Raw genomic sequence first — 57,671 nt, 5'->3', positions numbered from 1 at the left:
GACGCTGTGTCAACGGATCGTTGATGTCCATGACGGGCGTATATGGATTGAGGACAATCAAGGCGGGGGCACTGTGTTCTGCGTCATGCTCCCCAGCGGGGACCGGTCGTCCCTGCCCGGGAGCGGTCCGGGCGACGGGGGCGGCGCGCTGCGGGGGCGTCCAACCATGCGCGCGTCCGGACGGTGACCGTGGCGGTCCCGAAGGGGTACGATACGGCGGAGGGTGGCGCGATGGAGGGAGCTCGTGCGTCTACCATGAGGCGTCGCGGGTCACCCCGAGACACGGGTGTGAAGGGTGCGGGCGGCGACGGTCGGGGTGGGAACGACCGCGGCGCGAGGGCCATGAGGGACGCGGCCTCGTAAAGGGCGACACGGTTCTGTCTGCGGATTGAGGTCACGGAATGGACGCGGACAACGGGTGTGGACGAGAGGGTGCAAGCCCGGCGGTGGACGCCCCCACCGGGTCCGCCGCGGTCTCGCGCGACTCCCGGGTCCTGGATCACATGTTCGGTCAAACGGTGTTCGGCTTGGCCGTCCTCGACCGCGCGCTGACCTTCGTGCGCATCAACCCCGTCTGGGCCCGCGTGACCGGCCGGCCAGCGTCGGAGGTCATCGGCCGTACGCCTCCGGATGTTGGGGTTGAGCCCGAGGTCACCGCCGTCTTGCGGCGGGTGCTGGTGTCGGGGGAGCCGGCCGTTCTTCCCGCGCGGTCGTGTGTCAGCCCCGGTTTGGGGGGTGACGGGGCGCCCGTCTGGGACGTGACCATTGATCCGGTGCGCGGGGACGACGGGTCTGTCGAGACTCTGATCGTCTCGCTCCATGACGCCACGCACCGGGTGCGGGCGGCGCGGACCCTGGGGGATGCGGAACGCGCCAAGGATCTCATTCTGTCCAGCCTGTCCGATGCGGTGCTCAGCTTCGGCGCGCCGGACATGCGCATCGCGTGGGCCAATCGGGCGATGGCCGAGATGGCGAACCGGCCAGTCGACATGTTACCCGGCCTCCGGTGCCACGAGGTGTTGTTTGGCCTTTCGTCGTCCTGTCCGGTCTGCCCGGTGCGGACGGCCTTTGAGACCGGGCGCCCCGCCGAGGTCGAAACCCTCAAGCCGGATGGCCGAATGTGGGCGTTACGGGCCTTTCCCATGCGGCGCGGCGACGGCACGCTGGCCGGCGTGGTCGAGGTGGCGCGCGATATCACGGCCCAGACCGAAACCAAACGGGCGTTGGCCCGGACCGTGGCCGATCTGGAGCGCGCGCAGCGGCTGGCTCGCGTGGGGAACTGGTCGCTGGATCCGGGCACGGGGGTCCCGGTGTGCTCGGACGAACTCTATCGGATCCAGGGCCTGCCCCCGACGGATCCCGTGCCCCCGGAGTTCCTGGCCCATCTGGCGGAGCCGGACCGGGCGCGGCTTCAGAGCGCCCTGACGGCGGCGATCACGCACGGCACGCCGTTCGATCTAACCCTGGGCCTGAGCCACGCCGCGGGGCCGCCCCAGTGGCTCCATGTCATCGGCGAGCCCGACCCTCGGGTCGGGCCGGCGGGCCATGTGGTGCATGGTACCATTCAGGATATCACGGGCCTGAAGCAAGCTCAGGATGCGTTGCGCGCCAGCGAGGAGACGTTGCGGCTGGTCATCGAGGTGGCCGACGACGGGATCTGGGATTTCTGTGTGGCCACGGGCGCCGTCACGTGGAACGCCCGCTTTTTCCGTATGCTGGGCCATGAGCCGGGGGCCTTCGAGACAACGGTCGAGAGTTGGATGGCGCGCATCCATCCCGCGGACCGGGCACGGGTGCGCCGGGCGGCGAAAGAAACACTGGCTACGCAGGTGGTGTTCGAGGCGGAATACCGTCTGCGCCGGGCCGACGGTTCCTGGCTGTGGATTTGGGACCGGGCGCGACCGGTGGCCTGGGATGGGGACGGCCGCATCACCCGCATCGTTGGGGCGGCCACCGACATCGACGCCCGGAAGCGACACGAACTGGCCGAGGTCGAGGCCCGGATCGCGGCGGAACGGACGAACGAGGCCAAATCCCGCTTTCTCGCCGCGATGAGTCACGAGTTGCGCACGCCCCTGAACGCCGTTCTGGGTTTTTCCGAGATCATCAAGGACGAGATTCTGGGCCCCATCGGCCACGAGACCTACCGGCGGTACGCCGCCGACATACACGCCAGCGGCCGGCATCTGATCGATCTTATCAACAGCCTGATGGATCTGGCCAAGATCGAGGCCGGCCGTCGGGAACTGGCGCTTGCGGCCCTTGATGTCGCCGACGTGATTGCGGCGGCGGTGCAGATGGTGTGTCAGCCGGCGGCGCGCGGGGGGCTCACGCTGGTGTGGTCCGTCGCTTCGGACACCCCGGCACTGGTGGCGGACGGCCTCGCGGTGCGCCAGGTCCTGTTTAATCTCCTGGCCAACGCGCTGAAGTACACGCCGAAGGGTGGCCGGATTACGGTCTCCGCGCGGCCCGCATCGGACGGCGGGGTGGCGATCGCGGTGGCGGATACCGGCATCGGGATTGCCGCCGCCGATCAGAAGCGCCTGTTTGAACCGTTCACCCGCGCGGTCGATGTTGAGCGCCGCGCCATCGAGGGCACGGGACTCGGCCTCGCGCTGGTGAAGTCGCTCATGGAGATGCACGCCGGGCACGTCTCGCTCGAAAGCACGCCGGGTGTGGGCAGTGTGTTCACTGTATGGTTCCCGCCTCAGGGAGAGGGGGGAATCCCGGGGCCCTCCGGGCCCTAGCGGCTCTTGCACGAGGGGCCCCCGCACCGTCGCGCACCGCGCTGTCCGGCGACGTGTCCGTTACGAATGTGTCCGTTAGGTCGGGCCGGTCCCGGCGGGCCGGGTGTCCGGGTGTCCGGAACCTGGCCGTCCAGGCGATTCAGGACATCGTCGGTCTGCTCATCCCGAGGCGGTCCACGGTCCGGCCGGCGGCGTCGGCTGCCGCATCAAGGGGCTCCCCCATGGGACCGAGAGACTCGCCGACCGTGTCCATCGCTTCGTCGGCGTCTTCGGCGGCCTGCTGGGCCGGGGGTGTCTCCGGTCCGATCAAGGCCATGCCGGCGTACAGGGCGAACACGAGGGCCACCAGCATAACCAGCCCGGTTACGATGCTCTTGATCATGGTGTGTACTCCCTCGCATCGGGGGCGACAGGTGCTCCCCTGACGTGCCAGGAAGCGTCTCGCCTGGGGTGTCTTACCAGCGGCTGTCACCGGCATGCGTCATAGGGCGGTGCTCAGAAAGCGCCATGCGGGCACCCCTGTTACCAGACGTTGGCGACAAAGCTTGGCGACAAAGGGTGGTCGCGCGTTCGAGTTTGGCGGGGCCGCCGTTCTGTTTCGGCGTCGTGTTGCCGCATCCAATCCCGTGTTCAACGTCCCCGTTGGCGGGCGTGCCGGGATAAGCGCGAACCATGGGCGGGGATGATCGACTCTCCCCTCATCCCATTTCTATATCAAAATGTTAGGCCAATACACCGCGTAGGGGAAGGGGAAAGTTCGGCCCGTCACGGCGGTCGCGGTCACCGCGAAAAAATGCGCCGCACTGCATTGAATGCGATCTCCTATGGAACGGACCCTTCGGCCCTGCGTTAGTCCAGCGAACACCCAGTTCATCCCGTGACAATTCAGGAGGTCATCATGCTTGGGTGGACCATTACCTTTTTCATCATCGCGCTGATTGCCGGTGTGCTTGGATTCGGTGGTATCGCCGGGGCTGCGGCTGGCATCGCACAGATTCTGTTCATCGTGTTCCTGGTGCTATTTGCCCTGTCTCTGGTTGCCTCCGCGATCAGTGGGCGTCGTCCCCCGGTTCCGTGAGGCCAAGCGTTCCCTCGGATCCAGTCCGGACGACGACGTAAGTGGCCCAGTGAGGCCGCACACGGAGAACACTCGCTAAGAACGTTTGGCCGCGCGCCGTCCGTCCCAACCTGATTTGGGTCCGGATGGCGCGCCCCAACGTTCCCACCAGACCGAACGGTCGGAACCAAAGGCCAGACCGAAGGGTCGGAACCAAAGGGAGGTCATGATGGCTACCTCGGACAATCGCTATGCGCAGGCCGCACAGGACGACTACCAGACCTTGAAGGACAAGTGGAACGCCATGCGGGACCGCATGAAGTCGGACGAAAAGAGCGACACGGAATCCCAGTCGGAATTGGCGGAAACCGCGTGGGCCGACTTCAAGGAGCAGTCGGAAAAGCTCCAGGCGGCCGGCTCCACCGCCTCGGACGAACTGCGGGGCAGCTACGAGGCCTCGCGAGAAAAACTGCACCGGGTGATGGATTCTTACAACCGGGCCTGATCCCGGGTGATATCCGGCGCGGGCGTTGGCGGGGTCACAGGCCAGCGCCGGTTTCAGCGGACGGCCGGGGACACTGTCCCCGGCCGTTTCGTTCGCGGGCTGCGTCGCGTCGCCCCGGTGACGTTGCGAAGGGGAGGGGCGCCGCTGGCGTGCTCCCCGCGTCTTTTTCGGAACCAAACGCAGCGCGCGGCGTTCCCAGGCAACACCCTCCGACGGAGATTCCTGCTGCATGGCTCAGACGGTCGAACATGTCCTAGACACCCTGGAACGCAGCACCGAGCAGCGCGAGACGGTGACCGTCGACACGTTGCTGGGTGCGGTCGGCCGGCGGGCGTACGGGCCTCTGGTGTTCGCGATCGGGCTGGTCATGCTGTCCCCGATCAACTGGATCCCGGGGGCCGGTATCGTTTTGGCGACGGTGCTGACCCTGCTGCTGGCCCAGACCCTGTTCCGGTCCGGGCCCCCCTGGATTCCCGCGCGACTGTCGCGCCTCTCGGTCGATGCGGAGCGGGCGCGGCGCGCCGTGCACCGTGTCCGGCCCTGGGCGCAACGGCTGGCGGTCGTGGCCCGGCCACGCCTGCGCGCTGTCACGGGCCCGCCATGGCGGGCCCTGGCCATTCTGGCGATCATCGCGACCGCACTGACCATGGTCCCCTTGGCCGTGATTCCGGGCGGGGCGGGACCGCCGTCTCTGGCGATCACCGTGTTCGGCCTATCGCTGACGGTCGAGGACGGGCTGCTGATGCTGATGGCGCTGGTTCTGGCCGTGGCCGCTTTCGTCTTTGCCGGCTGGGTTTTCCTGTAGAGCCGTGCGCGTACGGCGCTCCGTCGGCCCCCGTGTCTGTCCAAAAGACACGCGCCACGACAGCGAAGGGATAAGTCTAATGTCTACGCACGACGCCCAAACGCATCCGACAACCCTGCTCAGTTACAAGCTGGGCGATTGCGCGCCGGCCGAACTGCTGAATCGGTCCGAGCTGTCCGAGCGCGACAAGCTCGCCGTGCTGCGCCAGTGGGAGTACGACGCCGTCGAACTGATGGTGGCGGAAGAGGAGAACATGGGAGGCGGCAATCCTCCGCCCCTGTCCGAGATCCGCGACGCGATCCGGGCGCTGCGCGATCAGTACGCTCCATCCTCCGGCGGCGAGGGCTCCGGCCCGAGCGGCGCCACGGCTGGCGAGGTCATGTCCACTTCGGTCCGCACCGTGCATTCGGACAACCGCATCGGCGAGGTTGCGACCCAGATGCGCGAGGACAATGTCGGCCTTCTGGTGGTGCTTGATGGTGATGCTGCCGTTGGCGTGGTCACCGACCGCGACATCGCGATCCGGGCCGTCGCGGCCGGGCTGAACCCCGGCGCCCATGCCATCGCCGATATCATGACCAACCGTGTGGTGGCCTGCGCGCACTCGACGCCCCTGACCGAGGCGGCCGACCTGATGGCCCGCGAGGGGCTGCGCCGCCTGTGCGTGGTGGATGACGGCGGCGGTTTGGTCGGCATCCTGTCCCTGACCGATCTGGCCTTGGGCGCGGATGGCGACGCCACCATCGGCCGTGTGCTCCGCGCCATCACGCACGCGCCGGCCTCTGGGCCATCGGCCTGGGAGGAGACGACCAACCGCCACACCGACACCGGGCAACCGGGCGGCCTGCACGTCTACAGCCTGCGTCCGACCGTCCGGTCGTAGACCGTCACCTGCGATCTCATCGGAGCCCCAACGGAGCCGACTGCCTATGACGTCCGCCACCGCCACACCGTCGCCGGAAGGCTCGATCGCGGGTTCGAACCGGGCCGTCCGCGAGGAACAGGACAGCCTCGGCACCGTCGCGGTCCCGGCGGACCGGTATTGGGGTGCCCAGACCCAGCGCGCCCTGGAAAACTTCGCCATCGGCATCGAACGTTTGCCGGTCGGGTTTATCCACGCGCTGGGGATCCAAAAGCAGGCGGCCGCGCGCGCCAATGTTGCGCTGGGGGGGCTGGATCCGGTGCTTGGGGACGCTATCGTCGCGGCGGCGCGCGAGGTTGCCGAGGGCCGTTTGGACGATCATTTTCCCCTGCCGGTCTGGCAAAGCGGCAGCGGGACCCAGTCCAACATGAACGCCAACGAGGTGATCGCCAACCGGGCCAACGAGCAGCTTGGGCAGCCGCTGGGCCGGCGGTCCCCGGTGCATCCGAACGATCACGTCAACCGCAGCCAGTCGTCCAACGATACCATTCCGACGGTGATGCATCTGTCCACGCTGCTGGCCTTGCGGGACGGCCTGTTGCCGGCGCTCGATCATCTGGCGGCCACGCTGTCCGGGCGCGCGGCGGCCTTCGGCGATCGGGTCAAGACCGGCCGGACCCACCTTCAGGACGCGGTTCCGGTGACGCTGCGGCAAGAGTTCGGCGGCTATTCAAGCCAGATCACACATGCGGCAGCCCGCCTTCGACGCCTGTCGGACGAGCTTCTGCCGCTGGCCCAGGGCGGCACGGCGGTGGGCAGCGGCCTGAACTGCCCGCCCGATTTCGTGCCCCGGTTCCTGGACGCGATCCAGGCGCTGACGGGGCTGCCCGTGGTGCGGGCGGACGATCACTTCGCGGCCAATGCGTCGCACGATGTCTTCGTGGATCTGTCGGGTGCGCTCGGCGGAACGGCGGCGGCCTTGACCAAGATCGCGAACGACATCCGGTTCATGGGGTGCGGGCCGCGCTGCGGGATCGGCGAGTTGGCTTTGCCGGCCAACGAACCCGGCTCCTCGATCATGCCGGGCAAGGTCAACCCGTCGCAGGTGGAGTCGGTGGTGATGGTGGCGGCCCAGGTTGCGGGGCACCATACCACCATTCTACACGGTGCGGCCGGGGGGCAGATGGAATTGAACGCCTGCAAGCCGGTCATCATCCACGCTACCCTGACGTCCATCCGGCTGCTGAGCGATAGCGCGCGCGCCTTCGCCGACCGCTGCGTTGCCGGGCTTATGCCGAACGACGCCCGGCTGGCGGACCTGTCGGGCCAGTCCCTCATGCTGGTGACCGCCCTGGCGCCGGCCGTGGGGTACGACCGCGCGGCCGATGCCGCGCACAAGGCGGCCCACGACGGCACCACCTTGCGGGAGGCGGTCCTGGGTCTCGGCCTGATGGACGGCGATGCGTTTGACCGCACCGTTGATCCGTTGGCGCTGGCTCTGGGCCCGGACGAGGACGTGCGGCGCGTCTGACGCCTGCGTCGCATACCGTTCCTCTGTCGGAATAACAATCCACCATCCGATCATTTGTGTTTGACCGGTCCGGTCGCCGGATCGATGTCGGCCGTGCCGTCCGCGGAGGCTTCTTCGGTCTCGGCGTCTCCATCGCGCATTGTCGGTTGTCCCGTGGGGCGGTCGCCGAGGCCTCGATCCACCAGCCCGCGCAGGACGGGTGAGCGCATCAGGACCAATCCGACGGCCAGGATCAGGATGGCCGTGGCCTCGAAAAAAATCGTGCGCGGATCCATCTCCTTGCTCTGCAGCACGATCAGCCGGGACAGCGCCGTCATGGCGATCAGGATGGGGTACAGGAAGGCCGCGCGCTCCCGCGCATAATAGACCTTCACCATGCTGAGAACCTCGGCATACAGGAAAAGCAACAGGATATCCGCCAGGACCACGGTTCGGCTCTGCACGACCGACCAGATTTCCAGGCCGACCGCCGCAATCGTCATCAGCACGACCAGGCCCAAAAGAATGCGCTCAGCGGTCCCGATCAGGGACGTCGGGGTCAGGCGCAATGGGGTCATGGGTGACCTCCTCCCTTCGATGGGGGGCCCGATCCGGGCCGGAACAAGCGGACAGGGGTGGCTTTGTGCGTGTGCCGACGGACAGACCAAAATCGGGTGCGTTGGGCATGGTCCCATAATAGGCGTCGACGACGGCAACGCGCATCGCCGCCGCGAGTTCCGAGAGGGCGGCGGTCTCCTTCTTTCGAGTGAAGGGGTTTACGCCAACCGAAAACATCCCAGATCTGTTGCAAGGGTGACGTCCCGTCGGTTGGACAATGCGCCTGTATGGAACGGGCCGGTGCCCCTAGACGTTTCCGCCCTACACCCCGTGCGGTACGATGGCGCGGGAGGATGATTAGAGGACCACGGCGTATGCCGTTGGCTCGGGGCAAGAGACATCTCTGCGGGGCGGGACGAACACCGGACCGAGCGAGGCCCCGATCCGCTGGCATCGCCAGACGGGCGGAGCAAGCCGATGTGGCAGGTACTGAAAGCCCGCGCTCTCCACGCGACACGTGGCGGCAGGACGGGCCGGCGGGGTAGGGACGATCGCCCCGCCAATGAAACGGCACCGCGCTCCGGAATGGGGGCCGAAAGGCCTCTCTATCCGGACGGACCGAACGACTACTGGTTGGCCGTGCATCTGCGGAAGGCGTACGGGGACGTGGTGAACGAACCGCTGCCCGAGAGCTTCCAGGGATTGTTGCAGCGGCTGCGGGAGACCGATAGGGACGAAAACGGGGCCGAAACGTCTTAGCCGGCGCTTTCCTTTCCTGTTGGTCGTTCCGTCGCCCGCCCCACGCCCGGCCGGTTCGACCGAGACGATCAGCAGGAAAAGGAGGCTCGTATGTCATCCTTCAATCAGGAACTTATCGAGGCCTTGCCGCACATGCGGGCCTTCGCGCACTCGCTGACGAACGACCGGGCTCTGGCCGACGATCTGGCGCAGGAGGCGGCGACCCGAGCCCTTGCCAACAAGGACGCCTATCAGGCCGGCACGAACTTTCGCGGCTGGGTGTTCACCATCCTGCGCAACGCGTTCTACTCGGAACACCGTCGCAAATGGCGCAAAAGCGAGCAGTCCGACGAGGAGGCGATGCTGGCCTTCGGGGAGCCGAGCGGTCAGCATGCCCAATTGGAGCTGGACGACTTCAAGCGCGCGTTCGCCCATCTGCCGCATGAGCAGCGCGAGGCCATGGTGCTCGTCGGGGCCTGCGGGTTCGAGTACGAGCAGGCGGCAGAGATCGTCGGCTGCGCGCCCGGAACCATCAAAAGCCGTGTGTCCCGGGGGCGCCGGGATGTGAAGGCGTACCTTGATGGGAACGCCCTCACCGAACCGCGCGGCGCGGCTGCCCGCAGCCCGAAACAGCGTCGGATGATGGCGGAGTTTGACCGTCAGGTGGGCCTTGGCGCCGGATGAGCCTCCGAATTCCGTGATCGCTCGGGAACCCCGGCGCGGGGTGCGACGTTGGTTTCGCAAGATGCGAACTGGCCATCCGGCTTTGGGGTGGCGGGGCTCGCACCGGTCAACATCCTGAGTCACCGGAATGGAGATTCACCCATGATGATGCGAACGACTTTGGCTCTGGCCGTCGCGGCGCCGCTGGCCCTGGGAGCCTGCTCGAATATGAATCGCCAGCAGCAGAGCACCGTAAGCGGCGGTGCGATCGGCGCGGGTGCCGGTGCCCTGGGGGCTGCGATTGTGGGTGGCTCGGCGGCTGGCGGCGCGGCGCTCGGCGGTGCGGCTGGCGCGGCGGCCGGGTTCCTGAAGGAAGAGTTCAACGACTAAGGCGCGGGGGGATTCCCTCCAGCGCGTCCCTTCGCCGTGACGTGTCGGCCAGCATGCCCTTCGGGTGGACGATGCTGGCACGACATGTCGCTCCGACTTCCCTCCACCACTCGCGACCTTCACCCGGTGGCCGACGCGGCGCATGGCGCGCGTCCGGCTGCCGGCGAGTCTGGCGCAACGGAGGCCTACAATGCCGCTGAACACGATGTCTCTCACGCCGGTGGCCGCCGGCGTCGCTGTTGTCTGCCTTGGTCTGGCGTCGCCGGCTCATAGCCAGTGGGGCTTTGGCGCCGTGGATGCGATGCGGTCCGTCGACATTTCCGCCGACGCGCCCACCTTCCGCGAGCAGGCGATCCGGTACTACAAGCAGTTCAGCCTGTTCGAGGCGGATGAGATGGCGGACTGGTATGATGCCGAGTATTTCGCCGAAAAGGGGGTTGCGCTCGCGCACGGCGAGCCGATCGCGCCCGAGACCGTCGAAGACCAGGGGATCGAGCCGGGCCTTGAGCGGACCCGCCTTGAACGGGCGCGCGCCGCCCTGATCCGCGTGCTGGAGACGGACGGACCGGCCATCGCGCCCAAGGCCTCCGCGTACGCCCTGGTCAGTTACGACTGCTGGGTGGAGCAGGTGCAGGAAGGCCATCAGGCGGCGCATATTCAGGCCTGCCGCAGCCAGTTCCGCGACGCCATGACGGTGATCGCGGCCTATGACGCGGGTGCGACGCCCGATGTGGTCGCCGAGACGGTGGTGTACTTCGGGTTCGATCAGGCAACCCTGACGTCGGACGCACAGGACGCCCTGCGCGCGTTGGAAACCCAACTTGATGATCCGGATGCGGTGTCCCTGCGCGTGATCGGGCATGCCGACCGGGCGGGGCCGGCGGACTACAACCGGGATCTCTCCGAACGGCGGGCCGTGGCCGTGGCCGAGGCCCTGACGGATATGGGCCTGCGCGTCGACCAGATCGATACGCTCGCCATGGCGGGCGCGGGCGAGACGGCGCCGGCGGTGGAAACGGGCGATGGTGTGCGGGAACCCCGCAACCGGCGCGTGGTGGTGCAGGCCGTGTGGCGCGAGGCCGCAGACCATCCGGTGGCGATGGCCTCGGCCGGCGACGTGGTTCTGGAATCCGACCTCTGGTAAGGCCGCCGTCGTCCTGACATCGGTTCATCCCGTGCGATGCGCCCCGCATCGGTCCAGGCCCGTCCCTGTGTGGTGGATCCGGATCGGTGCGGGGCGGCGCGTCTCCGCCGCCCCGCACCGAGGCCCGGCGGCCCCTGACCCAGTCCATCCCACGGGGAGACCCCGTTCATGATCGACACCCTCTCGTTACCGGTGACCTTCGGCCTGTTCGGGGGCGCTGGCCTCCTCATCGCGCTGCTTGGTGTGCGCATGGCCGATCTGGCCGACCGTCTGGGCGACCGCACCGGTCTGGGGGAGGCGTTGATCGGCGGGATCCTGCTCGGGCTGGCGACGTCGCTGTCAGGCGTCGTGGTGTCCGTGACGGCGGCGGTGGACGGGCGGCCCTCGCTGGCGTTCGCCAACGCGGTCGGGGGCATCGCCGCGCAGACGGCGTTTTTGGCCATCGCGGATCTGCTGTTTCGCCGCGCCAACATGGAGCACGCCGCCGCCGAGATTGCCAGTGTGGTGCAGGCGGCGGTGCTGACGTTCATGCTTGCCTTGCCCATGCTGGCCGCGACCGGGCCGGATTTCACCCTCTGGGGTGTGCATCCGGTGTCCGTGGTGCTGGTGGTGGTTTATGTGTTGGGCATGCGCACCACCGCCCGCGTGCGCGAGGACCCGATGTGGCACCCCGTCACGACCCGCGAGACGCGCCACGACACGCCGGACGAAAGCCCGGACAGCGGCGGGGGCCCTTGGCCCCTGCTGGCCCAGTTCCTTGTGTTGGCGCTGCTTCTGGGCGTGTCGGGCTGGGTGATTTCCAAGACCGGCGGTCGGCTGGCCGACGAGTTGGGGATCTCCGAAACGGCCATCGGCGCGTTGTTGACCGCCGTGGCGACCTCGCTGCCGGAACTCATCACGACGCTGGCGGCGGTGCGGCGTGGGGCGCTGCAACTGGCCATCGGCGGCATCATCGGCGGCAACATTTTCGACGTGTTGTTCCTGTCCGCCTCGGATATCGCCTACCGGGACGGGTCGCTGTACCACGCGGTGGGCGGCGGCGACCTGTTCTGGGTCGCGTTGGGGGCAGCCATGACGGCGGTCCTGCTTCTGGGCCTGGTGGTGCGGGAGCGTCGCGGCATCGCCGGCATCGGGTTCGAGAGCGTGGCCATGCTGGGGCTGTACGGCCTGGCGATCGGCGTGCAGGCGGTGCGCTGAGCGTCGGCACGCCGGAGCGGTCGGATGCCGCGTTCCCGGATCTTGTTTTCTGGGGGGCGGCGCCGTGGCACTGTGGGGACCAGGGCACGAGGCCCGGGGCAGAACTCCTCCAAGGCACCCCACGATGTCCAGACGCGCGACCCTGAGCGATCAGATTTACGACGAGATGGTCGGACGGATCATCTCCGGCCAGTTCACGGTGGGGCAGCGGCTGCCGAGCGAGGCGGACCTATGTTCGTCCTACGCCGTCTCTCGCACGGTGGTGCGCGAGGTCCTGTTCCGCCTGCGCGAGAAGGGGTATGTGGTCTCGCGGCGCGGTGCGGGCAGTTTCGTGCAGCGGCCCACCGGTGCGTCGGCCCCGCCCACCTTCGGGCCGGTGTCCTCCATCGCCGACCTCAACCGCTGTTTCGAGTTTCGCATTTCCATGGAAGGGGAGGCGGCGTTTCTGGCCGCCGAGCGGCGCGACGCCACCACGCTGCCGACGCTGCGGCAGGCCCATCTGTCGTTTCGTGACGCCGTGGCGATGGAATCCACGGGTGGCGAAGAAGACATGGCGTTTCACCTCGCCGTGGCCGCCGCCGCCCGCAACCAGTTCTTCGGGGGCATGCTGCGGTCGATCGAGGTGCATGTCCTGTTCGGCATCAACTTGAGCCGCAACCTCGCGCCCGCCTTTGCGGAGGAACACTTGACCCGCAGCGTCGAGGAACACGCCCGCGTGCTCGACGCCATCCAGGCCGGGGACTCCACGACGGCCCGCGCGACCATGCGCGCGCACCTGATGAACGCCCGCCACCGCATTTTCGGGTCCGGCGCCGCCGCCTGATTCGCGACACCCGCCGAAGATGTCTGGTTGTCATACTTCAAGACAGATCAATGCGAACGCATTTCGATTGGTCGCACGCAGTGGCGGAAAGCCTGTAAGTTCATTAGGTGCGCCGTCGAAAGGATCATACAAATTTCGGCGGTAGTTGTGTTGTTGTAATACAGATCACGTGATTGTCATTCCGCTGACGGCGGGCTTACCATCCTCGTCATTCGTCCGGCCGGGCGTGATCACAACCGCTTCGGCAGGGCCATAAAAAGGAGGAAGCCCCATGTCCGGTGATACGCGCAAGACGACTGCCTCGCCTCCCACCGACGACCGCGTTGCGTCGCGCCGTCGGTTCCTGTCCTCCGCCGCTGTCGGTGGCGCGGCGGTGGCCGCGACCGGCCTGTCGATGCCGAGCCTCGCCACGGCCGCCGGGCAGACGCGGAACATCCGTATCCAGACCTCGTGGCAGCCCGGGACGACGGGATACAAGATTTTCGAAACCTGGTGCGCCAGTGTGAAAGAGGTGACGGGCGGCGAGTTGGCCTTTCAGCCGTTTCCGGCCGGGTCCGTCTCCGGTGATTTCCAACTGTTCGACGCCGTGCGCAACGGCGTGCTCGACGCCATGAACCTGTTCACGACCTATTGGGTCAGCCGCATGCCGGCGGCGGTGTTCCTGACCGGCTTCCCGATGGGCCCGCCGCATCCGCACCACTGGGACATGCTGTTCTACTCCTTCGGCGTCGCCGACATCGCCCGCGAGCTGTACCGCCAGCAGGGTCTGGAGTGGGTCGGCCTCGTGCATCACGACATGAACGTGATCCACTCGAAGAAGCCGATCAGCTCGCTGAAGGACTTCGAGGGCCTGAAGATCCGCATGCCCGGCGGCATCATCGCCGAATGCTTCGCGGCCATCGGCGCACGCACCACCCTGCTTCCCGGCTCCGAGGTCTATCCGGCGCTGGAGAAGGGCACCATCGACGCTGCCGACTATGTCGGGCCAGCCGTGGACTATGACCTGGGCTTCCAGCAGGTCGCCAAGTATATCGTGATGGGACCGACCTCGTCGCCCTGTCTGCATCAGGCCGTGGACCCGATGGACGTGGCCTTCAGCCGCCGCGTTTGGGATTCCCTGCGCCCGCAGATGCAGGAACTGCTCACCGACATGGTCAACGCTTACTCGCGTGTGCACTACACAGGAATCCAGGAGGCCAACGCCGCCAGTTGGGCGAAGTACGCCGAGGCCGGCGTGTCCGTCACCCGCCTGCCGGAAGAGGACGCCACGGCGTTCCGCAAGGTCTCCATTCCGCTGTGGTTCAAGTGGGCCAACGCCGATCCGATGGCCGCCCGCATCTTCCAGAAGCATCTGGCGCTGATGCAGGATCCGACCGTCGCCCTGATCGACCCGGCCGATATCGAAGGCTTCGAACTGAAGCTCTAGGCGGTCTCGCTCTGCCGCCGGCCGGCGCGGATCCACGGTCTGTGGGATCCCGCCGCCGGCGGCCTTTCCCTATCCGTTCGGATCGCGGAGGCGATCATGGTGCAGTCTGGCTTCGTCCTGCCACACTGGCTCTACTGGGGCCTGTTGGTGGCGGTTCCGCTTCTAATCATGGGGGCGGTGGCCCTGTTCCCCAGCCGCGATCATGGAACCCCGATGCCGGCGGCGGCGCCCTCGCCGGTGCCGGGCAATGCGTTCACCCGGATCATGGACCGGGTCTCCCACGTGTGCGGTGTATTCGCCAGCTACTGGACCGTCATCGCGGTCGGGTACTACGTGTTCGAGGTCACGGCGCGCTACTTCTTCAACGCCCCGACCAATTGGGCGCATGAAGCTTCGTTCCTGATGTTCGGCATGATGTACGTGATGGCGGGCGCCTACGGGCTGCTGACCCACGCCCACGTGCGCGTCGATGTGGTCTACGTCAAGCTGTCGCCCCAGGGGCAGGCGGCGATCGACGTGCTGACCTCGGTCCTGTTCCTGTTCTACATGGTCGTCTTCCTGAGCACGTCCTGGACCTTCTTCGCCCAGGCCGTGGACCAGTCGCAGTACTTCTTCGGTCAGGGCTACGGCAACGACATGTCGTCCAGCGAGTGGCGCATCAGCTACGCGCCCATCAAGGCCACCATGGTGATCGGCGCGATCCTGCTGCTGCTCCAGGGCGCCGCCCAGTTCATCAAGGATCTGCAACGCCTGTTTCTGGTCGAAGCGCCCGTGGAGGCTCGTCATGACTGATGCCCTGGCAAACACCACGCCGCGGGCGGACGTGCCCACGGCCCCCAAGCGCGGATCGCGCCGGTTCGCCTGGCTGGTCGTGCTGGGCACGGTGATCCTGGCGATCCCCGTCTTCGTGGAACTCGTCAACATCCTGTTCCTGGACCCGTATCAGGACGAGCCGTTCCTGTGGACCCTGCAGTCCAGTCTGCAAGGCGTGGATATCTCGTGGCTGTCCGTGCTGATGTTCGGCGCGCTGCTGCTGTTCCTGATGCTGGGCATGCCACTCGCCTTCGTCACGGGCAGTCTGGCGGTGGTGTTCATCTATCTGGTCGGTGACCAGTATATGCTGAACATCATCCCGTCGCGCGTCTTCCCGATGATGACGAACTACCAGCTTTCGGCCATTCCGCTGTTCATCTTCATGGCCTCGATGCTGGAGCGCGCCGGTCTCATCGACGAGATGTTCGATGTGATCTACAAGTGGCTGGGCGGCATTCGCGGCGGTCTGGCGGCGGCGGCCATCGTCGCCTCGACCATCCTGGCCGCCATGGTGGGCATCATCGCCGCCGCCGTGGTCACCATGGGCCTGATCGCCCTGCCGGCGATGCTGAAGCGCAACTACGACCACAAGATCGCCCTGGGTTCGATCATGGCCGGCGGCACGCTGGGTATCCTCATCCCGCCGTCGATCCTGGCCATCATCTACGCCGTCGTGGCGCAGGAGTCCGTGGGAGAGCTGTACGCCGGCTCGGTCGTGCCCGGCCTGCTGCTGTCCGGCTGCTATGTGCTGTATGTCACCCTGCGCTGCTGGCTGCATCCCGAGATGGGGCCGGCGCTGGACGAGCACGAGCGGGTCACGTTCGCCGAGAAGCTTGTTCTGCTGCGCAAGATGCTGGCACCGATCATCCTGATCGTCACCGTGCTGGGTGTGATCTTCACCGGCCTGGCGACCCCCGTGGAGGCCGCTGGCGTGGGCAGCCTGGGCGCCATCATCGTCGCCGCCATTCATCGCCGCTTGACCCTGGCCGGCATCAGCCAAGCCTGCATCAGCACCATGAAGCAGGTCGCCATGGTCCTGTGGATCATGTTCGGCGCCAGCATCTTCGTCGGCTTCTATGTCCTTCAGGGCGGGCAGCAGTTCGTCTCCGACATGATCCTGGGCACCGGCCTTGGGCCGTACACCATCCTGTGCATCATGATGGTGATCCTGGTCGTGCTGGGCATGTTCTTGGACTGGGTCGGCATTCTGCTTCTCGCGGTGCCCATCTTCCTGCCGATCATCACGTCGCTGGAGTTCAACGGGGTGTTCGGTCTGCCGGGCGTGCCGGGATCCGAGGTGGCCCTGTGGTTCGGCGTCATCTATCTCGTCAACATGCAGATGAGCTTCCTGTCGCCGCCCTTCGGCTACGCTATCTTCTTCCTGCGCGGCGTCACGCCGGAGGAGATCCCGACCGCGACCATCCTGAAGTCGACCCTGCCGTTCCTGGCCTTGCAGGTGGTGGTCCTGACCCTCTGCGTGCTGTTCCCGCGGTTGGTGCTCTGGCTGCCGGAGCTGGCCTACGGGTCCGGTCTGTAGGGCGCCCGGGGAAGGAGGGTCGACGATGACGAAGGTGGTTCTGGCCCCCAACGCTCTCAAGGAAAGCCTGAGCGCCGCCCAGGCGGCGGCGGCCATGGCCGAGGGCGTGCGGCGGGTCTGGCCCGACGCCGAGACCGTCCCCCTGCCCATCGCGGACGGGGGCGACGGCCTCGCCGAGGTGGCCCGCGAGGCCATGGGCGGGCGGATGGAGCGGGTCGCGGTGCCCGGTCCGCTCGGCGAAACGGTGGAGGCCGCCTACTGTCTCGTGCCCGACCGCCGACTGGCGGTGGTGGAGATGGCGGCGGCCAGCGGTCTGGCGTTGGTGCCGCCGTCCCAGCGCAACCCATTGCGGACGTCGAGCCAGGGCACGGGCGCGCTGATCGCCGCCGCGCTCGACCGTGGGATTGAGCATCTCGTGGTCGGGATCGGGGGCAGTGCCACCAACGAGGGCGGGATCGGCATGGCCGCCGCCCTCGGCGTCCGCTTCCTGGATGCGGCCGGGCAGCCGCTGGAGCCGGTGGGCGCCAGCCTGTCCGCGATTGAGAGCGTGGACGTCTCGGGTCTGGACCCGCGCCTGCAGGACCTGCGGATCGAAGTGGTCTGCGACGTCGACAATCCCTTGTTGGGGCCGAACGGGGCCTCGGCGGTCTACGGCCCGCAAAAGGGGGCGGACCCGGAGATGGTCGCAACCCTCGACGCCGGTCTGGCGCATCTCGCCGATGTGGCGGCGCGGGACCTGGGCGTGGACGTGCGCGATGAACCCGGCGCGGGCGCGGCCGGTGGCCTGGGCATGGGCCTGCGGGTGTTCCTGGGCGCGACGCTCAAGCCGGGGGCCGAGCTGGTGTTGGACTTGGTCGGCTTCGATGCCGCGCTGGACGGGGCCGCGCTGGTGCTGACCGCCGAAGGGCGGGTCGATGCCTCGACGGCCTACGCCAAGGCGCCCGCCGCCGCCGCCCGCCGCGCCCGCGCGCGCGGCATTCCCTGCCTCTGTCTGGCGGGCAGCCGCGCGGACGATCTGTCCGCCGTGCATGCGGCCGGACTGGAGGCTGTGTTTCCCATCGTGCCGGGGCCGATGACGCTGGAGGCCGCCATGGCCGAAGCGGGGCGGCTGATGACGGACACGGTGGAACAGATGGTTCGCGTCCTGGCGGTGGGTGCCCGGATCCGGACGGAACCCGGCGCCCGATCCTGAGCGCCCCATCCTGAGCGTCAAGTCCCCCCGAGACAGGGGGACGCACGATCCCAATCGGAGGTGAGGTCATGCGCATCGAACTGCTGTACGGTAAGGCAACGGTGCCGCTGGACCTGCCCGACACCTGGGACGTGACGGTGATCGAAAAGGCCGCCATGCCGGTGCTGGCCGATCCGGTCGGCGCGGTCGAGCGCGTGTTGGGGCAGCCCACCGGCGCCGCTCCGCTGATCGAAAGCGCGCGCGGTGCCCGCACCGCCTGCATCCTGATCTGCGATGTCACTCGCCCGGTGCCCAACGGGCTCTTGTTGCCGCCCCTTGTGCGGACGCTGTTGGACGCTGGCGTCCCGGCGGACGGCATCACGATCCTGGTGGCGACCGGGTTGCATCGCCCGAACCTCGACGACGAACTGGCCGAGGTGGTGGGCGACCCCTGGGTCCTGGAGACGGTGCGGGTCGAGAACCACTTCGCCCTGGACGACGACGCCCATGTGGATCTGGGGCCGACGGCCCATGGCACGCCGGTGCGCATCGACCGCCGCTTCGTCGAGGCCGATGTGCGCATCGCGACCGGGCTGGTGGAGCCGCACTTCATGGCCGGCTGGTCCGGGGGCCGCAAGGTGATCGCCCCCGGCGTGGCGCACCGGGACACGATCACGACGTTTCACAATCACGCCTTCATGGCGCACCCGCGTGCGGCGAACTGCGTTCTGGACGGCAACCCGCTGCACCGGGAGCAACTGGCGATCGTGGAGAAGGTGGGCGGCGCTCTGGCGCTCAACGTGGTGATCGATGACCACCGCCGGCCCTGCACCGTGACCTACGGCGAGATCGTCGAAAGCCATCTGAAGGCCGTGGACTTCGTGCGCGCCTACGCGGCCGTCTCGGTGCCGCGTCGGTTCCACACCGTGGTGACCTCGGCGGCGGGCTATCCGCTCGACAAGACGTACTATCAGACCGTCAAGGGCATGGTCGGGCCGCTGGACATCCTGGAGGAGGGCGGCGACCTCATCATCGCCTCGGATTGCAGCGAGGGCATGGGCTCGGGCGCCTATGTGGAGGCGCAGCGCCGCCTGCTCGACCGTGGCGTGGACGGCTTCCTGGAGGATATCGCCCGCAAGGACTTCGCCGACATCGATGAGTGGCAGACCCAGATGCAGATCCGCACCATGCGACGCGGCACCATTCGATTGTACGCGCCCCGGCTGGGCGACGCTCTGGAGTTGACAGGGGTGGAGAGCGTGCCCGACCTGACCGCCGCCGTGCACGCCAGTGTGGCGCGCCACGGGGATACGTCGGTGGCCGTGGTGCCGGAGGGGCCGTATGTGATCCCGGTGCTGGGGGGTGCCGCGTGACGGAGTCCGTGACGAGCCCGACGCGGCACATCCATCTCGATCCGGTCGGTGGCGTGGCCGGCGACATGCTGATCGCTGCCCTGCTGGACGCTTTCCCGGAACACGAGTCCGCCATGCGCGCGGCGGTGGCCGCCGCCGGTCTGCCCGAGGGGTGGGTTTTGCACGTTGAGGCGTACGGCGACGGCGTGCTGACCGGGCGGCGCTTTCAGGTGCGGGGACCGGAGATGGCCGCCGAGTCGGAGCATGCCGACCATCACCACCATCATCATCACGCTCATGGGCATGCTCACGCGCATACCCATGGTCATGCCCATGCGGAGGCACACGCCCACACGCACACCCGCGCGCACACCCACGCGCACACCGAGACTCATGCACACACGCACGCGACGGGCCGCTGGGCGGACATCCGGGCCCGGCTGGAAGCCGCGCCCTTGGCGGCGGGCGTGCGCGCGCGGGCCATTGCGATTTTCACGCTGATTGCCGAAGCCGAAGCACGGGTGCACGGCAAGGCGGTCGAAGATGTGAGCTTTCACGAGATCGCCGATTGGGACTCCATCGCCGACGTGGTCGGCGCCGCGGCGGTGATCGAGGCGCTGGGACCGACCACATGGTCTCTGGCACCCTTGCCGCTGGGCAGCGGTTTGGTGAACACCGCGCACGGACCGGTGCCGGTGCCTGCACCCGCGACGGCGTTGCTGCTGGCGGGCCTGCCGGTGATCGACGACGGCATCGATGGGGAGCGCGTGACGCCCACGGGCGCCGCGCTGATGCGGCATCTGGCGCCCACGTCGATGCGGCCCGCCGGGTTGCTCACGATCAGCGGTGTCGGAACCGGGTTCGGCACCCGGCGCCTTCCGGGCCGCAGCAATGTTCTGCGTGCGCTGGTGCTGGAGCGCGAGGCTGGGGACCAGACCGACGCGCCGGCTCTGCCGACCGACCGCGTGGCCGTGCTGACCTTCGAGGTCGACGACCAGTCGCCGGAGGATCTGGCGTTGGGCCTCGACCACCTGCGCCGCACGACCGGTGTCCTGGACGTGCTGCAAGCGCCCGCCTATCTGAAGAAGGGCCGGCTGGCGACTCAGGTGCAGGTGCTCTGCCGGCCCGAAACGTACGCCGACGTCGTTTCCGCTTGCCTGCATGAGACGACGACGCTGGGGGTGCGGCACCAGATCATGGATCGCACCATCCTGGCGCGCCGCGCGCGCGGCACCTCGGTCGGGCCGGTGAAAGTGGCGGCTCGGCCCGGCGGGGTGTCCTCCGTCAAGCTGGAGGCGGACGCGCTGGCCGGTATCAGCGGGGCCAGCCATCGGGCGCGCCACCGCCACACGGCGGGAGCTGAGGCGTTGAGCGATGTGGATGACAAGGAGGAGCCCCTATGACTCGAGACGGCGCCCCTGTTCCGCACGCTCTCGCGACGGTGCTTCGGGCCGTGTCGCCCTGCGCCGTGGCGGTCAGCGGGGGCGTGGACAGCCTGACCCTGGCGGCGGCGGCGGCCCGGGTGGGCGTCGATCTGTTGTGCGTGCATGCGACCTCACCGGCGGTGCCGGCGGAGGCCACGGCCCGCACCCGCGCCTTGGCGGCGGCGCACGGCTGGTCCCTGATCGTGCTGGACTCCGGGGAATTCGCCGATCCGCGCTACCGCCGGAACGGCGCCGACCGCTGCTATATCTGCAAGGGCCATCTGTACGATGCGGCCGCGCACGCCGCGCCCGGGCGGACGATCCTATCCGGCACCAACTTCGATGACCTGAACGACATCCGCCCTGGCCTGACGGCGGCCGGGGAACGCGGCGTGCGTCACCCCTTCGTCGAGGCCGGCCTGGACAAGGCGGCCGTGCGGGCCCTGGCCGCCGCGCTTGGCCTGGGGGACGTGGCGACGCTGCCGGCGGCGCCGTGCCTGTCGAGCCGGATCGAGACCGGTTTGCGGGTCGAGGCCGAAGACCTCGCCCTAGCCCATACGGTCGAGGGCTGGATCCGCGACTGGCTGCGGCCGCAAACGGTGCGCTGCCGGGTGCGCCGCGCGGGCCTGGTGGTGGAGCTGGACGCGGCGGCGCTGGATGCGCTGGATGTCGGCGGGCGCACGGCCTTGCTGGCCGGGCTGCGGGTGCGGGCGCCGGGACGTCCGGTCACCCTGGCGCGCTACGCCATGGGCAGTGCCGCCCATCCCGCGCTGAAGGCCGCCGAGTAATGCCGGACGTTCGGTTCGATGCCGACCGGGTGCGCCGCATCGGGCTGCCGGAGGCGGTGTTCTGCACCGGCAAAACCCCCATCCAGATCGCCACGGCGACCGGGGCCGCGCGGGCGGCGCACGGCCGCTGCCTGCTGACGCGCCTGGACGCCGCCGCGCGGGCCGCGCTGCCCCAGGATCTGCGCGAGGCGCTGGACTACGATCCCCTGTCGCGCACGGCGGTGTTGGGAGACATGCCATCAGCGGACGCGACGGATCCCGTGGCGATCGTCACCGGGGGGACGGCCGATCTCGCGGTGGCGACGGAGGCCCTGCGCACCCTGCGCTTTTCCGGCTGCCCCGCCGTGCTGTACGCGGATGTCGGGGTGGCGGGCCTCTGGCGCCTGATGGAAATCCGGGAGTCCCTGGCCGCCTTCTCGACCGTGATTCTGGTGGCCGGCATGGAAGGCGCGCTGTTCACGGTGGCGGGCGGGCTGCTCCCCGGCCTGCTGATCGCCGTGCCGACATCCGTGGGCTATGGCGTGGCGGCGGGCGGTCAGGTCGCCCTGAACGCCGCGCTGTCAAGCTGCGCGCCCGGCCTGTTGGTGACCAACATCGACAACGGTTATGGCGCCGCCTGCGCCGCCCTGCGGGCGCGTGGCGCCCGCTCTTGACGGTTCTTCGGGCGCGCGCCCGCTTCTGACGGTTCTTCGGGCGCGTGGCGCCCGACCCTGAGGGAGGGCCCCGTAAGCCGGTCCTTACGCTGGGCGTGTCGCATCCCCCAGCGCGGCCGCCATCAGCGCCTTTGTGTAGTCCTGCTCCGGGGCGTCCAGGATTTGCGCCGCCGGGCCGGATTCCACCACCACGCCGTTCTTCATGACCAGGATATCATCGGCCAGGGCGCGCACGACCCGCAGGTCGTGGCTGATGAACAGGTACGCCAGCCGGTGCCGGTCCTGCAAATCGCGCAGCAGGTCCACGATCTGCGCCTGCACCGAGACATCGAGCGCGCTGGTCGGCTCGTCGAGCACCAGGAAGCGCGGTTTCAACGCCAGGGCGCGGGCGATGGCGATGCGCTGGCGCTGCCCGCCGGAGAACTCGTGCGGGAAGCGGTGGCGCGTGTCCGGGTCCAGGCCGACCTCGGTCAGGGCCTCCACCACCATGGCCTCGCGTTCGGCGCGGTCGCCGATCCTGTGCACCTCCAGGCCCTCGCCGACGATCTGCCCGATCGACAGGCGCGGACTCAGGGAGCCGAAGGGGTCCTGGAACACGACCTGCATGCGCCGGCGCAGCGGCCGCAGGGCGCGCGACTTCAGGCCGTCGATGCGGGTGCCCTCGAACGTGATCGGTCCGTCGGAGGAGATCAGCCGCAACAGCGCGAGGCCGAGCGTGGTTTTGCCGGAGCCGCTTTCGCCCACAACGCCGACGGTGTGGCCCTCCTTCACCGTCAGGGTCACGCCGTCCACGGCCTTCACATGGCCGACGGTGCGGCGGATGACGCCCGTCTTGATCGGAAAGTGGACCTTCAAGGCCTCCGTCGTCACCACCGTTTCGGCATTCGGACGCGGCGGACGCGGGGAGCCCGACGGCTCGGCGGCCATCAGGGCGCGGGTGTAGGGGTGCTCCGGCGCGGTGAACAGGCGGACGACCGGCCCGCGCTCCACGATCACGCCGTCCTTCATCACACAGACCGTATCGGCGATGCGGCGCACGATGCTGAGGTCGTGGGTGATGAACAGCAGCGCCATCCCGAAGCGGTCGCGCAGGTCCGCCAGCAGGTCGAGAATCTGCGCCTGAATGGTCACGTCGAGCGCGGTGGTGGGCTCGTCGGCAATCAGCAGGTCGGGTTCGTTGGCGAGCGCCATGGCGATCATCACGCGCTGGCGCTGGCCGCCGGACAATTCGTGGGGCAGGGCGCCCAGGCGGTCGGTGGCGTCCGCGAGCCCGACCAGGCCCATCAACTCCCGGATGCGGTCGCGGGCGGCCCGCCCGGTCAGGCCTTTGTGCACGGCCAGGATCTCGCCGATCTGCTTTTCGATCGAATGCAGCGGGTTCAGCGAGGTCATGGGCTCCTGAAAGATCATGGCCGCCGTGCCGCCGCGCATCTGGCGCAGGGTCGCGTCCGGGGCGGTCATCATCTCCGTGCCGCCCAAGCGGATGGAGCCGGACGGGTGCCGCGCCAGCGGGTAGGGCAGCAGGCGCAGCACCGACAGGGCGGACACCGACTTGCCGGAGCCGCTTTCGCCCACCAGGGCCAGGGTCTCGCCGCGCCGGATGGCGAAGGAGACACCCTTGACCGCCTCCACCGTCCGCGGCGGCTGGCCGAAGGTGACCGCCAGATCCCGGACCTCCAGCACGGTCTCGTTCGTACGGGGCTGCGCCATCAGTGCGTCCCCTTGCGCGGATCGAAGGCGTCGCGCACCGCCTCGCCGATGAACACCAGCAGGCTGAGCATGATGGAGATGACCAGGAAGGCGGCGATGCCGAGCCAGGGCGCTTGCAGGTTGTCCTTGCCCTGGCGCAGCAGATCGCCCAGCGACGGCGAGCCCGGTGGCAGCCCAAGCCCCAGGAAGTCCAGCGAGGTCAACGCGACCAGGGAGCCGGCCAGGATGAACGGCAGGAAGGTCAGGGTGGCCACCATGGCGTTGGGCAGCACATGCTTGACCATCACCAGACCGTCGGACATGCCCAGCGCTTTGGCGGCGCGCACGTAATCGAAATTGCGGGCACGCAGGAACTCGGCGCGCACCAGGCCGACCAGGGTGGTCCAGGAGAACAGCATCAGCACGATGAGCAGGGTCCAAAAGCCGGGCACGAGCACCGACGAGACGATGATGAGAATGAACAGTTGGGGCAGGCCGGACCAGATCTCGATGAAGCGTTGGAAGAACAGGTCCAGCAGGCCGCCGAAATAGCCCTGCACCGCGCCGGCGGCCACGCCGATGACGGAGGACAGGACCGTCAGCGCCAGCCCAAACAGCACCGACAGCCGGAAGCCGTACAGCAGGCGCGCGAACAGGTCGCGGCCCTGGTCGTCGGTGCCCAGGATGTTCTCGGCACTCGGCGGGGCCGGGGCGGGCGTGGAAAGCTGCTGGTTGACGGTCTGGTACGAGAATTCGACCAGCGGCCAGACCATGAACCCTTTCTCCTGGATCAGGTCGGCGACGAACGGGTCGCGGTAGGCCGCCGGGGTCGGAAAGTCGCCGCCGAACGTCGTTTCCGGATAGTCGACCACGACCGGAAAATAGGGCGCGCCGTCGTACCAGACCAACAGGGGCCGGTCGTTGGCGATCAACTCGGCGAACAGGCTGGCGCCGAATATCAGCAGGAAGATCCACAGGGACCAGAACCCCCGGCGGTTGGCCCGAAAGTTGGCGAACCGGCGGCGCCAGATCGGGTTCGGGCCCCGACGCTGCGGCGTCTCGGATGGGGTGCCGGTGTCGGAGGCGGAAAGCAGGCCGCTGTCAGTCATGCGCGGTCAGACCTCCCGGCTTTCAAAGTCGATGCGCGGGTCGATGACATGATAGGTCACGTCGGAGATCAGGTTCAGCACAAGGCCCAGCAGCCCGAAGACGTACAGGGTGCCGAACATCACCGGATAGTCCCGGTTGATGACGGATTCAAAACCCAGCAGACCCAAACCATCCAGGCTGAAGATCACTTCGATCAGCAGGGAGCCGGTGAACAGCATACCCACCAGCGCGGCGGGGAACCCGGCTACCACCAACAGCATGGCGTTGCGGAAGATGTGGCCGTAGAGAATGCGCCGCTCCGTCAGGCCCTTGGCGCGGGCGGTGACCACGTACTGCTTGTTGATCTCCTCCAGGAAGGAGTTCTTGGTCAGCATGGTCAGGCTGGCGAACCCGCCGATCACCATCGCCGTCACCGGCAGCACCAGATGCCAAGCGTAGTCCGCGACCTTACCGAGCGGGGACAGGTCCGCCCAGTTCTCCGACGTCAGCCCACGCAGCGGGAACAGATCGAACACGCCGCCGTGGGCGAACAGGATGATGAGCAGGATGGCGAACAGGAAGGCCGGCACGGCGTAGCCGACGATGACGATCCAACTCGTGACCATGTCGAAGCGGGTGCCGTCCCGCACCGCCTTGCCGATGCCGAGCGGGATGGAGACCAGATAGATGATCAGCGTGCTCCACACCCCCAGGGAGACGGAGACCGGCATCTTCTCCCAGATCAGGGCCATGACGCCGGTGCTGCGGTAATAGCTCTCCCCCAGATCGAAGGTGGCGTAGTCCTTGAGCATCTTCAGGTAGCGCTCGTGGATCGGCTTATCGAACCCGAACTGTTTTTCGATCTCCGCGATGAAGGCGGGGTCCAGACCGCGGGCTCCGGCATAGGCGCTGCCGTCGCCGCCGCCCCCTCCGGATACTCCCCCGTTTCCGCCGCCGCCCATATCGCCGCCGCCGCCGGAGAAGGCGGCCGTCGCGCTGACGTCGGAGCCCTGAATCTGGGCCAGCATCTGCTCCACCGGGCCGCCGGGGGCGATCTGCACGATGAAGAAGTTGACGGTGATGATGCCCAGCAGCGTCAAGGGAATCAGCAGCAGGCGGCGGATGATATAGGCCAGCATGATCGGCGTTCCGCCCTTAACGGTCGGTCAGTACGCCAGCGGCGCGCAGGGCGGCATCCTTCTCCGGGTCGATCCACCACGTCATCACGCTGGCGCCGCTGTCGGGCGTAATCTCCGGCATGCCGAAGCGGTTCCAATAGACGAACCGGTCGGCCTCTGAGTGGTACATGGGCACAAGGTAGAAGGTCCATTGCAACACCCGGTCGAGGGCATGGACGGCGGTCACCAGGTCCTCGCGGCTGTCGGCGCGGACGATATCGTCGATCAGGGCGTCCACCACGGGGCTGGAGACACCGGTAAGGTTGCGGCTGCCCTCCACGTTGGCCGTGTCGCGGCTCCAGAATTCGCGCTGCTCGTTGCCCGGGCTGTCCGACTGCGCCCAGATCTCGGCGATCATGTCGAAGTCGAAGCTGTTGATGCGGTTGGTGTACTGCGCCGTGTCGACCACCCGCACGTCGACGTCGGCGCCCAGCCGCTTCAGGTTCTGCACATAGGGCAGGGTCACCCGCTCCAGCGACGGGTTGTCCAGCAGGATCTGGAAGCGCAGGGTGTCGCCCCGCTCCGTCTGGGTCATGACCCCGTCCTTCATCTCCCAACCGGCCTTGTTCAGGATGGTGAGCGCGGTGCGCAGGTTCTGACGGATTTCGCCCGGTGCCGGGACCGAGGGTGGATTGTATTCTTCGGTGAACAGGCGCGGCGGCAACTGGTCGCGGTAGGGTTCCAGCAGCGCCAGTTCATCGCCCTCCGGCACGCCGGTCGCGGCCAGTTCGCTGTTGTCGAAGTTGCTGCGGGTGCGGGCGTAGGCGTCGTAAAACAAGTTTTGGTTGGCCCAGGCGAAATCGAAGGCATAGGCCAGCGCTTCCCGCACGGCCGGGTCGTTGAAGGGCGGCCGACGCATGTTCATGACATAGCCCTGGGTGGGTGCGACCCGGCTGTGTTTAAAGGCATGCTGGATCAGCAGGCCCTTGTTTTTGTTCTCGCCCTCATAGGCCGTGGCCCAGTTCTTGGCGATGTTCTCGGAGCGGAAGTCGTATTCGCCGGCCTTCAGCGCCTCCACCGCCACGGTGAAATCCCGGTAGTAGTCGTACTGGATGGCATCGAAATTATACATCCCAACCATGACCGGCAGGTCGGCGCCCCAGTAGTCCTTGACCCGCTCGTAGCGGATATACCGGCCCGGCTCGAACGCGGCGACCCGGTAGGGGCCACTGCCCACCGGCGGCTCCAGAGTGGTGTCGCTGAAGGTCCGGTCTTCCCAGGCGTGTTTCGGCAGCACCGGCAACTGGCCGAGCACCAGCGGCAGCTCGCGGTTCCGGTTGGTCGAGAATGTGAACTTCACGGTGTGGTCGTCCAGGGCGACTGCCTCGGACACGTCGGCGTAGTAGAACCGGTACAGGGGGGCGCCCTCGGTGCGCAGGATGTCGAAGCTGAACAGCACATCCTCGGCCGTGATGGGGTGACCGTCGTGAAACCGTGCCTTCGGATTCAGCCGGAAGATGGCCCAGGAGCGATCGTTCGGGGTCTCCACGCTCTCGGCGACCAGCCCGTAATGGCTGAACGGCTCGTCCGACGATGCCACCATCAGCGTGTCGTAGACCAACCCCAGGCCGATGGCCGGTCGGCCCTTGATGATGAAGGGGTTCAGACTGTCGTAACTGCCCACCCAGGCCAGCTTGAGCGTTCCACCCTTGGGCGCCTCCGGGTTGACGTAGTCGAAGTGCGTGAACTCCGGCCCGTATTTGGGCGCCCCGTGCATCGCGATGGCGTGGCTGGGCGCGGCAAGGGCGTGGGGGGCGGACAGACCCAGCAGGAGGATGAGGGGCAGGGCGGACAGGCGGGCGAACAGGCCACGTCGACGCATGGGGGCACTCCGGTCGGGATGCGGGCACGAACGTTCTCGGGGAGCGCCGCGTGGACCCTCCCCGAGAGGTCTCCTGAGAGATAGTGCGGACGTTGCGTGGCACGATCAAGGCACGGCGCCCGAATCCGCGTCCGCACGGCGGAGGCGGAAAACGGAGGGGCGCGCCGTCAGGCCTCGACACTGTCCAGCGTGAATCCGATCCTTAGGCGGACCTGATAGTGGCCGACCTTGCCGTTCTCGATGTGGCCGCGTGTTTCCAGCACCTCGAACCAGCGCAGATTGTCGAGCGTCTGGCTGGCGCGGGCCACGGCGCCCTGGACGGCATCCTCGATGCTGGTGCTGGACGAGCCGACAACCTCGACGATCTTGTACACATGGTCGCTCATGATGGCATTTCCCTCTGCGTCTTGGAAACGGACGGCGCGCCCACGGGGCACGCCTCCGCTGGTGTGAGAGACGGGGGCCGCGCCGCGCCCGGTCAGGAGGGGACGGGATCGCGGCCTACCGAGGACACGTCGTCGTGGCGGACCCGTCGCGCAACCCCCAGGTCGTCCAGGATGACGTACACCACCGGCACCAGGACCAGCGCCAGCACGGTGGCCGACGTCAGGCCGAAGGCGAGGCTGGTGGCCAGCGGAATCATCGCCTGCGCCTGAAGGCTGGTCTCCAGCAGCAGCGGCCCCAGACCCATGATGGTGGTCAGCGAGGTCAGCAGGATGGGCCGGAACCGCTCGCGGGCGGCGCGCCGGGCGGCGTCGGGTGCGCTCATCCCCTCCAGGCGGCGTTGTTTGATGAACATGACCAGCAGGATTGAGTCGTTGACCACCACGCCGGCCAGCGAGGCCAGACCGATCATGGAGGGCATCGACAGCTCGAGGCCCTGCGCGAGATGGCCCAGGATGGCGCCGATCAGGGCCATCGGGATGGCGGTCATGACGATGACGGGTTCGGCATAGCTGCGGAACTGGAACGACAGCAGCAGGAACACGCCGATCAACCCGATCAGCATGTTGCGTCCGAGGGACATCATCGTCTCGGCCATTTCCTTGGCCTGGCCCTCGAAGTCCGGCCGCACGTCGGGATGACGCTCCAGAAGCTGGGGCAGGAACACCGCCTTTGTGTGCGCGACGATCTGCTGGGCATTGGCGATCGAATCATCCACATCGCCGATCACGGTGATGGTGCGCGAGCCGTCGACCCGGGCGATCCGCGCCCAGCCGCGCGTTCCTTCCAGGGTGGCGACGTTGGTCAACGGGATCGACGCCCCGTCCTCGGTGGTCACCATGAAGCGGTCGAGGTCGGCCAGGGAATCGCGATCCTCGGCCAGAAGGCGGACGTCGATCTCGACCGCCTCGTCGCCGATCTGCAACTCGTCCACGGTCACACCCTGGAACGCGGCGGCGATCTGCCGGGCCACCGTGTCGGCCCGCACGCCCAGGGCGCTGGCGCCGTCGCGCAGGGACAGGCTCACCTCGGGCTTGCCGGGCCGCATGTCGTCCATGACGTCGTACACGCCGGCGTAGCCCTCCAGCCACCGCCGCAGGTCGAGGGCGGCCGCCTTGAGCGAGTCCGTATCCCGCCCGCGCAGGCGGATCTCGACCGCGCGCCCGGCGGGGCCGAGCTGGCGTTCGGCGAACCGCAGGCTGATCGCATCCGGAATCACACCGGCTTCCGCGCGCCACGCAGCGGCGACGGCCTTGGACGGCAGCCCCGGGCGCTGGTCGGAGTCGATCAGGTCCGCGCTGACCGTGGCGACGTGGGCGCCGCTTTCCGCCGCCGTGGTGTTGACCGAATAGAGCGTCACCACGTTGCGCACCAGGGGGCCGCCTATGGTGGCCGCCGCGTCGGGGTCGCGCGCCGCGGCATCCGCCGGAAGATCTTCCGACAGGCGGCGCCCGAGCGAATCGAGGGCCGCCGTCACATGGGCCACGGCGGCCTCGGTCTCCGCCAGCGGGGTGCCCTGCGGCATCAAGATCTCGGCCTGGATCGTGTTGCCGTCGATGTGCGGAAAGGCGCGGAACTTCACGAATCCGCCGGCCACCAGCGCGACCGTGCTCAGAAACGCCAGCATCAGCAGCCCAAAGGCGAGGTAGCGCCAGGAGACCGCCACATCGACCAGGCGGCCCATCAGCCGCTCGCGCACCCAGTCGAACCCGGATTCGAACCGGCGCCGCCAGCTCGCCGGGTCCTTTTCCGTATGCTTTTCCAGCGCGTGCGCCAGATGGTGCGGCAGGATGATGAAGGCTTCGATGAGGCTGACCGCCAGCACCAGCAGCAACACGACCGGCAGCGCCCGCAGGATCTGCCCCAGCGTGCCCGCCAGGAACGCCAGCGCGCCGAAAATGCAGATCGTGGTCACGAAGGACGAGACAACGCCCGGAAACACCTCCCGCGCACCGTCGATGGCGGCGTCGTAGGGCGCCTTGCCGCGCTTCAGGTGGCGGGCGATGTTCTCCGAGATCACGATGGCGTCGTCCATCAGCAGGCCGACGGCGATCAGCAGGGCCACCATCGTGATCATGTTGATGGTCAGGCCGAACGCGCCCATCAGGAACAGGCCGCCCATGAACGACACCGGCAGGCCCATCGCCACCCAGAAGCTGAAGCGCAGCGAGAAGAACAGGAACATCGTCAGGAACACCAGCACGAGGCCCTGAACGCCGTTGTCCAGCAGCATGGTCAGGCGGTCGCGCACGATGGAGGCCGAATCGCGGGTCACCGTCAGCGCCACGCCCGCCGGCGCTCGGGCCCGTTCCTCGTCGAGAAAGGCGTTCAGGCGGTCCATGACCACCAGCGTGTCCTGGGCGCGGGTCTTGGTGATGTCGAGCAGCGCCGCCCGGGTGCCGTTGAACAGCACCTTCTCTTCCGCGCGCTCGAACAGGTCGGTGACCCGCGCGATGTCCCCCAGCCGCAGCTCGCCCCCCGTGGTGGAGGCGACAATGACCAGATCGCGAAAGGCGGCGGCGGAGCGCCGTTCGTCGGCGAACCGGACGATGACGTCGCCGTCGCGCGTCTCCACCCGGCCGGAGGGGCGGTCCTGGCTCTGGCGTTCGATCAGGGTTGCGAAGTCGGACAGGCTGAGGCCGAAGCGCCGCAGCGTTTCCATCGCGACCTCGATGCGGATCTGCCGGTCGGAAAAGCCGTTGATCTCGACCTGTCCCAGGCCGGCGGCGTTCAGGCGGTTCTTGAGCTCCTCGGCGTAGGCTTTCAGGTCGGTCGCCGGCATCTCGCCCGTGATGGCGACGGAGGCGACGAAGTCGCTGCGCCCCAGGGTGCGGACCACGGGATCCTCGGTGTCCTCCGGGAAGCTGTCGATGGCGTCGACCTCGGTCTTGATGTCGTCCTCGAACCGTCGGATGTCGCCGTCGTCCAGCATTTCGGCGGTCAGGGTGCCGACCCCTTCCACGGCCTCGCAGCGGCGTTCCTTCAGATCGTTGATGCCCGAAACGGCCTCTTCCAGGCGCTGGCAGATAGCGGTTTCGACCTCGTCGGCGGTGGCGCCGAGGTAGACCACGGTGACCTGCACTTCATCGAGCGACAGCTTGGGGAAGGTCTCGCGTTGCAGGCTGGGCAGGGCGGCCAGCCCAAGCACCAGGATTCCGATCATCAGCAGGTTGGCGGCGGTGGGGTGGCGGGCGAAGAAGGCGATCACTGGCGCGCCTCCCCGGCCGGTGTGTGGTCCGCCCCCGGTCCGGACACCCCCGGTCCGGACACCCCCGGTCCGGATGCCCCCGGTCCGGATGCCTCGGCGGCGGCGATCAGGCGGTCGCGGGCGGCGTCGTCGCGGCGGGGGTCGAGCAGCATGCCGGCCACGGCAGGCATCAGGTCGGTGACGACCAAGCGGTCGCCGGGCGCGAGGCCCTGTTCAATCACCGCGAGGTCGCCTTGCGTGAAGCGGATGGTGACGGGGCGCTTCACCAGCCGGTCGTCCGCGTCCAGCAGGTAGACCGCGCCGCCGTGCATCGCGAGGCGCGGGATCACGACGGCGCCGGGGATGACCGGGCCGGTCAGCTCCACCTCGACGAACATGTTCTTGACCAGCGGGGGGCGGACGCCGGGTATGGCGCGCTCGTAGCTGTCCTCGACCGCGACGATGATCCCGGCGGTGCGGGTTTTCGGGTCGATGGTGTCGGACACCCGCACCACCCGGCCCGGCCACGTCATGACGCGGTTCACGGTGCCGCCGGTCTGAAGGCGCACGGTGGCGGTGATGCCGGCGGCCGCGCCCATCCGGTCCTCACGGACCGCGCGCCGGATCGCGTCGCCGCTGACGCCGCCGATCAGCGGCAGAAGTTCGCCATAGGTGAATTGCGCCTCCACCTCGGACACGGCGATGCTGTCGCCCTCCGCCAGGACCTGCCCGACGGTGGCGAACTGCGACTCGGCCACATTGACCTGAGAGATCCGGATGGCGAACGGGGCCGTGATGCTGGTGTTGGTCAGGTCGAGCCGGGCCTGCTCCAGCTTGGCCTCCGCCAGGGCGCGTTGCGCCGGCAACAGGTTCAGCGTGTTGCGCAGGTTCTGGAGGCTCTGCTCGCCGGTCAGGACGGTGCGTTCGGCCTGATCCAGTGTCGCCTGGGAGGCCGCCCCGGATCGCCGCAGGTCGCGCTGGCGCGCCAGATCCCGCCGGGCGACCTCCAGGGTGCGCTCCTCGATGGCGATGGAGGCGCGCGCGTTCTCCTCTCGTACCTCCAGTTCGCGCAGGTCGGTTTCGCGTTGACGCACCGTCAGGGCGTAGGTCGCCGGGTCGATCCGGGCGATCTCGGCGCCTTCCGGCAGGATGGCGCCGCGTTTGAGGTTGTCGTTCACCGCCACCACGCGCCCGGCCACCTGGGCCACCGCCTGCCAGATGTCCTGCGGGCTGACCTGGCCGAATCCGCTGGCGCGCGGCACCAGGGCGACCTCCGGCACCACGATGAACCGCGCCGGCCGGGCGGCTTCGGCCGCGCCGTCGGCGTGCACCGGCGGCGCTTTGCCGCCCGCGAGAACCAGGATCAGCAGCACGCCCAGCGCGAGCGGTGGGGCGAACAGGGCCTTGCGCCAATGGCGGCGCCCGGCGGCGGCAACGGATCGGAGCATGGTGGGACCTTCTGGCTCGGTCGGTCGGAAGGGCGGCGGCGGGCGGACAGGACAGGGGGGGACCCAGACAGGGGTGGACCCGCGCAGGGTTACACCCCATGTGCGACAGGCGAGCGCCACGGTGTGACAAAGTATGGCCGAGGCACCGCCATGCGTCACCGTCTGTGGTCCGGCAGCCGGCGACGGACACCAACGTGGGAGCCGGTTACTTATGGACGCAGACTTTTGGGACGACCGCTACGGGTCGAGCGCGCGTCACATCTATGGCGTCGAGCCCAACGCCTTTCTGGTGCGGCAGCGGTTCCGGCTGGACGTCGGGCAATCCGTGCTGGCCGTCGGGGATGGCGAGGGCCGCAACGGTGTGTGGCTGGCCGGGCAGGGGCTCCGGGTGCACACCGTGGATATCTCCGCCGTGGGGTTGCAGAAGGCGATGCGCCTGGCGCTCGACCGGGGCACGACTCTGCGCACGACCTGCGCCGACCTGACCACCTGGGACTGGCCGGTGGGGCAGTATGATGCTGTCGTGTCCCTCTTTCTCCATCTGGCGCCGGAGCACCGCACGGCCGTGCACCGGGCCATGGCCCGCGCGCTCAAGCCCGGCGGGGTGCTGATCCTGGAGGCCTTTCATCCCCGTCAGCGGGAGCTTGGCTCGGGCGGGCCGCCGGATCCGGCGATGATGTACGAGGTCGCGACGCTGCGGGCGGACTTCGACGGCCTGCTGGCGTTCGACGTTCTCGAAGACGGCGAGGAGTCTCTGGAGGAGGGGCTGGCGCATTGGGGTGTCGCCCACACGACCCGCCTTGTGGGCCGCGTCGCGGAACACGCGACGGCGGATGTGTGATCCGGTTGCGTGACCCGGGGGCGGCTTTTCCGCAGATCCGTTCTTGCAAGGCGCCGCCGGACCGATTATAGAAGCCCTCCCGCGCGACAGCGGCGGGCCCGGACGGAGTGTAGCTCAGCCTGGTAGAGCACTGTCTTCGGGAGGCAGGGGCCGGAGGTTCGAATCCTCTCACTCCGACCAAAAAAGGGGCGCTAGGTCAAAGACTTAGCGCCCCTTTTCTGTTCCGCAGGACAGTGCGTCCCGGTTCATTTAAACCGCTTACTCCAAAGCGGTGACCGCGCCCCGTAGAACATCCGGGCTGAAACGCGCAGAGACGCGCTCGGTGAGCCCGCGGGCAACCGTCCACCAAACGCAGCCACCCATTCACCCGTCCGCGCTCACCGCGAACGACAGGAGGGGCGCCTTGCCAAGGTTCCTTGCGACGATCAACGCACCAGCGGGGGCCCGCCGTCTGGCTTTGGCGGGGTTCATGGCGACGGCAATAGCTTTCGGCCCGGCCCGCATGGGGTTTGGCCTGTTCCTTCCCACGTTCCGCCAAGCCTTTGACCTCAGCACAGCCCAGGCCGGTTGGATCGCCAGCGGGGGCTTTCTGGCCTTTCTCATCGCCCTGCCGCTGACGGCGTGGCTCGGGAACCGGATCGGTCCCCGCGTGCCCGTGGTTGCGGGCGTCCTGGCGGCCGTCGCTGGCTTCGCACTCGTTGGCGTGAGCGCCGATGCTGTCCTTCTCGCGGTCGGAGTCGCCCTTGCGGGAACGAGTGCTGGGTTCTGCTGGGTCCCGTTCAACGATGCCACCGAGCGTATCGTCCTGCCGTCCCGCCACACCGTGACGCTGTCGGCCGTGGCAACGGGCACGACGCTCGGGGTGGCGGCCGCCGGCGGCCTTGCCCTGGCCGTGAGTTCGGGTGTCCTGAGTTGGCGCGCGGCCTGGGGGGTGTTCAGCGTCGCGGGCGTGGTTGCCACGCTCGCCGCCGTCATTGGTCTGCCGCGTGGTCGCGCCACACCGGACGCCGCTGCCGCCAGCGCGTCCGTTCTGCTGCATCCCAGCCGGCTCCCGCTCTACGCCGCATCGCTGGTCTACGGGGCGACGAATGCGGTCTATCTCTCCTTTGCGGCGGACCACGTCGTGGCGGCCGGAGGGGGGGCCGGCTTCGCCGACCACGCGGCTTCGCCGGTGATCTTTGTCAGCTATGGGCTGGTCGGACTGCTTGGGCTTGCAACCGCCTGGATCGAGGCGCGCATCGGTCTCTCGGCGCTCGTCGCGGTGATCTTCGCGGCGTTTGCGTGCTCGCTCGTGTTGGTGGGGTTGGTGCCCGGGTCCCTGACCGGCGTCATCATTTCGGCGGGGCTCCATGGGGCTGCGGTGATGGTGATCAGTGCGGTCCTCTCGTTTTGGACGCTTCGGCTGTTTCCCGGTCGAGGATCGACCGGGTTCACAGCGGCGCTCATCGCGGCAGCCGCGGGGAGCGTTGTGGGTCCGGCCGTCGCCGCCGCGTTGATCGACGCCATCGGCCCGCAGCCCGCCTTTCTGATCCTTGCGTTGCCGTCGGTCGGGGTTGTGCTGGCCTTCGGGGTGCGGGCGCGGCGGCTCCCGTCGTAATGCTCCCGCAGGTTCTGCCGCATTTCATGGCGTGGTCGGCGGGGTTTCGCTGTCGTGCCGCGCAGTCGCCGGACGGCCGTCCGATGACGCGTCCCATTCTTCTGGTGACGCACGCCGATCTGGCCGGATCACGCCGTGGCCGACGCGCTGGCCGACGTGATCGTGGCGCAGCGGCGGGACCTTGAGGTGCCCTGAGTGCCGGGCCGCGGCGCGACAGTGTGGGGCTTCTCCAGTGCCGAGCTGGCCTATTCGGTGGGCGCGGCGGCACGCCCCGCGCCGGCCCTCGACTATATTCCACGTTCCCCTTGACGAACGCCTGTGGCAGAACACCTGACATAGTCCGCGCCCGGAATCCAAACGGGCGGTGGCCGGGTCGTGCGCGCATCGTCGACGGACCCTTTCCAGAACGACAGGCAGGGATCGGAACAGCCCTCATGGACGACAGCCTTTCGCGCGTGGACGGCGCGCCCTCCACCTCTTCCCGCGCCATCGCGGACGCCTCTGACATGCCCCTGGCCTTCGGGCTCGGGTTCACCGATCTCTACACCAAGCCGGGTCTGGCCAAGGTGGACGCGGCCTTCCTGGGGCATCTGGGCGAGGCGGACGCGGATCTTCAGGCCCGGCTGGCGGAGGCGCGGGGCGCGCCGGACAGCCTCGACCGCAAGGGCGAGTCCGCGCTGCTCCTGGATCTGGCGCCACACCTTCAGGACTTCCTGGGGCTGATGTTCGGCATCGGGGCGGAGATTCGCGATGCCGCCGCCGACCATGATCGTTTGGCCGTATTGTTTGCATGCAAGCGACTGTTCGTGCAGCGGATCGCGTTCAAGAAGATCAAGCCGGAGGCGGCCGCCGATCTGGACGGCCCGGCGCTGGAGGCCGAACTGGCCGCGCGTCTGGGCGAGGCCGTGACCGAGATGGTGTTCGCCGCGCGTGTCATGGCCTGGATGGAGGACGAGGCCGCCAATGCCGACGCGCTCGATCTCGCCATGCGCTTCGCCGCCTGGGCGGGGCTGACGCCGAAGGGCCGACACCGCTTCCCGCGCGGGGTGCTGTTCCGCCAGCCGGCGAAGAACGACCCGATGGCTTTGATCCCGCTGGAGGGCGATGACGCCGGCCCGCTGCCCTGCGTGCGTCTGCCGGCGCATCATCAGCGGCGGCGCGAGGGCTTCGATCTGACCGATCCGGGCGCGGATCGGACCCACGGGCTGGACGAGGCGCACTACTGCATCTTCTGCCACCACCAGGGCAACGACAGCTGCTCGACCGGGCTCAAGGACCGCAAGACCGGCGCGGTGCAGGAAAACGCGCTGGGCCGCGATATGCTCGGCTGCCCGCTGGAGGAAAAGATCAGCGAGATGCACGAGGCCAAGACGAAGGGCATCTTCGTCGGCGCGCTCGGCATCGTGACGATCGACAACCCGCTGTGCGCCGGCACCGGGCACCGCATCTGCAACGACTGCATGGTCGCCTGCATCTATCAGAAGCAGAAGCGCGATCCGGTCAACATCCCGCAGGCCGAGACCCGGGTGCTGAAGGACGTGCTGGCGCTGCCTTGGGGGTTCGAGGTCTACAGCCTGCTGACCCGCTGGAACCCACTGAACATCCGTCGCCCGCTGCCGCGCCCGGACACCGGCAAGCGCGTGCTGGTCGTCGGGCTGGGGCCGGCCGGCTATTCGCTGGCGCACCACCTGATGAACGACGGTCACGATGTGGTCGGGATCGACGGTCTGAAGATCGAGCCTTTGGACCCGGCTCTGTCCGGCGTGGACGTGCTGGGCCAGCGGGTCGGGTTCAGCCCGATCCGCGATTTCGAGGCGCTGAAGGAGCCGCTGGGCAGCCGCGTCATGGGCGGCTTCGGCGGCGTGGCCGAGTACGGCATCACGGTGCGGTGGGACAAGAACTTCCTGACCGTCATCCGCCTGTTGCTGGAACGCCGGGCCGAGTTCGCCATGATCGGCGGCGTGCGCTACGGCAGCACCCTGGCGCCGGACGACGCCTATGCCATGGGCTTCGACCATGTTGCGCTGTGCATGGGGGCGGGCAAGCCGACCATCGTGCCGATGGAAAACGGTCTGGCACGCGGCGTCCGGCAGGCGTCGGACTTCCTGATGGCCTTGCAGCTCACCGGGGCGGCGCGGCCGGACAGCGTCGCGAACCTCCAGGTGCGGTTGCCCGTGGTGGTGATCGGCGGCGGTCTGACCGCCGTGGACGCCTGCACGGAGGCCTTGGCGTATTACCCCGTCCAGGTCGAGAAGATGCTGGCCCGGCATGAGGCCCTGGTCGCCGAGCGCGGCGAGGCCGCCGTGCGCGCCGGCTGGACCGAGGAAGAGCAGGCTACCATGGACGAATTCCTCGCCCATGGTCGTGCCATCCGGGCCGAACGCGAAGCCGCCGTCGCCGAGGGGCGGGCGCCGCGCATCCGCGAGCTGTTGCAGGAGTGGGGCGGCTCGACCCTGGTTTATCGCCGCCTGCTGACCGACTCGCCGGCCTATCGCAACAACCACGAGGAGGTGGACAAGGCCCTGCAGGAGGGCATCTCCATTTCCGAGCTGTGGAGCCCCGTCCGCGTCGAGCCGGACCGGTTCGGTCACGCCGAGGCGCTTGTGGTGGAGCACCGCGACACCAAGGAACGGCGCACCATCCTCGCCCGCACAATCATCGTCGCCGCCGGCACGGTGCCCAATACGACCCTGGCGCGGGAGCACGTCGGTCGCTTCGCCCTCGACGGCAAGTATTTCCAGGCCGTGAACGAGGCGGGGGAGCCGGTGACGCCGGAGCCTCGGTCGAAGCCGGCGCAGACCGACATCCTGATGCAGCTCAACGACGACGGCACGTCCATGAGCTTCCTGGGCGACCTGCACCCGTCGTTCGCCGGCAACGTGGTGACGGCCTTTGGGTCGGCGCTGCGGGCCTATCCGGTCATCAGCCGCGCGCTGGCGCGCCGGACGGCCGGGTCCGAACCCCGCGAGGCCCTGTTCGCCCGCCTGAACGCGCAGCTTCGCCCGGTGGTGCATTCGGTGGAGCGCCTGACCCCGACCATCATCGAGGTGGTGGTGCGGGCGCCGTTGGCCGCCGAGCGGTTCGAGCCGGGGCAGTTCTACCGGCTGCAGAACTTCGAGCGGCTGGCGGTCCATGCCGAGAACACCCTGCTGGCGATGGAAGGTCTGGCCCTGACCGGTGCCTGGGTGGACAGGGAGGCCGGCCTGCTGTCCATGATCGTGCTGGAGATGGGCGGCTCGTCCGATCTGTGCGCGCTGCTGAAGCCCGGGGAGCCCGTCGTGGTGATGGGACCGACCGGTGCGCCGACCGAGATCCCGTCCGACGAGACGGTGCTGCTGGCCGGCGGCGGACTCGGCAACGCGGTGCTGTTCTCCATCGGCAAGGCGCTGCGGGCGGCGGGGTCCAAGGTGTTGTACTTCGCCGGCTATAAGGCCATGCGCGACCGCTTCAAGGTGCCGGAGATCCTGGAGGCCGCCGATGTGGTCGTCTGGTGCTGCGACGAGGCGCCCGGCTTCACGCCGGAACGGCCGCAGGACAAGACCTTCGTGGGCAACATCGTCCAGGCCATGGTTGCCTATGGGAACGGGTCGCTGGGCGAGGCGTCGGTGTCGCTGGCCGATGTCGACCGCGTCATCGCCATCGGCTCCGACCGGATGATGCAGGCGGTGGGGCAGGCGCGGCACGACGTGCTGGCGCCCATGATCAAGGCGGGGACGGTGGGCATCGGCTCCATCAACAGCCCGATGCAGTGCATGATGAAGGAAATCTGCGCCCAGTGCCTGCAACCCCATGTGGATCCGGTCAGCGGCGCGCGCACCATTGTGTTCTCGTGCTTCAACCAGGACCAGTCGCTCGACACGGTGGACTTCAAGGCGCTGCATGAGCGCCTGGGGCAGAACACCGCCCAGGAAAAGCTGACGCGGGCCTGGATCGACCACTGCCTGCACCGTCTGGGTGCGCGGGGCGTTGCGGCTGAGTAAAGGTCGCGGTCTCGCTATCGTGCCGGGAGGATGTTGGCCGGCGGGCGTGTGCGGCGAGTGGAAAACGGGACCCAGCGGGAGTACAACTCCGGCCCGTCGGATGGCCGGCCGGAGCACCGCTTCCGCCGGACCCGTACCGTGCGTGCGAGGACTCCCAGCCAAAGAAGGCACACATGACCAAGACGCTGAAGCTGATCTCTCCCGTTGACGGGTCTGTCTACGCGGAACGTCCGGTCGCGACCGGAACCGAGGCCTCCATGGCCGTGGCCCGTGCTCGCAAGGCCCAGAAGGATTGGGCGGCCCGTCCGCTCAAGGAGCGCATCGATCTGGTGATGGCCGGTGTGGCGCGTCTGGGCGCCATGAACGACGACGTGGTGCCCGAACTGGCCTGGATGATGGGCCGGCCGGTGCGCTTCGGGGGTGAGTTCGGCGGCGTCAAGGAACGCGCGGCCTATATGGCGGGCATCGCGGCCGAGACCCTGGCACCGTTGGTGGCCGAGGACGGCTCGGCCTTCCGCCGCTTCATCACGCGGGAACCCCAGGGCGTGGTGTTCGTCATCGCGCCGTGGAACTACCCGTACATGACGGCGATCAACACGGTGGCGCCCGCCCTGATGGCCGGCAACACCGTGGTGCTGAAGCACGCCACCCAGACCTTGCTGGTGGGCGAGCGCATGGTGCGGGCCTTCGTCGAGGCGGGCGTGCCCGAGGACGTGTTCATGAACCTGTTCCTCGATCACCCGACGACCGAAGCGCTGATCGGGGCGCGCGCGTTCAACTTCATCAACTTCACCGGCTCGGTGAACGGCGGCAAGGCGATCGAAAAGGCGGCCGCCGGCACCTTCACGGGGCTGGGCCTGGAACTGGGCGGCAAGGACCCCGGCTATGTGATGGAGGACGCCGACCTCGACGCCGCCGTCGCGGTGCTGATGGACGGCGCCATGTTCAACAGCGGCCAGTGCTGCTGCGGGATTGAGCGGGTGTATGTGACCGCCTCTCTGTACGACACGTTCGTCGAGAAGGCGGTGGCCGAGGTCTCCAAGCTGACGCTCGGCAATCCGCTGGAGGAGACAACGACGCTCGGCCCCATGGCCAATGTGCGCTTCGCCGCCGAGGTGCGCGGGCAGGTCGCGGAGGCCGTCGCGGCCGGCGCCGTGCCGATGGTGGATGCGGCGGCCTTCCCGGCTGATGACGGCGGCGCCTATCTGGCGCCGCAGATCCTGACCAACGTGAGCCACGACATGCGGGTCATGAAGGACGAGAGCTTCGGTCCCGTCGTGGGCATCATGAAGGTCGAGAACGACGACGAGGCGCTGGCCCTGATGAACGACAGCCCGTATGGCCTCACCGCCTCGCTGTGGACGCGCGACGTGGCCCGGGCCGAGGCCCTGGGCGCGCGCATCGAGACCGGGACCGTGTTCATGAACCGGGCCGACTACCTCGACCCCGCGCTGTGCTGGACCGGCTGCAAGGACACCGGCCGTGGCGGCGCCCTGTCGCCGATCGGGTTCCACAACCTGACCCGTCCGAAGTCCTACCACCTGAAGAAGGCGTAAGCCCCATGAGTCCGATTCCGAGTCCGAGCGCGAACTGGAGCTATCCGACCGCCATCCGTTTTGGTGCCGGCCGTATCAAGGAACTGGCCGACGCCTGTGCCGCCGCCGGCATCACCCGGCCGCTGCTGGTGACGGACGCGGGCTTGGCCTCGCTGCCGATCACGACGGCCACGCTGGCCGTTCTGGAAGAGGCCGGGCTGAAGCCGGGCCTGTTCAGTGACGTGCAGCCCAACCCGACCGAGGTCAACATGGCCGCCGGTATCGCGGCCTTTAAGGACGGCGGGCATGACGGCGTGGTGGCGTTCGGCGGCGGCTCCGGTCTCGACCTGGGGAAGCTGATCGCGTTCATGCACGGCCAGACCCGCCCGGTGTGGGACTTCGAGGACATCGGCGACTGGTGGACCCGCGCCGACGCGACGGCCATCGCGCCGATCGTGGCGGTGCCGACCACGGCGGGCACCGGCTCCGAGTTCGGCCGGGCCGGCGTGGTCACCAACAGCGAGACCCACGTCAAGAAGATCATCTTCCATCCGAAGATGCTGCCGGCCGTGGTGATCTGCGATCCGGAGCTGACCATCGGCCTGCCGCCCGCGATCACCGCCGGGACGGGCATGGACGCCTTCGCGCACAGCCTGGAGGCCTATTGCTCGCCCTTCTACCACCCGATGTCCCAGGGCATCGCGCTGGAGGCCCTGCGGCTCATCAAGGACTACCTGCCGCGTGCCCACAGCGACGGCAAGGACCTGGAGGCCCGGGCGCACATGATGGCGGCGGCCGGCATGGGCGCGGTCGCGTTCCAGAAGGGGCTGGGTGGCATGCACGCGCTGTCCCACCCGGTGGGCGCGATCTACAACACCCACCACGGTACGACCAACGCCTGCGTGATGCCGACGGTGCTGCGGTTCAACCGGGCGGCCATCGAGGACCGGATCGTGCGGCTGGCGGCCTATCTGGGCATTGCGGGCGGGTTCGATGGGTTCATGGATTATGTGCTCGGCTTGCGGGCCGCGCTCGGCATTCCCGACACGCTGAGCGCCATGGGCGTGGGCCGCGATCGGCTGGATGAAATGGCCGCCATGGCCGCCGAGGATCCCAGCGCGGGCGGCAATCCGGTGCCGCTGAACCCGAACAACTTGCGCGACCTGTACGAGGCGTGTTTGTAACACCCGTCGACGCATGAAAAGGCGTCCTGCGTCGACGGGCCGGTGCGACGGCACCGGCGCCGCGAAGCGGCGGAGGCGATTGACCGGATGAGTCCGGTCAATCGTCGATCTGTATAGAGAGGGATCGGCATTCCCTTCCCCTCGCCGGAAGAGGGGAGGGCTGGGGTGCGGCGGCGCCGGTCGGTTCCGTCGTCCTCTCAACCCCGGTCCCCCTTCAAAGGCCGCGACGGTCTTGACGGCGGGCGCGGGATAGGCTACATCACGCGCCCTTCGCCGGTTCGTCCGGCGCGAGACGCGCGGACCGTGAGATCGCCCCCGATGGCGGGTATAGCTCAGTTGGTTAGAGCGCTTGGTTGTGGTCCAAGAGGTCGTCGGTTCAAATCCGACTACTCGCCCCAGTCCTCTCTCCGGTCCCGCGTCTCACTTCTCCCCCCTGACTCGTTCCCCTACTCCCCGATGAGCGACCAGCCGTCCAGAACGGCCCGGGCTTCCGGCAGCAGCGCGTCGAACAGCGCGCGGTCGGCCGTGTAGGTCCACAGGTGCACCACTGCCGCCCGGGGGCGGGGGCGGGCGACCACCCATTGCCGCATCGGGCCGGACTCACCGGACCAGTCCAGAACCACCTGACGCCCCGTCGGCAAGGTGTCGCGGTCGCCGTCGGCGGCGCCCGCAGGCGGGCGGAACGGTTCCTCCCGGGCCACGGTCAGGCCGGCATAGCGCGTGCGCATGCCCGCGACATGGTCTGCCAGCGCCTGCGACGCGGACGCGACCGAATCCCCGGGCACGGCGGCTTTCACGTTCTGCACGGCGATGGGCGCGAAATAGGCCTCCGTGCCGGCCGGGCCGGAGACCACCACGGTGTAGGGCGCGGGTGTCTGCACCAGCCAGTCCGCTGGCAGTTCGAGCCGGTAGCCCCAGCCGTCCGGGGCGAAGGTGGCCAGGGTCGTGCCCTCGATGGGCCGCAACGGGGACAACGTGCCGGGCGGTGGCGGCTTCGGTCCCGGCGGGCGCGGGTCCACGGCGGCTTGGGCCGGAATCGCCACGGATGCCAACAGAAGCCCCACGACCGCCAGGTCAAGCCCCCGGCGTCGACTCCTCAATAGTCCTTGCGCCACAACACACCCACCTCACCATCGCCGGCACGGCCGGCCTTGCTCTCTACCTTGAAGCCGGCGCCGAGGTCCACCTCGACGGTGACGCCGCCGCTGCCCGGCTCCAGGCCCTGCTCGACCCCGACATAAATGTCGTCGCTGACGTAGCGTCCGGCCTCCAACCCAGCGCCGCCGGCCGCCACATCACCGCCGAGGCGCAGCACGTCCAGGCCGACCGCGCCGCGCACCATCCCCAGAACGTCCGGGCCGCCGCCGCCGGTCACGCCGGTCAGCGAGGCCAGGGCGCGGGCCAACTGTACGGTCTCCAGCGTGGTCAACTCGCCGCTCGACTTGCCGAACAGGATTTGCGACAGCACCTCGTCGCGCGGGCGCGGCGGCACGGAGTCCAGCACGATCTCCGGATCGTTGGCCGGGCCGGTCAAGCCGACGCGGGCTTCGATCTCCTCCGCCTGATAGACCGCGACCACATCGAGCAGGGGATTGATCTGGCGGCCGCCGGCGAACTGCACGGTTCCGGTTTCGATGTTCAACTGCTTGCCCACGGCCTCGAAACTGCCGCGCCGGATTCCGATGGTGCCCGTCACGCGCGGGATCGCCGCCGTGCCGCCGATCTTCAGGGAGCCGGCCCATTCGGAGTCGAGCCCCTGGCCGGTGACGTACACCCGGTTTGGCATGTCCACGGTGAGGTCGAGGGCGATCGGAAAGGCGGTGTCCTCGTCCGGGGCATCGTCTCCGCTGACGCCGCCGCCGTCCGGGCGGGGCGATCCGGCGTCGAGCGCGGACAGGTCGTCGAGGTTTGCATCGTCGATCTCCACCACATCCAGCGTGGTGACGGAGCCACCGCCGGCAATGGCGTTCAGGTCGACGCGCACCTCGCGGGTGCGGATGTCGCCGGTGACGGCGCCCCGGTCGCCCTCCAGCCGGACATCGATGGTGGCGTCGGCGCTGGCGGTGACATCGTCGCGGCGCACGACGATCATGTCGTCCAGGCGGGCGTGGACCCCGCCCACCGGGCCGTCCGGGGTCAGTTGGATATCGCCGTCGCCCTCAAGTCGGCCGTTGCCGCCATCGGTTCCCGACAGCGTGACGGCAAGGTGGTCCGTGCCCTGGGCGCGCGCGTCGAGCGACAGGGTGTCGATCAGGGTGCCGGCGGACAGATGCTCATAGCGGCCGTCGGACAGCTGTACGGTGGCGTTCACGGCCGGGGCCGCCAGGGTGCCGGAGACGGTGGCATCCAACGCCAGTGCGCCCGACAGGCGGTGTTCCACGACCATGGGAATCATCTCCCACACCGCGCCGATTGGGCCGTTCCATTGCGCCGACAGGGATAGCGGCTGGGAGTCGGGGATCACCGTCCCACCGCCCAGCCGCACCGGCACATCGGCGGTTATGCGCCCGGGGGTATCGGCCAGCCCGCGCAGGGTGGCGTCGGCCGTCAGGCGGCCCCCCTCCAGGCGTCCCGTGACCTCGGCCGTCAGCGGCGGGCTGTCGGTGGTGCCGTCCAGGGTGACGTCCCGCCCGGTCAGGGTGAGGGTGCCGCGCGGGGTGGGCAGGCGGCCGGAGAGCGTCGCCGACAGGTCCAGGCGACCGCCCAGGCCGAGGTCCGGCGCCGCGAGGTCCGTCAGGGCCAGCGGCAGCCCCTCCGCCGTCACGGAAACATCCAGACCGTTGCCGCCCTGGCCGCCCGATACGGTCAGGGTGCCGTCGTCCAGGCCCAGCACCAGACGATCAACGCGCGCGCCGTCGACGAGGCTCAGGGTGCCCGGCTGGCGCAGGGTGATGGCGTGGCCCTGCGTCTCCAGGTCCAGGCGCTCCAGGCGAACCTGTGCGGTCTCCGCGAGGCCGGGCGGCTGGACCCGGGCGGCGGTGGCGAGTGTGAGGGCGCCGGTTGGACCGTCGCCAGTCAGGTCGGCCGTGACCGCGAGATCGGCGAGCGGCCCCCGCGCGGTCGCGGTCAGGCGCTCCCACGTCAGGCCGGCCGCGCCGCCGCCGCTTGACGTCACGGTGGCGTCCAGGGCCGGCGTGCCCAGCGCATCGGTGAGCGCCGCCCGCACATCCAGCGCGCCCAGCGTCACGTCCCCGTCCGGCAGCCGCAAGGTGGGCGCGGCGGCCGTCACGGTAACACTCTGGCGGCCCTCCGGCGACGGGGTGAGCACGACATCGGCGGTCAGCGATCCGGCCAGGGGCGGGGCTCCCCAATCCGCCAGCCGGCCCGGTTCTTCCACGGCGAGGCGCAGGGCGCCGTCCGCCAGCAGTGTGGCCAGATCGGCGGAGACCTGACCGGTCAGCCGGGTGCCCGGGATCCGCCCGGACAGCTCCGTGAATGATAGGCGGGCATACTGGGGCAGGGCGTAGTCCATGGTCAGGTCAACCACACCCCCGGGCCCCGAGCCGGTGAGCGATAGCGCCCCGGACGGCCCACGCGCCAGACCCTCGGCGGTGGCCTCCAGGGCGATGTCGTCCCAGGCCTGTCCGCCCAGGGTGGCGGTCACCATCCGCGCCGTGGCGGTCAGGTTTGGATCGGCCAGCGGCCCCGAAAGCTGGGCGTCCAGCGTCAGCGGCCCCCGCAAGGCGTCGCCCACCACCATGCCCAGGTCGGTCAGGTCGGCCGTGAAAACCGCCTCCAGCGCCGCGAAATCAGCCGGAATCGTCGCCTCGCCGGCGAGCGTGGCGGCGCCACCGTCCAGCGCCAGATCGCGCACCGTCAGCCCGGCCGCCGGGTCGAAGGTCACGCGCGCCGTCAGAGTGGGGGCGGGGCCCAACGCCGCGTCGGCCTGCGGAAGGCCCAGGCTCGCGTTCTCCAACGCGAGGCGGACATCGCCCGCCACCACGGCGTCGGCGTTGAGGGTGACGTCGGACAGGGTCACCAGACCGGACCCCCGCGGCGACAGCCCGCCCAGCACGGGGCCGAGCCGGTCCAGGCGGGACAGGGTGAGGTTCGCCTCGGCGGTTCCGTCAAGCGACGGGGCGAGCTTAGCCTCGGCGGTCACGTCCAGCGCCACGCCCTGGTCATCCGACAGCCGCAGCGTCTGGACCGTCACGCGCCGGTCCGCCAGCGCGACCGTGCCGGCGCCGGTCAGGTCGAGCGGGTGGGGGAACAGGTCGGCCACCACCTGCGGACCGCTCAGGCCCTCGGCGTGGGCGCGCAGATCGAAGGCGAGGGTAGTCCCGTCGTCGTCCAGGGGGCCATCCGGCGTCACGGTGGTGTCCAGGGCCAGCGCGTCGGCGCCGACCCCGGCGCTCAGGCCCTCCGTCTGTAGCTGCGCCGTCACCGTGGGCGCCGTCAGCCGCCCCTCGGCGGTGACGATGGCGGTTCCACGGTCCAGCGGTAGGGCGACCAGGGGCGCCAGTCGGTCGGGGTGCGTCAGGGCGGTCTCCAGCCGGGCCGAGACGGTGTCGGCGGCCGGATCCGCGGTGGCCGAACCCGTGACCTCCAGCGCGCCGTTCGCCAGCCGCAGGTCGCTCAGCGTGATGCGTCCGTCGTCGTCCAGGGCGGCTGAGAGCGCCAGATCCAACTGCTCCGTCAGCGCGGCCTGCCATGCCGGCGGCGCACCCTCCTGCGGTTGGGCCGTGGCCGATAGGGTGACGGAGGGCGCGTCGAGATCGGCGACGTTCAGGGCGAGGGCGCCGGACAGGTCGGCCAGCCCCTCGGCGTCGGCGCTCAGGGTGCCCCGCCAGTTCGCCATCGGTCCGTCCCCCTGGAGGCCGATGGTCCAGGCGGCGGCGCCGGGCAGGCCTGCCAAGGTGGTCACCATGCCGCCCTGGTCCTCGGCGGCCCGGATATCCACGGCGAGGTGGTCGAGATCCGGGCCCTTCAGGGTCACACCGATCCGCGCATCCCCGGGGTGACCGTCGATGCGGCGGGCGTCCAGGCGGGCGGTGATGGCATCAGGCGCGTCGGCTGTGCCCTCGGGCGCCAACTGGCCGGTGACGTCCAGCAGCACCGGCTGCCCGACCAGCGCCTCGCCCAGGTGCACGCCCTCGAACGCGATCCGGTCAACCCGAAGCAGCCCCAGCGTGCGCGGATCGAAGCCCATCCCGGCGTCGTCCTCGGGCTCCTCCGGGGTGTCGGAGGGCGGCAGGTTGGGCGGTCGCTCGACGGACAGGGCGGTGGCGCTGATCGCGCGCACATGCAGGCGGCCGCCCAGAAGGGCCCAGGGCTCCCAGGCCAGCGCCAGCCGGTCCGCGCTGAGCCACGGGCCGTCGCGGTCGGTCACCGTCAGGTCCCGCAGTACAAGGGAGAACGGCAGGTCGCCTTCCAGGGCGCCCAAGCGCACCGTGACCGCGCCGCTGCCGTTAATCGCGTCCAGCGCGGTGGCGGTCAGCCACGCCCGACCGTTTTCGGTGCGCAGGACCCACCACGCGGCGCCGGCCAGCCCCGCCAAAAGGACAACAAAGACCAGCGCCAGGGCTCCCACCCACCGCAGCCAGCGACGACGGCGGCGGGGCGGAGGCGCGGGCTTTTGCGCGTGCGGTGCGAGCCGGTCGGCGGGATCCGCCATATCAGAACGCCTGTCCCAGACTGATGTAGACCTGAAGGAAATCGTCTGCATCACGTGGGTTCAGGGGCACCCCGATGTCCAGACGCAGGGGGCCGAAATCGGTGTAATACCGGGCGCCGAGGCCGGCGGCGAACTGCACGCCCTCGTCGAAATCCGGCATCGGGGAGTCCGTGACCGTGCCGGCGTCAAGGAAGGGGACGATGCCGATGCTCTCCGTGATCTTGATGCGGGCCTCCAAACCGAGTTCGAGGGCGGAGCGGCCGCCGATCGGGTCGCCGTCGTCATCCAGCGGGCCGACCATCTGATGCCCGTAACCCCGAATGGAGCCACCGCCACCTGCGTACAGGCGCTTGTTGGCGGGCACGTCGGGGGTGTCGGCACCGAACAGGCTGGCGGCCCGCGCCCGTCCGGCCAGCACCACCCGGTCGCTGTCGAGCGGTGCGTAGTAGGCGGATCCGGTGGCGTCCAGCACGCCGAAGGTGATCGTCGCATCCTCCATCTGCCCGGCGTAGGGGGTGAAGGCGAGGGCGACGCGGCTGCCTTCCGTTGGGTTCAGCAGGTCGTCGGTGTCGTCGCGGGCGACCCCGACCGGCAGCCCGATCAGCAGGCTCTTGTCCCGCCCGCCGAGCTGGTCGTTCAGATCGGCATAATCGAGCGTGGTCCCGACCGAGGCGCGCCATGTGTCCGACAGTTCCCGTTCCAGGCTGGCGCCCACCTCGCCGGTGACACCGGTGTAGGCATCGCGGTCGGAGCGCTCGACTTCCGTTGCAAGACGCAGCGACTGATCGGGATGCAGAAAGCGGGGCTTGTCGAACGTGGCTTCGGCCGTCTGCGCCGTGGGTGAGCCGTCCAGGTTGAACCGGAGCGATTCCGCCCGGCCGAAGAGGTTCCGGTGCTCCCAGAACACACGCGCGCCGGGACCGTCGTCCGTGGAGTAGCGCAGGCCCGCGCCGATCGACCGAGCCGGCGATTCCGCGACCGTGACCCGCACGGGCAGGCGGCCGTCCTGCTCGGGGGCATCCGCTGGCCGGACCGTGACGGAATCGAACAGCCGGGTGGTCAGGATGGCGTTGCGGAACCGGTCAAGTTCGCGGGTGTCGAACACCGTGCCCGCGCGCCAGGGCACCAGGTCGTCCAGGAAGTCCCGCTCGACCCGGTCGAGGCCCTCGTACTCAACGGCGCCGAAGGTGGCCGGCGGCCCGGCTTGAACCTCGATCTGCACGATCATGGTGCGGCGGGCGTGATTGACCGCGACCCGGCGGTCGGCGGCCTCCGCGAACGGGCGGCCCTCCCGCCGTAGCCGCTCGACCAGATCGCGCTCCGCCGTCAGGACGGCTTCGGCGCGCGCGGGATCGCCCGGGTTCAGGCCCAGCGGGGCGAGCGTGGTGGGCAGGGCGGCGGTGTCGGTGGCGCGGTCGCGGTAGGCCACCTGAGTTTCGGCGATGGCGTAGCGCGGCCCCGGGGTGACGGCGATGCCGACTCGGGCCGGACTGCCGTCGTCGATGGAGCCGCTGACGGTGCCGTCATAAAACCCTTCGGAGCGCAGCACGGAGCGGGCCGTGTCGAGATCGGAATCCAGGCGGCGGCGCAGGCCCAGCCGGGTGGCCGGCGGCTCGTCGCGCAGGTCGACCAGGGCGGAGGCATTTTGGATGGAGCCCTTCAGGTCCACGCCCTCGACAGGCTCCGCGATGGTCAGATCGACCGTGTACGGCACACGCGGGCCGGGGGGCGGGGTGGGCTCCGGCGTGCTCTCGGCCGCGGCGTCCGGCGTCTGATCGGGGCTTTGGGCGAGCGCCGGCGCGGCCGCCACCAGCAGCCCCGCGAGCGCAGCGACGCCGACGTGTGTGCCGCGACAACCGAACCAGCCGCTGTTGCCTGTGTATCTCTGTCGTCTTGCCATGACGATCCTGCATAGCACGTCCCGCACCCCATGACACTTGCGGTCAGGGAGCACGCCATACTACACCGGAGGCAGTCTTTTCTCAGGAAGTCCGCCGGTCCCGGTCGGGCGGCGCGACCCCGCGATACAAGGAGATCGGGGACGATGACCCAGGCGTGGAATTACATCGACGGCGCGTGGCTGGAGGGAAATCCGCCGATCCTCGGTCCGCTGTCGCACGCGACCTGGCTGTCGTCCATCATATTTGATGGCGCGCGGGCGTTCGAGGGCGTGGCGCCGGACCTGGACCTGCATTGCCAGCGCGCCGTGGAGTCCGCCATTCGCATGGGCATGCAGCCGCCGGTGGACGCGGCCGAGATCGAGCGGCTGGCCTGGGAGGGCATCGCCCGCTTCCCCGAGGGCACGGCGCTGTACATCCGCCCGCTGTTTTATTGCGAGGAGGGCTGGGTGGCCCCGGACGGCGCAAGCACCCGGTTCGTGCTGACCCTGGCCGTGAACCCGATGAAGGAACCCGGGGGCTTCACGGCGGGGCTGTCCACCTTCCGCCGGCCGGCGCCCGATCAGGCCCCGGTCGACTGCAAGGCGGCGTGCCTCTACCCCATGGCCGGGCGGGCGTTGCGCGAGGCGGCGGCGCGGGGCTTCGACAACGCGGTCATGACCGACCCCTGGGGCAACGTGGCGGAGTTCGCCACCGCGAACCTGTTCATGGTCAAGGACGGCGTGGTGTCGACGCCCGCCGTCAGTGGCACGTTCCTGAACGGCGTGACGCGCCAGCGCGTGCTGAAGCTGCTGCGCCTCGACGGGGCGGTGGCACTGGAACGCGAGATCGACCCGTCGGAACTGCTGGAGGCGGACGAGATCTTCTCGACCGGCAACCACATGAAAGTCATGCCCGTGCTGCGCTATGAGCACCGGGATCTGGGCTATGGTCCGGTCGCCCGCCGGGCGCGCGCCCTGTACTGGGATTTCGCGCACGGCCGTCTGCCGAGCACGCATCGTATGTAAGACGTGATATGTAAGACTTGGCGGCGATGAGCCTGACTCATCGCCGCCGTGTTTTTCGCGCCACAAGACGGATCGGCGAAAGGGCGGACCGTTTCGCTCTCTCGCCCCCGCGCCGACAGAGGAAACAGAACGGGCGGGAGAGTGTGGCACTCCCCCGCCCGTTCTGTTTGGTTTGACCGAACCGGTCCGCGTCAGACGCGCGAGGGTTCGCCCAGCTTTTCGCTGATGATCTGCTGCAACGAGATCAGCAGCGAATCGCGGTCGAACTTGGCCACGTAGTCGTCAAAGCCGGCATCGCGCCCACGCTCCAGGTCCTGTTCGGTCGCGTGCGAGGACAGGGCGATGAGCGGCAGGTGCGCCCAGTTCGCCGACGCGCGGACGGCCTCGGCGAACTCGAAGCCGTTCATTTCCGGCATTTCGATGTCGCTGATGATGGCGTCGTACATGGACCCATGCTCGTGCAGGTCCAGGGCGTCGGCCGCGCTCCCCACCGTCGTCACCTGATACCCGGCCGCCGACAGCAGCGGGCTCAGCAGGTTGCGGAAGAACGGGCTGTCGTCCACCATCAACACCGAGCGGGCGCTCACCGACGGTTCGGCCTGCCCGTCCAGGCTGCCGAACCAGTCGCCGAACGCCTGGGTGAGGTAGTAGCCGGTGTCGATGATGTCGGTGGCCTTGCCGGCCAGGACGGCGGTGCCGATCACCCCGATCTGCTCGGCCTTCAGTTCGACCCTCAGGTGCTCCTCGACGATATCGACGATCTCGTCGACCATAAGGCCCATGGACCGGTCACGGTCGGAGAACACCAGCACCGGCTGGCGCCCCTCGGTCTTCATGCCCATCATACCGTCAACGCCGATCAGCGGCATGAGCTGGCCGCGATACTGCACCACCGGCTTGCCGTAGCTGTACTCGACCTTCTCCAGCTCGATCTCCTCCAGTCGGGCGACCAGACCGAGCGGGACGGCTTTGCGCTCGTTGGAGCCGGCGCGGAAGATGAGCAGCGAGGTGCTGTCGTCGCGGCTGTGGGCCTCGTGCGCCGCCTTGGCTTCCGCCGCCGCACCGGCGTTGCCCATGGTCGTCTCTCCGATCGCGCCGGCGATACCGTTCGGATCCAGGATCATGATCACGCTGCCGTCGCCCAGGATCGTGTTGCCCGAGAACATGCTGATGTGGCGCAGGATCGGAGCGACCGGCTTGACCACGATTTCCTCGGTGTCGAACACGCGGTCGACGATGATGCCGAAGGTGTAGGTCCCGACCTGGGTCACGACGATGAAGGTTTCGTCCTGGCCCTTCACCTCGTCCTCGATGGTGTCGAGATGCTCGTCCAGGCGCAGCAGCACGGCGAGCGACGTCAGCGGCAGCAGGCGGTCGCGCAGCCGTAGCACGGGCGCGCGGTTGATGCGCTCGATCCGGGTTTCGGACTTGGACGTCACGCGGACCAGTTCCAGGACCGAAATCTGCGGGATGGCGAAGCGCTCGCCGGAGCTTTCGACGATCAAGCCGGAAACGATGGCCAGCGTGAGTGGGATCTTGATGATGAAGGTGGAGCCCTTGCCGGGCCACGTCTTCAACTCGACCGTGCCGCCGATCTTCTCGATGTTGGTGCGGACCACGTCCATGCCGACGCCGCGCCCGGAGACGCTGGTGATCTTCTCGGCGGTGGACAGGCCGGCCTTGAAGATGAACTGGGCGACCTGCTGGTCGGTCATCGCCTCGACTTCGGCTTCGGTCGCGATGCCGTTATTGACCGCCTTTTCCTTGATGCGCTTCAGGTTCAGACCCCGGCCGTCGTCCGAGATCTCGATGATGATGTGACCACCCTCGTGGTAGGCGTTCAGCTTGATGATGCCGACCTCGGCCTTGCCGGCGCCCAGGCGCTCATCCGGGTACTCCAGCCCGTGGTCGCCGGAGTTGCGCACCATGTGGGTGAGCGGGTCCTTGATGAGTTCCAGCACCTGACGATCAAGCTCGGTGTCGGCCCCGTACATCTGGAGGTCGATCTTCTTGCCCATTTCCGTGGCCAGATCGCGCACGATGCGCGGCAGCTTCGCCCAGGCGTTGCCGATCGGCTGCATGCGGGTCTTCATCACGCCTTCCTGCAGGTCGGACGTGATGTGGGAAAGGCGCTGCAGCGGCGCGGCGAATTCGGAGTCGTCGCTGCCCCGAACCATCTGGAGAAGCTGGTTACGGGTCAGCACCAGCTCGGAGACCAGGGTCATCAGCTTTTCCAGAAGCTCCACGTTCACGCGGATGCTCTGCGCGGCCACGGATTCCTTCTTCGCGCCCTCGCCGGGGCCGCCCTGGTCCTGTGCACCGGTTTTGGCAGGTACCGCCGGCTTGGGCGGTTCGGCCTTTTTGGCCTCCGGTTTCGGCGCGGCGGCCGGCGCGGCGTCGGCCTCGGCCGGGGCGTGGTCGTCGTGCACGCCCCGCTCCGCCTTCGATGCACGGGCGGCGGCTTCGCGCGCGGCTTCTTCCGCCGCCTCGCGCGCCAGTTCTTCCTCCGTGGCGGCGCGCTTGCCCTGGTTCAGGGCTTGTTCGACCTCGGCCAGCAGTTCGGCGGCCACGGGGAAGCCGTCGGCGTCCAGGACCGGGCCGGTTCCGGTTGCGGTGGTCGGGGCCTCCGGAGCCGGAGCCTGAGCCGCGCCCTCTGTTGGAGCTGCGGCCGTGGCCGGCGCGCCCAGCGTTTCCGTCTCGACGGTGCGTCCTTCTGCCAGGGCGTTCAGCTTGTCCTTGAGGTCCTGGTCGGTGCCTTCGGGCTCCGATTCCGTTTGCTCCAGGTGATTCAGGATGTCCTTGATCCGGTCGATGGTGTGCAGGATGACGGTCACGGCATCGGCCGAGACCTCCAACTCCCCGTCGCGGAACTTGCCGAGCACGTTCTCGCCAGCGTGCGCCAGACTTTCCAGCCGGGGCAGCCCGAGGAACCCGCAGGTGCCCTTGATGGTGTGGACCAGCCGGAAGATGTTGGAGAGGATATCCCGGTCGTTGGGATTCTGCTCAAGGTGGACAAGCTCGACATCGAGCGTGGCAAGGCTTTCCGACGTTTCGGTCAGGAATTCGCTGAGCAGATCGTCCATGAGGATCCTCCCGTGGATGGCCCGGATACCGGCCGACAGGCCGGACGGACACCGCCGGGCAACGCCGGTCCGGTCTCACCGTTTCTTTGGTGTCGCGGTCGCGTCGTCACGGGGTGTTTGGAATGCAAACTATCCTGCGTTCCCGGTCGTGCATTCATGCGACCCGGAGCGGTCCTAGGTCGGGTCTGTATACCATGGGCCGTCGCCGCTGGGAAAACAAAGATGCCCGGCGGACCGTCCAGTGGACCGCCGTACGGTTGAGAATCGGCGCTTATTGATCCGTCGTGCCGAGATGCAGCGAAAGGGTGCTGGGTTCAATGTCGACCCGAACAGTGATGCCCAGGGAGCGCGCAAGCGCACCGGCGTAGGTGGCCTGGACCGCGCGCGCATCATGGTGGTGCTCCGCTCCCGTCAGGCCCGTGCTCAGGCCGTCCAGCGGCGTGGTCTGCGGCGTGTCCACCCCGGTGGCCGCGATGGTGGCGGTGGCGCCGCCGGCATCCTCGACCATGAGCTGTTCGCAGCGGGGCGCCGCATCCAGAACCACGAGACAGAGGTTCAGCAGGAGTTGCACGCGCTGGCGGACCTCGACGTCGGATCCGCGGCCCTGCACATGCCATGTCAGGGCGGGCGATAGCGTGGCACCGCGTGTGGCGATGTGGGCCTCCAGCAGGGTTCCGGCCTCGTGCGGCAGCAGGCCGCGCCCGGACGGCGCGCCCAGCACCGCCCGCAGGAAGCGCAGGCGCGTCGTGGCCGCCGCGGCGCTGTCCGCCATCAGGGCCACGACCTCGGGGTCGGCACCCCCTTCCTCGGTCAACAGCTCCGCGCCGGATCCGATCGCCCCCAGCGATCCGGCCAGATCATGGCACAACCGCGTGCACAGCCCCTGCGCAAGCCGAAGCGTATGGTCTTCGCTCGTCATGCTTCTCCCCCAAACCCGCGTAAGCCCACCCCACCATACAAATCCGGATGGTGGGGCGGCGACTGGCAATCCTGCCGCCCCGCTCCCATGTCACAAAAGATATGTACGGATGTCATGGCACTGAAACAGGACGCCCGGACGCCTGGGCAGCCTGGCACGGGAACCGGTGGCACAGGGACAGACGGTTCCCGTACCAGGGGGCCCGGTCCCATGAGGGGCGGTGCCGACGTTGGAGGGGTCCACCCGAAGCAAGGAGATGACACCATGGACATGGGCCTTTTGGTTACGGGATCAGGGTTTGTCGCGCCGGGGGCACGGGTTCGGCTCGCATCGCAGCCCGACTGGGGCGTGGGGCAGGTCCAGTCGGTTGTCGGAGACCGCGTGACGGTGAACTTCGAGCACATGGGTAAGCAGGTGCTGAACACGGGGGTCGTCGCCCTCGACGTCATCGAAGAGGCACGGCCTCCGCGTGGGTGAGCGACCAGGCGGCGCGCCCGGGCCCTGTGGCGATGGGCGCGGGGGGGGCGGCCGGGCTCACTCCTCCGTCAGGAAGGCGCGGATCGCTGCGCCGGCCTGACCGATCGACAGCACACCGTCGAGGTGTCCGCGCGTGCCCTGAAGCTCCACGATGTCCACGGGTGTGCCGTCGCTCTTGATGAGCGTGGCCGTCTCCCGCACCGCGTCGCCCGGGAAGATCAGGTCTTCATTGGTGTGGATGATGAGGACCGGGGCCTCGATATCGAGCAGGCCCTTCACTAGGCTGTCACCGTGTCCGGTGTAAAAGAGCTGGTTGGCCTTGGCCAGATAGAGGAAGTGATTGGCGTCGGAGGTCCGGGCACGCGCCGCGCCCGCAGCGTCCAGAACGGCCTCGACCTGAAACCGATTGTCGAAGCTGTCCGCCGGGTTCGCATCGGGTGAGGCCCAGGTGCGGCCGAACAGTCCGTTGGACCACTCCGGGCTCTGGGCGTGCAGGGTGACGATCTTGAGCGCCTCGGCCAGGCCCCGCGTCGGCGGCTCGCCGTCGTAGTACTCGCCGCCGTTCCAGTGCGGGTCCAGGCGGATCGGCGCGCCCCAGACGTTCAGCCAGGCGATCAGGTCGGCGTCCGCCCAGCCGGAGCCGATGACCGGGATCACGCGCGCAACGCGGTCCGGATGGGTGGAGGCCCATTCATAGGCCTGCAACGAGCCCATGGACGCCCCCATCACGGCGTGCAGCCGCGTGATGCCCAGCGTGTCGAGCAGCGCCGTCTGCGTCTCCACGAAATCGCGGATGGTCAGGATTGGGAACGCCATGCCCCACGGCCTGCCGGTGTCCGGATTCACGGTGGCTGGGCCGGTTGTGATGACGTGCGGATCATGGGCGCCCAGGTTCACCGGTGTGTCCATGCTGATGACATAGTAGGTGTCGGTGTCGATGGGCTTGCCGGACCCGATAATGCTGTCCCAATAGCCCGGGGCGGCGTCGTCGGCATCATAGCGCCCGGCCGCGTGGGAGTTTCCGGAAAAGTAGTGGGTGATGAGCACGGCGTTGTCGCGCGCCGCGTTGAGCGTCCCATAGGCCTCCCATCCCAGGGTCATATCGGGGATGGTGGCCCCGCCTTGCGTGGTGAAGGCGGGGATCGTGATGCTCTGCTTCTCGACCAGGGGCTCGTAGGCGGTGGCCGGGTTGGTCGGCGCGAGCATCAGAGCGGCGAGCGCGCCGGCGGCAACCAAAGAGAGAGTTGATGGCTTGGGCATGGGGGACGGTCCTCCCGCGATGACGTGATCGGGTGTTGGGTCCCGCGGGCCTTCATGGTTGCAGTGCACCCGGGGACCGCGTGTTTCATCATGACGAGAGAGGGGGTGGCGCATCAAGGGAGAGTGGAGCGATGGGTTTCGCGAGGGTTGACGGATGTGCCCCGTTCGCAGGCCGTGGGTGTGCCAATAATCGTGCTCTGGTTGCGCCTGCGAAACCCGGACCGCCAACCCGAACGATTTGCATTGGGTCGCAATTCACCCCTGTTTCATGAGCGGGTTTCGGGTACCATGGGCCGCGCCGCGCCACCCGGAAGGCCTACATCGCCCCCCGGGCAGCGCCAAGATCGGGCGAAGCGCCGAAAAGAGCGTCGCTCGGGATACGGGAAGGAACGCTCCATGTCAGAGGCCTCGCTTCACCGCCCATCGGACATGACCCGTCCGTTGGATATGCGCCATGAGCGCCGGACAGGCCCGGAACGGGTTCGGCGCCCCGTCTATGTCGATCACCTGCCGCCGTGCAATCAGGCCTGCCCCGCCGGGGAGAATATTCAGGCCTGGCTGGCCCTCGCCCAATCGGGCGACGACGAGGGCGCGTGGCGGATCCTGACCCAGGACAACCCGATGCCGGCGGTGCACGGCCGGGTCTGCTATCACCCGTGCGAGGATGCGTGTAACCGCAAGGACCTCGACGCGAGTGTGTCCATCCATGCGGTCGAGCGCTATCTGGGCGATTGTGCGCTGGAGCGCGGCTGGCGGTTCGAGCCGCCCAAGGAGGTCACGGGCAAGCGCGTGCTGATCGTCGGCGGCGGACCCAGCGGCCTGTCGGCAGCCTATCACCTCGCGCGTCGGGGCCACGCCGTCACCATCACCGAGGCGGGGCCGATCCCCGGCGGCATGATGCACTTCGGCATTCCGGCTTACCGGCTGCCGCGCGACGTGCTGGACCGGGAAATCCAGCGCATTCTCGACCTCGGCGTCGACCTGAAGCTGAACCACAAGGTCACCGATCTTGAAGCGGAACGACAGGCGGGTCGGTTCGACGCCGTGTTCATCGCCGTCGGCGCGCACCTGTCCAAGCGGGTCGAGATTCCGGCTCGGGACGCCGCGCCCATGCTGGACGCGGTCTCGTTCCTGAAGAGCGTCGAGTCGGGCGAACGCCCGCGCCTCGGCCGCCGCGTCGCGGTCTACGGTGGTGGCAATACGGCGATGGACGCCGCTCGCGTGGTCAAGCGCCTCGGCCATGAGCCGCTGATCGT

44 protein-coding genes and 2 tRNA genes (2 of these 46 cut by a window edge) are annotated in these 57,671 nt (G+C 68.7%); 31 read left to right on the top strand and 15 right to left on the bottom strand.

Translation table 11 applies throughout. The features are described from left to right. Together GGD82_RS05205 and GGD82_RS05200 are read left to right on the top strand one after the other, a co-directional pair. On the top strand, positions 1-187 hold the 3' end of the coding sequence (locus GGD82_RS05205; protein WP_150061907.1) for a PAS domain-containing protein. The gene continues 2,348 nt to the left of window position 1, outside the view; only the last 187 of its 2,535 coding nucleotides appear in the window; its start codon lies beyond the left edge, outside the window; it ends in the stop codon at positions 185-187. Positions 188-401: 214 nt separating this feature from the next. Beyond that, positions 402-2,747: a PAS domain-containing sensor histidine kinase gene (locus tag GGD82_RS05200; RefSeq protein WP_150061908.1), complete on the top strand. Its 2,346-nt coding sequence runs from the start codon at positions 402-404 to the stop codon at positions 2,745-2,747. Between the two features lie 139 nt (positions 2,748-2,886). On the opposite strand, the gene GGD82_RS05195 is transcribed toward GGD82_RS05200, so the two are convergent. Then, complete coding sequence (locus GGD82_RS05195) at positions 2,887-3,129, bottom strand: hypothetical protein (protein WP_150061909.1); 243 nt, start codon at positions 3,127-3,129, stop codon at positions 2,887-2,889. A gap of 516 nt (positions 3,130-3,645) precedes the next feature. On the opposite strand from GGD82_RS05195, the gene GGD82_RS05190 reads away from it, so the two are divergent. The 5 genes from GGD82_RS05190 to GGD82_RS05170 all read left to right on the top strand — a co-directional run bounded on the left by GGD82_RS05190 (position 3,646) and on the right by GGD82_RS05170 (position 7,507). Next, on the top strand, positions 3,646-3,825 hold the full coding sequence (locus tag GGD82_RS05190) for a DUF1328 domain-containing protein (protein WP_150061910.1): 180 nt from the start codon (positions 3,646-3,648) through the stop codon (positions 3,823-3,825). Positions 3,826-4,030: 205 nt separating this feature from the next. Further along, a complete protein-coding gene (locus GGD82_RS05185; protein WP_150061911.1) occupies positions 4,031-4,309 on the top strand; it encodes a hypothetical protein in 279 nt (92 codons plus the stop codon). A gap of 229 nt (positions 4,310-4,538) precedes the next feature. Continuing rightward, positions 4,539-5,114: an exopolysaccharide biosynthesis protein gene (locus GGD82_RS05180; protein WP_150061912.1), complete on the top strand. Its 576-nt coding sequence runs from the start codon at positions 4,539-4,541 to the stop codon at positions 5,112-5,114. 79 nt (positions 5,115-5,193) lie between these two features. After that, positions 5,194-5,997, top strand: a complete 804-nt coding sequence (locus GGD82_RS05175; RefSeq protein WP_150061913.1) for a CBS domain-containing protein — start codon at positions 5,194-5,196, stop codon at positions 5,995-5,997. Positions 5,998-6,043: 46 nt separating this feature from the next. After that, the gene (locus tag GGD82_RS05170; RefSeq protein ID WP_184013232.1) at positions 6,044-7,507 is read left to right on the top strand and encodes a class II fumarate hydratase; all 1,464 of its coding nucleotides are present in this window, start codon (positions 6,044-6,046) and stop codon (positions 7,505-7,507) included. Between the two features lie 50 nt (positions 7,508-7,557). Here GGD82_RS05170 and GGD82_RS05165 read toward each other — a convergent pair whose 3' ends face one another. After that, on the bottom strand, positions 7,558-8,064 hold the full coding sequence (locus tag GGD82_RS05165; RefSeq protein WP_150061914.1) for a phosphate-starvation-inducible protein PsiE: 507 nt from the start codon (positions 8,062-8,064) through the stop codon (positions 7,558-7,560). A 457-nt stretch (positions 8,065-8,521) separates the two neighbouring features. Between GGD82_RS05165 and GGD82_RS21545 the strand changes: the two genes are divergently transcribed. From GGD82_RS21545 to larB, 14 genes are all read left to right on the top strand, one after another. Continuing rightward, the gene (locus GGD82_RS21545; RefSeq protein ID WP_375782115.1) at positions 8,522-8,803 is read left to right on the top strand and encodes a NepR family anti-sigma factor; all 282 of its coding nucleotides are present in this window, start codon (positions 8,522-8,524) and stop codon (positions 8,801-8,803) included. A gap of 90 nt (positions 8,804-8,893) precedes the next feature. Further along, positions 8,894-9,466 (top strand): sigma-70 family RNA polymerase sigma factor, encoded by a 573-nt coding sequence (locus GGD82_RS05155; RefSeq protein ID WP_150061915.1) that lies wholly within the window; start codon positions 8,894-8,896, stop codon positions 9,464-9,466. Between the two features lie 141 nt (positions 9,467-9,607). Continuing rightward, a complete protein-coding gene (locus GGD82_RS05150) occupies positions 9,608-9,835 on the top strand; it encodes a YMGG-like glycine zipper-containing protein (protein WP_211364737.1) in 228 nt (75 codons plus the stop codon). A gap of 190 nt (positions 9,836-10,025) precedes the next feature. Further along, positions 10,026-10,979 (top strand): OmpA family protein, encoded by a 954-nt coding sequence (locus GGD82_RS05145; RefSeq protein ID WP_170284242.1) that lies wholly within the window; start codon positions 10,026-10,028, stop codon positions 10,977-10,979. Positions 10,980-11,147: 168 nt separating this feature from the next. After that, a complete protein-coding gene (locus GGD82_RS05140; RefSeq protein WP_150061917.1) occupies positions 11,148-12,176 on the top strand; it encodes a sodium:calcium antiporter in 1,029 nt (342 codons plus the stop codon). A gap of 124 nt (positions 12,177-12,300) precedes the next feature. Then, on the top strand, positions 12,301-12,999 hold the full coding sequence (locus tag GGD82_RS05135; RefSeq protein WP_150061918.1) for a FadR/GntR family transcriptional regulator: 699 nt from the start codon (positions 12,301-12,303) through the stop codon (positions 12,997-12,999). 271 nt (positions 13,000-13,270) lie between these two features. Continuing rightward, the gene (gene dctP, locus GGD82_RS05130; protein WP_150061919.1) at positions 13,271-14,425 is read left to right on the top strand and encodes a TRAP transporter substrate-binding protein DctP; all 1,155 of its coding nucleotides are present in this window, start codon (positions 13,271-13,273) and stop codon (positions 14,423-14,425) included. A 96-nt stretch (positions 14,426-14,521) separates the two neighbouring features. Further along, on the top strand, positions 14,522-15,217 hold the full coding sequence (locus GGD82_RS05125) for a TRAP transporter small permease subunit (RefSeq protein ID WP_150061920.1): 696 nt from the start codon (positions 14,522-14,524) through the stop codon (positions 15,215-15,217). After that, entirely contained in the window at positions 15,210-16,775 is a 1,566-nt protein-coding gene (locus GGD82_RS05120; protein WP_150061921.1) for a TRAP transporter large permease, read from the top strand. Before GGD82_RS05125 ends, GGD82_RS05120 begins: the two co-directional genes overlap by 8 nt. Positions 16,776-16,800: 25 nt before the next feature. Beyond that, positions 16,801-17,967, top strand: a complete 1,167-nt coding sequence (locus GGD82_RS05115; protein WP_150061922.1) for a glycerate kinase — start codon at positions 16,801-16,803, stop codon at positions 17,965-17,967. A gap of 68 nt (positions 17,968-18,035) precedes the next feature. Further along, a complete protein-coding gene (locus GGD82_RS05110) occupies positions 18,036-19,319 on the top strand; it encodes a nickel-dependent lactate racemase family protein (protein WP_150061923.1) in 1,284 nt (427 codons plus the stop codon). Beyond that, the gene (gene larC, locus GGD82_RS05105; protein ID WP_221240721.1) at positions 19,316-20,701 is read left to right on the top strand and encodes a nickel pincer cofactor biosynthesis protein LarC; all 1,386 of its coding nucleotides are present in this window, start codon (positions 19,316-19,318) and stop codon (positions 20,699-20,701) included. Before GGD82_RS05110 ends, larC begins: the two co-directional genes overlap by 4 nt. Continuing rightward, positions 20,698-21,510 carry an ATP-dependent sacrificial sulfur transferase LarE gene (gene larE / locus GGD82_RS05100; protein WP_150061924.1) on the top strand — a complete coding sequence of 271 codons (813 nt, stop codon included), beginning with the start codon at positions 20,698-20,700 and terminating at the stop codon, positions 21,508-21,510. Before larC ends, larE begins: the two co-directional genes overlap by 4 nt. Next, a complete protein-coding gene (gene larB, locus GGD82_RS05095) occupies positions 21,510-22,163 on the top strand; it encodes a nickel pincer cofactor biosynthesis protein LarB (protein WP_150061925.1) in 654 nt (217 codons plus the stop codon). The genes larE and larB overlap by 1 nt, the downstream gene beginning before the upstream one ends. Before the next feature lie 84 nt (positions 22,164-22,247). Here the strand turns inward: larB and GGD82_RS05090 are convergent, their stop codons facing one another. The 7 genes from GGD82_RS05090 to GGD82_RS05060 all read right to left on the bottom strand — a co-directional run bounded on the left by GGD82_RS05090 (position 22,248) and on the right by GGD82_RS05060 (position 33,020). Then, positions 22,248-23,873 (bottom strand): ABC transporter ATP-binding protein, encoded by a 1,626-nt coding sequence (locus GGD82_RS05090; protein ID WP_150061926.1) that lies wholly within the window; start codon positions 23,871-23,873, stop codon positions 22,248-22,250. Next, positions 23,873-24,961 (bottom strand): ABC transporter permease, encoded by a 1,089-nt coding sequence (locus GGD82_RS05085; protein WP_150061927.1) that lies wholly within the window; start codon positions 24,959-24,961, stop codon positions 23,873-23,875. Before GGD82_RS05085 ends, GGD82_RS05090 begins: the two co-directional genes overlap by 1 nt. 6 nt (positions 24,962-24,967) lie before the next feature. Then, a complete protein-coding gene (locus GGD82_RS05080; RefSeq protein ID WP_150061928.1) occupies positions 24,968-26,080 on the bottom strand; it encodes a microcin C ABC transporter permease YejB in 1,113 nt (370 codons plus the stop codon). A gap of 16 nt (positions 26,081-26,096) precedes the next feature. Then, positions 26,097-27,941 carry an extracellular solute-binding protein gene (locus GGD82_RS05075; protein ID WP_150061929.1) on the bottom strand — a complete coding sequence of 615 codons (1,845 nt, stop codon included), beginning with the start codon at positions 27,939-27,941 and terminating at the stop codon, positions 26,097-26,099. Positions 27,942-28,108: 167 nt separating this feature from the next. Next, complete coding sequence (locus tag GGD82_RS05070) at positions 28,109-28,327, bottom strand: dodecin (RefSeq protein WP_150061930.1); 219 nt, start codon at positions 28,325-28,327, stop codon at positions 28,109-28,111. Positions 28,328-28,419: 92 nt separating this feature from the next. Continuing rightward, complete coding sequence (locus GGD82_RS05065) at positions 28,420-31,593, bottom strand: efflux RND transporter permease subunit (protein WP_150061931.1); 3,174 nt, start codon at positions 31,591-31,593, stop codon at positions 28,420-28,422. Then, on the bottom strand, positions 31,590-33,020 hold the full coding sequence (locus tag GGD82_RS05060) for an efflux RND transporter periplasmic adaptor subunit (RefSeq protein ID WP_150061932.1): 1,431 nt from the start codon (positions 33,018-33,020) through the stop codon (positions 31,590-31,592). The genes GGD82_RS05065 and GGD82_RS05060 overlap by 4 nt, the downstream gene beginning before the upstream one ends. A 211-nt stretch (positions 33,021-33,231) precedes the next feature. Here GGD82_RS05060 and GGD82_RS05055 point away from each other — a divergent pair, with 211 nt between their 5' ends. The 7 genes from GGD82_RS05055 (at position 33,232) to GGD82_RS05025 (ending at position 42,555) form a co-directional block, all read left to right on the top strand. After that, positions 33,232-33,861: an SAM-dependent methyltransferase gene (locus GGD82_RS05055; protein ID WP_150061933.1), complete on the top strand. Its 630-nt coding sequence runs from the start codon at positions 33,232-33,234 to the stop codon at positions 33,859-33,861. A 103-nt stretch (positions 33,862-33,964) separates the two neighbouring features. Then, positions 33,965-34,041: transfer RNA gene (locus GGD82_RS05050), tRNA-Pro, on the top strand. Positions 34,042-34,264: 223 nt separating this feature from the next. Further along, a complete protein-coding gene (locus GGD82_RS05045; RefSeq protein WP_150061934.1) occupies positions 34,265-35,458 on the top strand; it encodes an MFS transporter in 1,194 nt (397 codons plus the stop codon). A 434-nt stretch (positions 35,459-35,892) separates the two neighbouring features. Continuing rightward, positions 35,893-39,438, top strand: coding sequence for an FAD-dependent oxidoreductase (locus tag GGD82_RS05040; protein WP_311731927.1), 3,546 nt, complete (start codon positions 35,893-35,895; stop codon positions 39,436-39,438). A gap of 173 nt (positions 39,439-39,611) precedes the next feature. Continuing rightward, positions 39,612-40,994 (top strand): aldehyde dehydrogenase family protein, encoded by a 1,383-nt coding sequence (locus GGD82_RS05035; RefSeq protein WP_150061935.1) that lies wholly within the window; start codon positions 39,612-39,614, stop codon positions 40,992-40,994. Between the two features lie 5 nt (positions 40,995-40,999). Then, a complete protein-coding gene (locus GGD82_RS05030) occupies positions 41,000-42,157 on the top strand; it encodes an iron-containing alcohol dehydrogenase (RefSeq protein ID WP_150061936.1) in 1,158 nt (385 codons plus the stop codon). A 321-nt stretch (positions 42,158-42,478) separates the two neighbouring features. After that, positions 42,479-42,555, top strand: a tRNA-His gene (locus GGD82_RS05025). A 48-nt stretch (positions 42,556-42,603) separates the two neighbouring features. Here the strand turns inward: GGD82_RS05025 and GGD82_RS05020 are convergent. From GGD82_RS05020 to GGD82_RS05010, 3 genes are read right to left on the bottom strand one after another with little or no spacing between them, the layout of a single operon-like run. Then, positions 42,604-43,221 carry a hypothetical protein gene (locus tag GGD82_RS05020; protein ID WP_150061937.1) on the bottom strand — a complete coding sequence of 206 codons (618 nt, stop codon included), beginning with the start codon at positions 43,219-43,221 and terminating at the stop codon, positions 42,604-42,606. Positions 43,222-43,253: 32 nt separating this feature from the next. Next, positions 43,254-47,771, bottom strand: coding sequence for a translocation/assembly module TamB domain-containing protein (locus tag GGD82_RS05015; protein WP_150061938.1), 4,518 nt, complete (start codon positions 47,769-47,771; stop codon positions 43,254-43,256). A 1-nt stretch (position 47,772) separates the two neighbouring features. Further along, complete coding sequence (locus GGD82_RS05010) at positions 47,773-49,671, bottom strand: autotransporter assembly complex protein TamA (protein WP_150061939.1); 1,899 nt, start codon at positions 49,669-49,671, stop codon at positions 47,773-47,775. Positions 49,672-49,815: 144 nt separating this feature from the next. Here GGD82_RS05010 and GGD82_RS05005 point away from each other — a divergent pair, with 144 nt between their 5' ends. Next, positions 49,816-50,676, top strand: a complete 861-nt coding sequence (locus GGD82_RS05005; RefSeq protein ID WP_150061940.1) for a branched-chain amino acid aminotransferase — start codon at positions 49,816-49,818, stop codon at positions 50,674-50,676. A gap of 191 nt (positions 50,677-50,867) precedes the next feature. On the opposite strand, the gene GGD82_RS05000 is transcribed toward GGD82_RS05005, so the two are convergent. Then, a complete protein-coding gene (locus GGD82_RS05000) occupies positions 50,868-53,759 on the bottom strand; it encodes a hybrid sensor histidine kinase/response regulator (protein WP_150061941.1) in 2,892 nt (963 codons plus the stop codon). Between the two features lie 271 nt (positions 53,760-54,030). After that, a complete protein-coding gene (locus GGD82_RS04995; protein WP_150061942.1) occupies positions 54,031-54,678 on the bottom strand; it encodes a histidine phosphotransferase family protein in 648 nt (215 codons plus the stop codon). 264 nt (positions 54,679-54,942) lie between these two features. On the opposite strand from GGD82_RS04995, the gene GGD82_RS04990 reads away from it, so the two are divergent. Continuing rightward, entirely contained in the window at positions 54,943-55,155 is a 213-nt protein-coding gene (locus GGD82_RS04990; RefSeq protein ID WP_375782114.1) for a DUF3553 domain-containing protein, read from the top strand. A 57-nt stretch (positions 55,156-55,212) separates the two neighbouring features. Here the strand turns inward: GGD82_RS04990 and GGD82_RS04985 are convergent, their stop codons facing one another. Further along, on the bottom strand, positions 55,213-56,415 hold the full coding sequence (locus GGD82_RS04985; RefSeq protein WP_170284243.1) for an E22 family MetX-like putative esterase: 1,203 nt from the start codon (positions 56,413-56,415) through the stop codon (positions 55,213-55,215). A gap of 396 nt (positions 56,416-56,811) precedes the next feature. Between GGD82_RS04985 and GGD82_RS04980 the strand changes: the two genes are divergently transcribed. Continuing rightward, positions 56,812-57,671 carry the 5' portion of an NAD(P)-binding protein gene (locus GGD82_RS04980; RefSeq protein ID WP_211364739.1) on the top strand. It continues 784 nt past the right edge of the window, so only the first 860 of its 1,644 coding nucleotides appear in the window; it begins with the start codon at positions 56,812-56,814; its stop codon lies beyond the right edge, outside the window.

It is taken from the genome of Roseospira marina (assembly GCF_014197855.1).
In the GTDB taxonomy this organism is placed as follows: Bacteria; Pseudomonadota; Alphaproteobacteria; order Rhodospirillales; family Rhodospirillaceae; genus Rhodospira; species Rhodospira marina.
Note: the sequence above shows the minus strand (reverse complement) of the source record. Positions and strands in the feature narration are given on the sequence as shown.

Bases quoted from the DNA above. Each gene is read 5' to 3' on its own strand.
- GGD82_RS05200 (WP_150061908.1), top strand. From the start codon at position 402: ATGGACGCGGACAACGGGTGTGGACGAGAGGGTGCAAGCCCGGCGGTG.
- GGD82_RS05195 (WP_150061909.1), bottom strand. From the start codon at position 3,129: ATGATCAAGAGCATCGTAACCGGGCTGGTTATGCTGGTGGCCCTCGTG.
- GGD82_RS05190 (WP_150061910.1), top strand. From the start codon at position 3,646: ATGCTTGGGTGGACCATTACCTTTTTCATCATCGCGCTGATTGCCGGT.
- GGD82_RS05185 (WP_150061911.1), top strand. From the start codon at position 4,031: ATGATGGCTACCTCGGACAATCGCTATGCGCAGGCCGCACAGGACGAC.
- GGD82_RS05180 (WP_150061912.1), top strand. From the start codon at position 4,539: ATGGCTCAGACGGTCGAACATGTCCTAGACACCCTGGAACGCAGCACC.
- GGD82_RS05175 (WP_150061913.1), top strand. From the start codon at position 5,194: ATGTCTACGCACGACGCCCAAACGCATCCGACAACCCTGCTCAGTTAC.
- GGD82_RS05170 (WP_184013232.1), top strand. From the start codon at position 6,044: ATGACGTCCGCCACCGCCACACCGTCGCCGGAAGGCTCGATCGCGGGT.
- GGD82_RS05165 (WP_150061914.1), bottom strand. From the start codon at position 8,064: ATGACCCCATTGCGCCTGACCCCGACGTCCCTGATCGGGACCGCTGAG.
- GGD82_RS21545 (WP_375782115.1), top strand. From the start codon at position 8,522: ATGTGGCAGGTACTGAAAGCCCGCGCTCTCCACGCGACACGTGGCGGC.
- GGD82_RS05155 (WP_150061915.1), top strand. From the start codon at position 8,894: ATGTCATCCTTCAATCAGGAACTTATCGAGGCCTTGCCGCACATGCGG.
- GGD82_RS05150 (WP_211364737.1), top strand. From the start codon at position 9,608: ATGATGATGCGAACGACTTTGGCTCTGGCCGTCGCGGCGCCGCTGGCC.
- GGD82_RS05145 (WP_170284242.1), top strand. From the start codon at position 10,026: ATGCCGCTGAACACGATGTCTCTCACGCCGGTGGCCGCCGGCGTCGCT.
- GGD82_RS05140 (WP_150061917.1), top strand. From the start codon at position 11,148: ATGATCGACACCCTCTCGTTACCGGTGACCTTCGGCCTGTTCGGGGGC.
- GGD82_RS05135 (WP_150061918.1), top strand. From the start codon at position 12,301: ATGTCCAGACGCGCGACCCTGAGCGATCAGATTTACGACGAGATGGTC.
- dctP (WP_150061919.1), top strand. From the start codon at position 13,271: ATGTCCGGTGATACGCGCAAGACGACTGCCTCGCCTCCCACCGACGAC.
- GGD82_RS05125 (WP_150061920.1), top strand. From the start codon at position 14,522: ATGGTGCAGTCTGGCTTCGTCCTGCCACACTGGCTCTACTGGGGCCTG.
- GGD82_RS05120 (WP_150061921.1), top strand. From the start codon at position 15,210: ATGACTGATGCCCTGGCAAACACCACGCCGCGGGCGGACGTGCCCACG.
- GGD82_RS05115 (WP_150061922.1), top strand. From the start codon at position 16,801: ATGACGAAGGTGGTTCTGGCCCCCAACGCTCTCAAGGAAAGCCTGAGC.
- GGD82_RS05110 (WP_150061923.1), top strand. From the start codon at position 18,036: ATGCGCATCGAACTGCTGTACGGTAAGGCAACGGTGCCGCTGGACCTG.
- larE (WP_150061924.1), top strand. From the start codon at position 20,698: ATGACTCGAGACGGCGCCCCTGTTCCGCACGCTCTCGCGACGGTGCTT.
- larB (WP_150061925.1), top strand. From the start codon at position 21,510: ATGCCGGACGTTCGGTTCGATGCCGACCGGGTGCGCCGCATCGGGCTG.
- GGD82_RS05090 (WP_150061926.1), bottom strand. From the start codon at position 23,873: ATGGCGCAGCCCCGTACGAACGAGACCGTGCTGGAGGTCCGGGATCTG.
- GGD82_RS05085 (WP_150061927.1), bottom strand. From the start codon at position 24,961: ATGACTGACAGCGGCCTGCTTTCCGCCTCCGACACCGGCACCCCATCC.
- GGD82_RS05080 (WP_150061928.1), bottom strand. From the start codon at position 26,080: ATGCTGGCCTATATCATCCGCCGCCTGCTGCTGATTCCCTTGACGCTG.
- GGD82_RS05075 (WP_150061929.1), bottom strand. From the start codon at position 27,941: ATGCGTCGACGTGGCCTGTTCGCCCGCCTGTCCGCCCTGCCCCTCATC.
- GGD82_RS05070 (WP_150061930.1), bottom strand. From the start codon at position 28,327: ATGAGCGACCATGTGTACAAGATCGTCGAGGTTGTCGGCTCGTCCAGC.
- GGD82_RS05060 (WP_150061932.1), bottom strand. From the start codon at position 33,020: ATGCTCCGATCCGTTGCCGCCGCCGGGCGCCGCCATTGGCGCAAGGCC.
- GGD82_RS05055 (WP_150061933.1), top strand. From the start codon at position 33,232: ATGGACGCAGACTTTTGGGACGACCGCTACGGGTCGAGCGCGCGTCAC.
- GGD82_RS05040 (WP_311731927.1), top strand. From the start codon at position 35,893: ATGGACGACAGCCTTTCGCGCGTGGACGGCGCGCCCTCCACCTCTTCC.
- GGD82_RS05035 (WP_150061935.1), top strand. From the start codon at position 39,612: ATGACCAAGACGCTGAAGCTGATCTCTCCCGTTGACGGGTCTGTCTAC.
- GGD82_RS05030 (WP_150061936.1), top strand. From the start codon at position 41,000: ATGAGTCCGATTCCGAGTCCGAGCGCGAACTGGAGCTATCCGACCGCC.
- GGD82_RS05015 (WP_150061938.1), bottom strand. From the start codon at position 47,771: ATGGCGGATCCCGCCGACCGGCTCGCACCGCACGCGCAAAAGCCCGCG.
- GGD82_RS05010 (WP_150061939.1), bottom strand. From the start codon at position 49,671: ATGGCAAGACGACAGAGATACACAGGCAACAGCGGCTGGTTCGGTTGT.
- GGD82_RS05005 (WP_150061940.1), top strand. From the start codon at position 49,816: ATGACCCAGGCGTGGAATTACATCGACGGCGCGTGGCTGGAGGGAAAT.
- GGD82_RS05000 (WP_150061941.1), bottom strand. From the start codon at position 53,759: ATGGACGATCTGCTCAGCGAATTCCTGACCGAAACGTCGGAAAGCCTT.
- GGD82_RS04995 (WP_150061942.1), bottom strand. From the start codon at position 54,678: ATGACGAGCGAAGACCATACGCTTCGGCTTGCGCAGGGGCTGTGCACG.
- GGD82_RS04990 (WP_375782114.1), top strand. From the start codon at position 54,943: ATGGACATGGGCCTTTTGGTTACGGGATCAGGGTTTGTCGCGCCGGGG.
- GGD82_RS04985 (WP_170284243.1), bottom strand. From the start codon at position 56,415: ATGCCCAAGCCATCAACTCTCTCTTTGGTTGCCGCCGGCGCGCTCGCC.